The sequence below is a fragment of the Nocardioides marmoriginsengisoli genome (assembly GCF_003725695.1).
Taxonomy (GTDB): Bacteria; Actinomycetota; Actinomycetes; order Propionibacteriales; family Nocardioidaceae; genus Marmoricola; species Marmoricola marmoriginsengisoli.
This window is the reverse complement of the sequence record NZ_RJSE01000009.1, coordinates 1-55,557: the sequence shown is the minus strand read 5'-3', so window position 1 is coordinate 55,557 and position 55,557 is coordinate 1. Positions and strand designations below refer to the sequence as shown.

The window sequence follows — 55,557 nt, the reverse complement described above, 5'->3', positions numbered from 1 at the left end:
AACACCACCGCGTCCGGGTCCCCGACCAGGGCCTTGTAGCCGGCGAGGGAGCCGGGATCCGAGCCGGTGGGTCCCGGCTCCAGGTCGACGCTGCTCGTGGTGGCCGCGGTGCCGGTGGTGACGTGCAGCTCACGGCCTTCGCTCGGCGTACTGGCGGCGTAGTAGAGCCGTCCGCCCGAGGAGGTCAGGTTGCTCGGTGACGAGGAGCCAGGGCCCGGTGTCTCGTCCTTGACCAGGGAGGTCCCCGCCGCCGTCCCGTTGGTGCTCCACAGCTCCTGTCCGTGCGCGCAGTCGTCCGCGGCGAAGTAGGCCCGGGAGCCCGCGACGACGAGCTTCGCCCCGCCCGAGCCTCCCGGGCCCGGGCAGATGTCGCGCAGCAGCACGGTGCCCGAGCGAGTCCCGTCGGTGGTCCACAGCTCGGTGCCGTGCCGGCGATCGTCGAGGAGCAGCAGCATCCGGCGGTTCAGGCTCGCCGACGCCCGGACGATCACGCCCTCGGTGCCGGGCACGATCTCCCGCACCGGGTACGGCGCGGGGCCGAAGGCGACCGGAACGGCGGCCTGCGCCGACTCGACGGGCACCACCAGGACAGCGGCGACGCCGAGGGTCAGCGCACGGGTCAGAAGGCGTCTCATCAGCGGTGTCCTTACCGGAGTGCGCCAGCTTGCTTTGCGGCACTACCGAGTACTGGTTCGTCTGCGGTGCGCCAGCCTAGCGGAGGACGACGGCGTCCTTGTTGGTGGCGAGGTAGGCGTCGAGGCGGTCCTTGCGCAGGGCGTCCCAGAGCGCGGCGTCCTTGGCCCGGTCGAGCACGATCCCCTGGGGTCCGTCCGGCTGGTCCGCGGTCGGGACCGTCAGGAACGTGGTGTTCGTGGTCCGCAGGTGCCGCATCGAGAACAGGGTCAGGAACATGCTCGGGTAGGAGAACCCTTCCTCGAGCGTCAGGTTGATCGCCGTTGCCCGGAGCATCTTCTGCACCCGGAACGGGTTGGTGACCTTGCCGCCGTCCACCGCGGTGCGCATCAGCGCCCGCAGCATGCTCTGCTGCCGCTCGACCCGGTCCAGGTCGCCGCGGGGGAGGCAGGGCGCGAGCGACATGTACTCCAGCGACTGGATGCCGTCGAGGCGGCGCGCGCCGGCCGGCACGTTGCACGCCTCGCGCGGCACGTCGAGGACGACCCCGCCGAGCTGGTCGGTGATCTCGCGCAGCGCGTTCATGTTCAGGGTCGCCACCTCGTCGACGGCCACCCCGCTGTACTCCTCGATCGTGCGCACGTAGAGCTTCGCGCCGCCCTGCGCGTAGGCGTCGCTGAGCTTGCCCTCGCCGCCCCCGGGCATCGGCAGCACGCTGTCCGCCGGGATCGAGATCACGTACATCGCCCGGTTGTCCCGGGTCAGGTGGAGCAGCATCACCAGGTCGCTGGTCAGCAGGTCGTGCTTCCAGCCGGTCCCGGTGACCGTCTGGGCATCCGGCTCCTCAGGATTCGATCCCACGAGGAGGAAGGTCTTGCCCGGGGTGTTGAGCCCCGCCTGTCCGTGGGCGACCGGCATCCGCTCGAGGCCGCCGAAGGTCCACTGGAACCAGCTCACGCCGAGCACCAGGACCAGCGCGACGAGGACCCCGGTGACCTTGAGGATCCGCTTGTTCCGGCGCTTGCGACGCACCTTGCGCTTGTGCGCCTCGCGGCGTTCGCGACGGCGCTCGAGCGCCTCCTCGGTCTCCTTCGGCTTGTCGACCCAGGAGAGGTCGTCGTCGTTGATCAAGGAGACCTGGGGCGGTGCCTCGGGGAGATCGGCGAGGTCGGCGTACGGGCTCGGGGGGAGGTTCTCGGGCGCGGTCTCCGGGGCAGCTTCGGGGCCTGTTTCCGGGCCCGCTTCCGGGGTGCCCTCAGCGTCGGGCTGCTCCTCGGGCGGGTCCGGCGTCACGGGGCTTCCTCGCTGCTGCAGGGGTGATGCTCGCGAAAGAGTACGACGGGTGCCGCGGGCCGTTCTGGATTGCGCCCGGGGACCGAGATGGGAGATTCCCCCCACCTCGTCCTGGTCAAACGCCCGGACTAGCCTGGCTTCATGAGCCTCGATGACTTGCGCCAGCGCGTCCAGGACGTCCTCCCCGGCATCCGACGCGACCTGGAGGACCTGGTCCGGATCCAGTCGGTGAGCGCCGACCCGGCGCGTGCCGGCGAGGTCGAGCGGAGTGCCGAGGCCGTCCGCGCCCTGTTCGCGGCCGAGGGCTTCGAGTCCCGGATCGCCCGGGCCGAGGCCGGTGCCGCCCCGGCCGTGATCGCCCACCGGGCCGGACCCGAGGGGGCGCCGACGGTGCTGCTCTACGCCCACCACGACGTCCAACCCGAGAACGACCACGCGGACTGGGACAGCCCGCCGTGGGAGCCGACCGAGCGCGACGGCCGGCTCTACGGTCGCGGCGCCGCTGACGACAAGGCCGGGATCGTGGCGCACCTGGCCGCGATCCGGGCGCTCGGCGACGACCTCGCCGTCGGCGTCACCATGTTCGTCGAGGGCGAGGAGGAGGTCGGCTCGGACTCGTTGCCGGCCCTGCTCGCCCAGGAGAAGGACTCCCTCGCCGCCGACGTCATCGTGATCGCCGACAGCGGCAACTGGGACATCGGCGTCCCGGCGCTGACGACCAGCCTGCGCGGCCTGATCCGGGTCGACGTCGAGGTCCGGACCCTGACGCACGCGGTGCACTCGGGCATGTGGGGCGGCCTGGTGCCGGACTCGTTGATGACGCTGGCCCGGCTCATCGCCAGCCTGCACGACGACGAGGGCAGCGTGGCGATCGCCGGGCTCCACCAGGGTCCGGCCGACGACGTCGAGTACCCCGAGGAGCGGTTGCGTGCGGAGTCCGGCGCGGTGCCCGGGATCCGCTGGATCGGCTCGGGCCCGGTCGTCGAACGGCTGTGGACCAAGCCCGCGCTCAGCATCACCGGCCTCGACGCGCCGCAGGTCTTCGGCGCCAGCAACACCCTGGTGCCGAGCGCCCGTGCCCGGATCTCGCTGCGGATCGCGCCGGGTGACACCACCGCCAACGCCGTCACCTGCCTGCGCCGGCACCTGGAGGAGCACATCGCCTGGGGAGCCGAGCTGACCATCACCGTGGTCGACACCGGTGAGGCGACCGCGATCGACGCGGAGGGTCCGGCGTACGACGTCGCCCGGGACGCGTTCACCGAGGCCTGGGACGGCGTCCGCCCGGTGGACATGGGCGTCGGCGGGTCGATCCCGTTCATTGCCGAGTTCGTCGACGCCTTCCCGAACGCGAGCGTGCTGGTCACCGGCGTCGAGGATCCCGACACCCGGGCCCACGGAGCCAACGAGGGGCTCCACCTGGCGGAGTTCGAGCGGGTCTGTCTCGCCGAAACGCTGCTGCTGGCGAACCTGGCCTCGATCCGCCCGTAGACTTCTCCCGTGGCCCCTTCTGGACAGCCCCGTACCTCACCTCGGGGCGACGGACGTCTGACTCACGAACTCGACCCCCACGACCGCGGACCCCAGGACGCGTGCGGCGTCTTCGGCGTCTGGGCCCCCGGTGAGGACGTCGCGAAGCTCGCCTACTACGGCATCTACGCGCTCCAGCACCGCGGCCAGGAGTCGGCCGGTATCGCGGTCAGCAACGGCCGCCAGATCCTGGTCTACAAGGACATGGGCCTGGTCTCGCAGGTCTTCGACGAGTCGACGCTCTCCTCGCTGAAGGGTCACCTCGCGATCGGGCACGCGCGCTACTCGACCACGGGTGCGAGCACCTGGCACAACGCCCAGCCGACGTTCCGGCCGACCGCGCACGGTTCGATCGCGCTCGGCCACAACGGCAACCTGACCAACACCAGCGACCTGGCCCAGATGGTCGCCGACCTGCCGAGCGATTCCGGCGAGCTCGACATCCACGCACGCAACCTGGAGACCAGCACCAACGACACCTCGCTGGTGACCGCGCTGCTGGCCTACCACCCGGACCAGTCCTTGGAGGACCGTGCCGCCGAGCTGCTGCCCCAGGTCAAGGGCGCGTACTCGTTCGTCTGGATGGACGAGGGCACCCTGTACGCCGCCCGCGACCCGCAGGGCGTCCGGCCGCTGGTGCTCGGCCGCCTCGAGCGCGGCTGGGTGGTCGCCTCGGAGACCGCGGCGCTGGACATCGTCGGCGCCTCGTACGTCCGCGAGGTCGAGCCGGGCGAGCTGATCGCCGTCGACGAGGACGGGCTCCGCACCCGCCGCTTCGCCGAGGCCGAGCCCAAGGGCTGCCTCTTCGAGTTCGTCTACCTGGCCCGCCCGGACACCCGGATCTCCAACCAGCGGGTGCACAGCGTCCGGGTCGAGATCGGCCGCCGCCTGGCGCAGGACTTCCCGGCCGACGCCGACCTGGTGATCCCGGTTCCGGAGTCCGGTACGCCGGCCGCGATCGGCTACGCCGAGCAGAGCGGCATCCCGTACGGCGTCGGGCTGGTCAAGAACTCCTACGTCGGACGCACCTTCATCCAGCCGAGCCAGACGATCCGCCAGCTCGGCATCCGGCTCAAGCTGAACCCGCTGCGCGACGTCATCGAGGGCAAGCGGCTCGTCGTCGTCGACGACTCGATCGTCCGCGGCAACACCCAGCGGGCGCTCGTCCGGATGCTCCGCGAAGCCGGTGCCCGTGAGGTCCACGTCCGGATCTCCTCGCCGCCGGTGAAGTGGCCGTGCTTCTACGGCATCGACTTCGCGACCCGGGCCGAGCTGATCGCCAACGGCCTGTCCGCCGAGGAGATCTGCGAGTCGATCGGTGCCGACTCGCTCGCCTACATCTCGCTGGAGAGCCTGGTCGACGCGACCACCGTGCCGTCGGACAACCTCTGCCGGGCCTGCTTCGACGGGGTCTACCCGATCGCGCTGCCCGAGCCGGAACTGCTCGGCAAGCACCTGCTCGAGGCGACCGTGCTCGCGCCCGACCGCCCGCTCGACGTCGACGGGCTGGCGGCGTCGCTCGCCGGAGGCGGTGCCGTCGACGCCCTCGAACGCCCCTGACGTCGCCCGACCTCCTCGGGAACCGCACAGAAGCTAAGGAAACGATGAGTACTTACGAAGCCGCCGGCGTCTCCATCGAGGCCGGCGACCGGGCCGTCGAGCTGATGAAGGTCTCCATCGAGAAGGCCCGTCGTCCCGAGATGCTCGGTGGCATCGGCGGCTTCGCCGGGCTCTTCGACGCCAGCGCGCTGAAGGGCTACGCGCAGCCGATCCTGGCGACGTCGACCGACGGGGTCGGCACCAAGGTCGCGATCGCGCAGGCCCTCGACAAGCACGACACGATCGGCTTCGACCTGGTCGGCATGGTCGTCGACGACCTGGTCGTCTGCGGGGCCGAGCCGCTCTTCATGACCGACTACATCGCGACCGGCAAGGTAGTCCCGGAGCGGATCGCGGCGATCGTCCAGGGCATCGCGGACGCGTGCGTCGAGGCCGGCTGTGCGCTCTCCGGCGGCGAGACCGCCGAGCACCCGGGCCTCCTCGGGCCGGACGAGTACGACGTCGCCGGCGCTGCCACCGGTGTCGTGGACGCCGCGAACCTGCTGGGCTCGAACCTGGTCCGCCCCGGTGACGTGGTGATCGCGATGGCGTCGAGCGGGCTGCACTCGAACGGGTACTCGCTGGTCCGCCACGTGCTGCTCAACCAGGCGAAGCGCTCGCTGACCGAGCACGTCGACGACCTTGGTCGCACGCTCGGCGAGGAGCTGCTCGAGCCGACCCGGATCTACGCCAAGGCGTGCCTGGATCTGGCCCGCCGTACCGGCACGCACGCGATGTCGCACATCACCGGCGGCGGACTGGCCGCGAACCTGGAGCGGGTGCTGCCCGACGACGTGACGGTCACCCTCGACCGGACCACCTGGGAGCTGCCGGCCGTCTTCTCGCTGGTCGCGGAGACCGGCGGTGTCGAGCGCGCGGACCTGGAGAAGACCCTGAACTGCGGGGTCGGCATGGTGTCGCTGACGCCGGCCGACGAGGCGGACGCCGCGATCGCAGTCCTCGCGGAGCACGGGATCCCCGCCTGGGTCGCCGGTTCGGTGAGTGCCGCCGAGGAGAACGCGGACCGGGGCGTCGTACGCCTGGTCGGCGACTACGCCTAGGAGCGAGCCCGAGCCGCTCGCGCCCAAGGCCCCGCGCAAGCCAGTTACGGGCCCGTTCTGGGCCCGCTTCTGGGCCCGTTCCACCAGGCCCGGTGCGCTCAACAGGCGATCCCATGTGCGGGAATGCGCCTCGGCCAGGTACGGTTGTCCACACGAGACGATGAATCCGACCGGCAGCCCTGGAGCGCCGGCCAAGTGTGCGAGGGGGTCGACCCAATGGGACGCGGCCGAGCTAAGGCAAAGCAGACCAAAGTTGCTCGCGATCTGAAGTATCAGACGCACGAGACCGACTTCGGCGCACTGGCGAACGAGCTGCACGGGGAGAACCGGTCCTCGGCGGAGACCGCGGCGCCGGAAACCGACGACTACGACGACTGGGCGGACTACACGCCCACCTCGTCGCGCGACTGACTCCTGCGCTCAGGACAGGCTCGGACCTGTCGAAGATGTCCGTTTCGGGACCTAGCGGCGTCGATCACGCGGCCCTACGATCTCGAAGCCTTCTGGTTACGCACTGTCTGCCCGATTTGTCGCCCGGTCTAGACCGTCAAGTAGATGTCCGTTTGGTCGGCTTTACACGAGTTGCCGTGACTGTCATGCTCGGTCATGTCGTCCAGAAGTTGATCAACCCAAACGAGGGGCCCACGATGCAGCACAACTCCGAAACCGAGACCCTGCTGACGCCTGCAGAGGTTGCCGCGATGTTCCGCGTCGACCCGAAGACCGTCACCCGCTGGGCCAAGGCCGGCAAGTTGAGCGCCATCCGGACGCTCGGCGGCCACCGCCGCTACCGCGAGGCCGAGGTCAAGGAGCTCCTGGGCGGTGTCATTCCGACCCAGCGCGGCGCCGCAGACTGAAGCGTTCGGCGCTCAGCGCAACCAAGCATTCCGGAACCCGATGTCTCAGACATCGGGTTCCGGTGGTTTTCCGGGCCCGGGCGACGACCGGGCCGCGAGGTCAGAACTGACCGTGCCGCCCAGCGCCCTCGGCGAAGCGGGCGGCACCCTGGAGCGCCTCGGCGGTGACGGCGCCCAGACCGTGGTGGTACTCGGCGAGCAGGGCCGCCGGTTCGTCGAGGGACCACTGGCCCAGCGCGCTGGCGCGGTCGCTGCGCAGGCAGACCTGCGGGAACGCGGCGATCTGGCCGGCGAGCTCGCGGGCTGCGGCGAGGGCGTTCCCCGGGGCGGCGACCCGGTTGGCGAGGCCGATCGCCAGCGCCTCGGCGGCGTCGACCGGTCGCCCGGTCAGGATCAGGTCCATCGCCCGGGACTCGCCGATCAGCCGGGGGAGGCGGACCGTGCCGCCGTCGATCAGCGGAACGCCCCACCGGCGGCAGAAGACCCCGAACACGGCGTCCTCGGCGGCGACCCTGAGGTCGCACCAGACCGCTAGCTCCAGGCCGCCCGCGACCGCGTGCCCCTCGACCGCGGCGATGGTGGGCTTGGAGAGCTGCATCCTGCTGGGACCCATCGGGCCGTCGCCGTCGGGAGCGAGCCGGTTGGCCCGCTCGGTGGGCAGTGCCTTGAGGTCGGCCCCGGCGCAGAACGTCCCGCCGGCACCGGTGAGGATCGCGACCGCGAGGTCGTCGTCGGCGTCGTACCGGCGGAACGCGTCGGCCAGCGCTGCGGCGGTCGGCCCGTCGACGGCGTTGCGCACCTCCGGTCGGTCGATCGTGATGATCGCGACGGGTCCCTCGATCTCGTAGTGAACGGTCATGGATGCATTCAACAGGCGTCGTCGTCGGGTGGCGATCCATCCTGTCCGATTTGCGCAATTCGGGAGCGAAAGACGAATCCGGGGCGCACACTGGACGATGAGAAGGGTGTCGGAGCGGGGAGGGCTCCGGTGCCGAGGCTCACGAGGGGGACTCGAGATGAACACGCTGGAAGAACAGGTTGACGTCACGACCTGGGACGGTGACGCCACTGCGGCGTACCACGACGAGGTCTGGTCGGCCTGGTTGCACGGCAGCGTCGCCGCTGTGCACGACGCCGGGCGCCTGCTGCTCCTGGTGCCGGTCGCGATCCTGACGCCCGCGGCGATCGCGCTGGCGCTGCGGCTCTACAAGGTCGGCGCCGTCACCGTCCTCGACTGAGGGGCCCTCCAGGGAGCCTCCTACGCTGGACGCATGCGCAGGGAACCGCTCGACCGCACCAGCCTGATCTCGCTGGTCGTGGCACTGGCCTGCGTCGTCGGGATGGTGATCGCGGTTCCGTCGCTGCTGCCCGCGCCACTGCGTGACCTCGTCGGTCTCGGTCCGGAGCGGATCGCGCCGGCGCAGCAGGGTCCGTCGAGCGGGTCGTACGCGTTCCTGGCGCACCAGCCCGGCGATCCGGACGTTCCGGTCGGCTACGACCCGTGCAAGCGGATCGCCGTACGGGTCAACCTCGAGGGTGCTCCACCGGACAGCCTCGACCTGCTCCGGGAGGCGATGGCCCGGGTCGAGGGGGCGACCGGGCTGCGCTTCGACTACCAGGGCACCAGCGATCAGCGTCCGCGGTGGGAGAGCCAGTTCGTGCCGGTGATCTTCGGCCGGGTCCGCACCACGCCCGCCCTGATCAGCTGGGCGACGGCCGACGAGGTCAAGGTGCTCGCCGGCAAGGTGGTCGGTGTCGGCGGCAGCGCGGCGGTGGGGGTCGACGGCGGCCGGGACCGGTACGTCACCGGCGGCGTCACCTTCGATGCCGAGGCGTTCGCCGAGCTGGACCGATCGGCCGACGGCCGGCAGCAGGAGCTGGCGATCATGCTGCACGAGCTCGGTCACCTGGTCGGCCTCGCGCACGTCGACGACGAGCGCGAGCTGATGTACCCCGACACCGACGGCACCGTGCTCGACTACGGCCCGGGGGATCTGGCGGGACTGGCGAGGATCGGGGCGATCGACTGCCTCTGAGCGGAAGCTCAGGATGCGAAGTCGTAGTCCTCGAACGGGAAGTGCCCCGCCCGCCACATCGTCTCCAGGGTCGGGCTGGCCCGGAACGGGGTGTCGCCGTGCTCGTCGAAGTAGTAGCTGTTGGCGACGCTGCAGGACTCCTCGGTGAAGACCTGCCGGGGCCGGCGCGCCAGCATCGAGGCGAAGTAGCGGTCGTTGGCCTCCTGCTTGACCTCGATCGCGGTGGCGCCGCGCTTGCCGGCCTCGGTCAGGCAGCGGACGATGTGCGCCATCTGGGTCTCGATCAGGTTGAAGTACGACGACCCGTTGTAGCCGTACGGGCCGAGGATCGAGAACATGTTCGGGAACCCGGGCACGCTGACGCCCTCGTAGGCCTGGGCCCGGTTGACCGCCCACCACTCGCCGAGGTCGACGTCCCGGCTCACGCAGGGGAAGCCCGGCATGTTGTCGCGCTCGAAGACCTTGAACCCGGTCGCCAGCACCAGCACGTCGATCGGGTACTCGGCACCAGCCTCGGTGCGGACACCGGTCGGGGTGATCTCGGCGATCGGGTCGGTCTCCAGGTGGACGTCGTCGCGGTTGAACGTGGACAGGTAGGAGTTGTGGAAGCTGGGACGCTTGCAGCCGACCGCGTACTGCGGCGTCAGCTTCGCGCGGACAGCCGGGTCGTGCACCTGGTCCCGGAGCGCCTTGCGGCCGAGCCGCTCGCCGGACGACGCCAGGTGCAGCGGGTGGTGGAAGTGCGCCGCCAGCGGGAAGGTCAGCTCGACGTACGTCTGGCTGGCGAACCGGGTCAGCAGCTGGGCGCCCGGGACCCTGCCGAGGATCGCCCGGGTCGTCGGTGACAGCGCGGCGTCCGGCTTCGGCAGGCACCAGATCGCGGTGCGCTGGAAGACGGTGAGCTGCTCGACCTCCTCGGCGATGGCCGGGATCAGCTGCACCGCCGATGCGCCGGTGCCGATCACGCCGACGCGCTTGCCGCGCAGGTCCAGGTCGTGGTCCCAGCGCGCGGTGTGCACGGTCTCGCCCGCGAACGACTCGAGACCCGGGATGGCCGGCGGCTTCGGCTTGGTCAGGACTCCGGTCGCGTTGACGAGGTAGCGCGCGGTCAGGGTGTCGCCCTGGGAGGTCGATACCGTCCACTGCGCGGTGGCGTCGTCGTACGAGGTGCCGGTGACGGCGCTGTTCAGGCGGATCCGGTCGCGCAGGCCGTACTTCTGCACGCAGTGCTCGGCGTACCCCTTCAGCTCCTCGCCGGGGGCGTAGACCCGGGTCCAGCGGCTGCTCCGCTCGAACGAGAACTGGTAGCTGAACGAGGGGATGTCGACCGCCACGCCCGGGTAGGTGTTCCAGTGCCAGGCCCCGCCGACGCCGTCGCCCTCCTCGAGGACGAGGTAGTCGCTGAAGCCGGCCTTGTCGAGCAGGATCGCGGCGCCGATGCCGGAGAACCCGCCGCCGATCACGATGACGTCGTGCTGTGGCTGCATGGCCTCAACGTAGCCGCGCCGGCCGGAGGTGTCCTCCTACTCCGGGAGGACGGTCCGGTCGCGGCCGCCGAGCCGGACCCGCCACACGCAGGCGACGACCAGCAAGCAGAACGCGCCGATGATGGTGCCGACGACCGCTGCCTGGCCGAGCCACATCCGGATCCCCGGCGCGGCCGTGGTGATTGCCGCCGTGACGCCGGAGCCGACGGTGAGGACGAGGACCGCTCCGACCGCGGGGAGGCCGAGACCGGGCACGGTGGCCGGCCTCGGAGTCCGCGGCCGGGCCCGTACGGCGAGCAGTCCCCAGCCGGCGACCACGAGGAGCCCGAGCACGCTCGACCCGTACTGCGCCCACTCGGAGCCGTAGTGCCCCGCGATCGAGTCGCGCAGCAGCGGGACCCGCTCGGCGCCCCAGCGGCCGTGGTGGGTGAACGAGTCCCAGGCCAGGTGGGTCAGCGACCCGAGCACGGCCGCCGGCACCACCAGTGCCCACTGTCGCGAGGAGTACCGCACGGTCGGCTCCAGTCGCTCCCGGATCGCGGGGACCAGGTCGACCAGCGGGTCGCGGAGCATCCTGAACCAGAACAGCACCGCGACGACGCTCAGCGCCAGGTCGACGGTGAGGACGCCGAACAGGCTGTGGGTGACGTCGTACGCGCCCCGGAGCCGGAGGAACATCGGTGCGTCCGGCGCCATCGAACCGGCCACCATCGCGGCGACCGGCAGCGGCGTGCCGCGGAGCAGCAGGATCGCCGCCGGGTGGCTGAGGGTGAAGGGCACCCGGGAAGCCTAGGAGACGGCCGGGCAGGCATCCTTGTCCCATGCAATTCTCCGAGGCCGAGCTGACCGCAGCGCTGACCGGTGTCGCCAAGGCGGCGTTCGCGGCGCAGTCGAAGGAGATCCGCAAGGGCAAGGTCGACCTCGAGCAGGCCTGGCTCGACCTGGGCGGCTACGGGCGCTACCAGCTGCTGGAGCCGCTCGGCTCGCAGGTGCTGCCGATCCTGATCGCGCTGCCGGACGTGACGCGCGTGGTCGGCGAGCGGCCGGCGTACTCGACGGCCGAGATCCGCGCCGCGGTCGAGGAGACCACCGGCGAGGAGGGCGGCCGGCTCCGCCGCAAGGCGCTGGTGCTGGCCCGGGTCGCGCTGACCCAGACGGCGCTGGCGAACGTGCCGCCGTGGTCCGACCCGGACACGTTCGTGGTGCCGGACTCGCTCTGATCGAGGCTTAGAGTCTCCGCATGAGCTCCGAAGGACGGCCCCGCGGGCGCCCGCCGATGGTGGGCCGTCGGGAGGAGATCCTGGACGCCGCCGTCGAGGTGATGGCGATCCACGGGATCGAGGGGATGAGCCTGGCCCAGCTCGCCGAGGAGCTCGGGCTGAGCACCTACGCCCTGACCTACCACTTCGGGTCCAAGGAGGGCGTGCTCGCGGCGATCGCCCTGCACGTCGAGCAGCGTCTGCAGCGGGAGTTCACCGACCGGGTCAACGTCGATCAGGTGACCGTCGGCTCGCTGGTCCGCGGCTACTGGACGAGCTACGGGAATGTCGGTGCGGCGGCGTCGACGCGGCTGTGGCTGGAAATCGGCCTGCTCGCCAGCCGCGACCCGGAGCGCTTCCCGGGATTCCTCGACGCGATGGTCGACCGGTGGCGGGTGATGGTGGCCGGACTGCTGCCCGGGCACCCCGACGCGGAGGAGATCGGGTCGATCGCGTTCGCGGTGATGTCGGGGCTGGAGCTGCTGGAGCTGGCCCGGCCGGGCAGCGTGACCGACGCGACGCTCGACCAGCTGGTGGCGATGTTCGAGAACGCTGTCGGGACCTAGACCACTATTTACATCACGACCGTGATGAGAAATGCTGTCGGGGTTCGAACCGAGCCTTCGTGCACCCGAGGAGTTCCCTGATGCGTCGTCTTCACCGACCCGCCACCGCCGCGGTCGCTGCCGGCCTGATCGCCGTCACCGCCCTGCTCCCGCTGAGCCGGGTCGACGCCGCCGACCAGGCGAAGCAGGCGCTGCGGATCTCGGCCTCGGACGGCGTCAGCCTGGCCGCGACGCTGACCGGCCCCGGGCCGCTGACCGCCCGGCCGACCGTCGTCGAGTTCACCCCGTACGGCGAGAACGGAGCGACCTTCACGGTCGGGCCGGACTACAACTTCCTGACCGTCCAGGTCCGCGGCACCGGCGACAGCGACGGGTCCTTCGACGTGCTCGGGCCGCGCTCGCAGAAGGACGTCGTCGACGCGCTGACCTGGGCCTGCGCCCAGCCGTGGAGCAACGGCGAGCTGGCGATCGCAGGCTTCTCCGCCAGCGCGATCATCATCTTCAACTCGCTGCACCAGGAGCTCCCCTGCGTGAAGGCCGCCGTGCTGCGGTCGGGCACGTTCGAGCTCTACCGGGACCTGCTGGTCCCCGGCGGGGTCCCGAACTCGGTGCCCGGTCTCGCGGTGCTGGGCGGTATCGGCGGTCTCGCGCTGGTCCAGGGGCCGCAGCGGCTCGCCAGGAATCCCTCCTCGGCTCTCGGCGTGATCACCGGCCTGCTCAGCGCGGGCTTCAACGCCGGCCTGCTGCACCCGACGCTGGACACGTACTGGCGCGAGCGCGGCTTCCGCGGCAACGTCAACGACATCCCGACGCTGCTCATCGACGGCGCGTTCGACGTCGAGCCGCGCGGTGACTACCAGGCCTTCCAGCAGCTCCGCGCCGACGGCGGCGACCCGCACCTGCTGGTCGTCGGCGGCCACGACGGCGCGCCCCGCGGCACCGACAACGGGGTCGCCGACATCGCCCGCTGGTTCGACCACTACGTCCGCGGGGTCGACAACGGCATCCAGAACGAGCCCGCCGTGCAGATGCTGCTCGCCAACGGAGACCGCGAGGACATGCTCGCCGGCGACTTCGTCCGGCTCGAGGGCTCCGACTGGCCGATCCCCGGGACGACCTGGAACGAGCTGACGCTGTCCAAGGCGAAGTCCGGCAAGGCGGTGTCGCTCAACGACGGCAGCCTCAAGCTCGGTACGCCGGACGCCGGCACCACCAAGCAGCTCTACCCGGCGATCACCTCGCTGCCGACGAACACCGACCCGAACACGATCGCGACCATCGCGGGAGGCGACGGGGGTCCGCTCAACAAGCTCGCCGACTTCATCCCGGCGCTGACCAACATGAACCTGACCAACCTCACCGGGCTGACCTACACCAGCGGCCCGTTGTCGCAGCCGGTCACCGCGGCGGGGCCGGCGACCCTGGACCTGCGGCTGGCCAGCCTGATGCCGACGACCAACATCTGGGCGGTGATCTCGGACGTCTCCCCGGACGGCCAGGCGCACCCGATGGCCGTCGGCCGGCTCAACACCGCGTTCCCGGACGTGGTGCCGGGCAAGTCGTTGTACTCGGCGGGCCAGCTGGTCCAGCCGTACGGCGACTACGCGAACCCGCGGGTCGGCCTGCTCGGGGTGCCGCGGACCTATCACGTGGAATTCTGGCCGATCGCGAACCGGTTCCAGGCCGGCCACCGGATCCAGCTCTCCATCGTGGGGCAGTCCGCGCTCTCGCTGCCGTCGCTGCCGTCGCTGAACACGGTCACGATCGGCGGCACGAGCGGGTCCCGACTGATGTTCCCGACCGTCCCGGGAAGCGATCTGGCGGCGGCGCTTCCCTGATCTCGGGGCCGGTCGAGAATCTTTTTTGAGGATTCTCGGCCGGAGGTGTCGAATGGGGCCGATCAGCGCGACGTCTGGGTGTACGGCGATTCCGTACACCAACCGATGCCTGAGGAGGCTCCGATGAAGTACATGCTGCTGCTCCGCCACGAACCCGAGACCGGCCCGGCCGAGGGGACCCCCGAGTTCGACGCCGAGATGGCCTCCTGGGGCGAGGTGATGGGCGAGCTCGCCCAGGCCGGCTCGATGGTGGCTGCGCACGGCCTCGACACCGAGGCGACCGCGACCACCGTCCGGATCCGGAACGACGAGGCGCTGGTCTCGGACGGTCCCTTCGCCGAGACCAAGGAGTCGTTCTTCAGCTACATCATCATCGATGTAGCTGATCTCGACGCCGCCCTCGGCTGGGCCAAGAAGATGCCCAACGCGACGTACGGGTCGGTCGAGGTCCGGCCGCTGTCGAGCCACGAGCAGGACGCTTGACCGAGGCCGACGAGGCCGTCGAGCGGGCGTATCGCGAGGAGTGGACGACACTCCTCGCGACGCTCGCCGGCCAGCTCGGCGGGGACGTCGGGCTCGCCGAGGAGGCCGTGGCCGATGCCTTCGCCGCCGCGGTGGCCGAGTGGCCGGCGCGCGGCGTACCGGCGCGGCCCGGGGGCTGGCTGACCACGGTCGCCCGCCGCCGGGCCATCGACCGGCTGCGCCGCGAGGCCACCCGCTCGGCTGCGCTCGATCGCCTGGAGACCCTGATGAGAGATGACGCCCCGCCCGAGGTGGAGCCGCCCGACCGGAGCGGTCTGGACGACGACCGCCTCCGGCTGCTCTTCACCTGCTGCCACCCCGCGCTGGCCCTCGAGGCCCGGGTCGCGCTCACCCTCCGGGTGGTGGGCGGCCTGGAGGTCGCCGAGGTGGCGCGCGGGCTGCTGACCACCGAGACCACGATGTACCAGCGGCTGGTTCGGGCGAAGAAGAAGATCAAGTCCGCCCGGATCCCCTACCGGGTGCCGGACGCCGAGGAGCTCCCGGACCGCCTGCACGGCGTCCTGCACGTGCTGTACCTCGTCTACACCGAGGGCCACGTGGCCACCCAGGGCGACCGCCTGGTCCGGGCCGACCTCTGCGGTGAGGCCGTCCGGCTGGGGCGCCTGGTCGTCGCGCTCCTGCCGGTGGATCCCGAGGCGCTGGGACTGCTGGCGCTGCTGCTGCTCACCGACGCCCGCCGGCCGGCGCGCACGGATGCCCAGGGCCGTCCGGTGTCGCTGGAGGACCAGGACCGGGGGCGCTGGGATCCGGACGCGATCGCCGAGGGGACGGCGGTCCTCGACCGCGCTCTGGCGCTGAGGTCTCCGGGTCCGTTCCAGGTGCAGGCGGCCATCGCCGCGCTGCACGCCACCGCACCGCACTGGGACGCCACCGACTGGCCGCAGGTGGCCGCGCTGTACGGCGAGCTGTCGCGGTTGGCGCCCTCGCCCGTGGTGACGATCAACCGGGCGGCCGCGCTGGCCTACGCCGACGGCCCGCACGTCGGCCTGGCCCTGCTGGACACCCTGGAGGTCGACGAGCGGCTCGACCGCTACCAGCCGTTGCACGCGACCCGGGCCGAGCTGCTGCGCCGGGCCGGTGACGCCGACGGGGCGGCGCGTGCGTATCGCCGTGCCATCGAGCTGACCCGGAACGACGCCGAACGTGCGGCGCTGGAGGGGCGCAGTCGCCTGCTCTGAGTCGCCTTGGGTTGCTGACACTGTGTCGCTATGATGGCGACACAGTGTCGACAACAATGAGGGGACACCGATGTACGTCGCTCTGCGAGACCTCCGGGCCGCACGAGGAAGGTTCGCGCTGGTCGGGCTGGTGATCGCGTTGGTCGCGTTCATGACGACCCTGCTGACCGGGCTGGCCGCCGGACTCGTCGACGACGGGATCTCCGGGCTGCGCCAGCTGCCGTTGACCCAGCTGGCGATGGAGCCGTCCTCGGGCGGAACCTTCAGTCGCTCGGTGCTCACCGAGGAGAACCTCGCCCCGTGGCGTGCGGTCGACGGCGTCGAGGCCTCGCCGATCGGCGTCTCGTTCGCGAACGCCAAGGACCCGCGCGGCAAGACCGTGAGCATCGCCCTCCTCGGTGTCGACGAAGGCAGCTTCCTGGCGACCCGACCCGAGGCCCGTGACGCGCTCGCTGGTCCGCCCGGTCTGGTGCTCAGCCACGAGCTCAAGGAGGAGGGCATCGAGGTCGGGGACGAGCTGGTGGTGGCCGGCAGCGACATCCGGCTCCCGGTGCTCGGCTTCACCTACGCCGGCTCCTACGGCCACGTCGACATCGCGTTCACCCAGCTCACCACCTGGCAGCAGGTCTTCTACGGCGACAGCGCCCGCGGGCGGTTCTCCGCGGTGGCCCTGCGCAACGAGGGCGGCGAGGAGGTGCCGGCCGCCACGGTCGCCCGGGTGGACCGCGCCGCCGGCACCGAGACGCTGACCAAGACCGAGGCGTACGCCGGGTCGCCGGGCTACTCGGGCGAGACCCAGACGATGAGCCTGATCCGAGGGTTCCTGCTGGTCATCTCGGCGCTGGTGGTCGGCGCGTTCTTCACCGTCTGGACCGTGCAGCGCACCCGGCAGATCGCCCTGCTGAAGGCGATCGGTGCGTCGACGTCGTACGTCGTCCGGGACGCGCTCGGCCAGATGGCGGTGGTGCTGGTCGCGGCCACCGCCACCGGCGCCGCGCTGGCCTGGCTGCTCGGACTGGCGATCAGCGGCACCGACGTCCCGTTCCGGCTGGAGCTGATGCCGGTCCTCGGCGCCGTCTCCCTGCTGTTCACCCTCGGACTCGCCGGCTGCCTGGCCGCCGTCCGACGGATCACCCGCGTCGACCCGGCCGGCGCCCTGCGCCAGGTCGACTGAGAGGAGCCGAACCATGTCCCTCCAGCTCAACGGCATCACCGTGACCGTCCGAGACGGTCGCACGGACCTGATCATCGTCGACGGTGTCGACCTGGCGGTCGCCGCCGGCGAGACCGTCGCCCTGACCGGCCCGTCCGGGTCGGGGAAGTCGACGCTGCTCTCCGTCGCCGGACTGCTGCTGCGCCCGACCGCGGGCCGCGTCACGGTCGCCGGGGTCGACGTCACCGACCTGAAGGACCGCGCGCGGACCCGGCTGCGCGGGACCACGATCGGTGTGGTCTACCAGGCGGCCAACCTCTTGCCGTCGCTCACCGCGCGTCAGCAGGTGGAGGTGGTGGCGCACGTCAACGGCCGCCTCGACCGGACCGCGCGGGGCCGCGTCGTCGAGCTGCTCACCAGGGTCGGGCTCGAGGACCGCCTCGACGCGCGCCCGGGAGAGCTCTCCGGCGGCGAGCGCCAGCGGGTCGCCCTGGCGCGGGCCCTGATGATGGAACCGACCGTGCTGCTGGCCGACGAGCCGACCGCCGCCCTCGACCCGGCGCGCGCCGCCGAGGTCAACGCCCTGCTCCTGGAGGAGGCTGGCCGGTGGGGGACGGCCACCCTGCTGGTCACCCACGACGGCGCGGACGCGGCCGGGGCCGACCGCGAGATCCGGTTGGAGCGTCCGGCCTCTATCGTGGTCTGACCATGCCCCGGATCAGCGCTGCGACGATCGCCGAGCACGTGGCCCACCAGGAGGCCGCGGTGATCGACGCCGCGCGCCGGCTCTTCGACGCCCGCGGCTACCAGCAGGTCTCGCTGCGCGACATCGCCGAGGAGGTCGGGCTCAGCCGGACCTCGCTGTACCGGTACTTCCCGACCAAGGCGCACCTGGTGCAGGGCTGGTTCGAGGCGGCGATGGTGCCGTTGGTCGACGCGAGCGCCGCGGCCGTCGCCGGGGACGGCTCGGCTGCCGACCGGCTCGATCGCTGGCTCGTCGTGCAGCTCGACTTCATCCTGGACGACGAGCACACCGCGCTGGTCTCGGCGTCGCTGGCCTCCGAGGACCTTCCCGACGAGGTGCGCGAGCACATCGGCGCCCGGCACCGCGAGCTCTACGCCACCCTGGTGCCGTTGCTCGAAGGCCCTGCCGGAGCGGATCGTGCGCTCGTCCGGACCCGCACCCTGCTGATCGCGGGCCTGGTCCGGTCGGCTGCCGACCTGGTCCGCGCCGGTGTCGCCCGCGACCGGGTGGATGCCGAGCTCTCCCGGAGCGCGCTCGCCGTCGCCGAGCTGGCTCCGGGCCGGCGGGGGTAGGGAAACCACCTGTTCTGGTGCATTTCGGTGGTCAGGAGCTGAGCCGGCGCTGATCCTGGCTCCATGACCAAGCGCGCTCTGCTCTGCTCCGCTGCCGTGATTGCGCTGGGGGCCGGGCTGGTCGCACCCGTGCCGGCGGTCGCCGTACCGCTCGACTTCGTGACACCCCGAGCCGCCGCGAAGACGCTGGCGGCGAACTTCTCGCACGCGGCGTTCCTGGACGCCAACGGCGGGGTCTGGGCGAGCGGGTTCCAGAAGGACGGTGCCCTGGGCGACGGCGTCGCTGCCGAGTCGTCGGTCGACGACCCGGTGGCAGCACCGTTGCCGGCGGGAGTCAGCGGGACGAAGGTCGACGTCGGGGGCGACGTCACCGTCGTCCTCGGGGACAACGGTGTCGTCTACGGCGCCGGCCGCAACGACGCCGGCCAGCTGACCGGGACCGGAGCGAAGAGCACCCTGACCGCCTTCACCTGGTCGCCGTCCGTGGTGGCACCGCCCGCGATCGTCGACGTCGCGACCGCCGACTCCTCCGGAGTAGGCGGCCATACGATCGCCCTGGGTGCCGACGGACTGCTGTACGAGACCGGCGCGCGCGACGGCGGTCCGGCAGCCGCCACGGCCCTGCAGCTGTTCTCGCCGTCCCTCCCCGCCGGCGCCGGTACGCCGACCAGCGTGGTCGCCGGCACCGGGGACGTGCTGGTGGTCACCGACACCGGCCGGTTGTACGGCATCGGTTCCAACATCACCAGCCGCCTGGGAGGCGACTGGGTCGATGCGACGACCTGGGTGCGGCTCGACACGACCGCCGGCGTGGTCGCCGCGGTCGCCGGCTACGGCCACACCTCCTGGTTGACCTCGACGGGGGCGCTCTACGGCGTCGGCAGCGATGCCCACGGCCAGCTCGGCAACGGCGACCCGAAGGCGGCCAGCTCGACGCCGGTCCAGGCTCCCGGCGTGTGGACGGGGATCGCCGGCGAGGGCGGCGACTCGACGACGGCGCTGACCAGTGCCGGCGCGGTGTACGTCCTCGGCCGGCAGCCGGACTTCAGCGACGCCACCAGCCCCGCGCTCGTCGCCGGCAGCGCCGGGCTCGTCGTCAGCGAGATCGGTGCCGGGGCCACCACCCAGCTGATGCGCACCGTCGACGGCAAGGTGTACGGCGCCGGCCAGCAGAACTTCGCGCAGCTCGGGTCGGGCAGCAACCCGATCACCTCCTGGCGGGTGCAGGACGACCAGCCGACGGTCGCGACCGCCTCGATCCTCCCGGCCGGTCCGGTGCAGGTCGGCCGCACCCTGACGGCGGGGGCCGGATCGTGGGTGCCGGCGCCGGCGACCACGACGTACGAGTGGCGCTACGGGACCGGGCCGGGCTCGGTCGTCGCCGGGACGTCGCAGGACTTCACGCCGTTGCCCGCGGACCTCGGCAAGGACCTGCACCTGCTGGTCAACGTCAGCGGAGCCGACCTGGTGCCGAGCTCGCGGCAGGCCGATGTCGGCACGGTCCTCCCCGGCGCGTTCACCGGTGGCGGCAACCCCGTGGTCGCGGGAACGAACGGCGTCGGGAAGAAGCTCACCGCCAGCGTCGCGGCGACCGTCCCGGCGTCGGCGACGACCTGGCAGTGGTACCGCGACAATGCGGCGATCGCGGGGGCGACCGGGCCGGCGTATACGCAGGTCAGGGCCGATGCCGGACGTCAGCTCGTCGTGCGAACCACCCGGGCTCTCACCGGGTACGTCTCGGTGACCACGGGCTCGGTCGCGCGCCGGGTCCCGGCCTTCAGCACCTCCCGGCCGACGATCACCGGCAAGGCCAGGAAGGGCAGCCGGCTCGTCGCGAGCAAGGGCGGCTGGTCGGCGTACGGGCACACCTTCACGGTGCGGTGGTACCGCAACGGCAAGCTGATCGCCGGGGCGACCCGGTACGGGTACGTCGTCACCAAGAAGGACAAGGGCAGGACCCTCACCGTACGGGTGACCGCGAAGCGGGCGGGGTGGCCGGCGGTGGTCGTCGTGAGCGCCGGCAAGCGGATCGCTCGCTGACCTGACCTGCCGGGCTGGTCCGGCGCTTCGGCGCAGCGGCTGCGGGTCCTACCGGGTGCGGGCGCGTGCAGCGATCCGGGTGCCCAGGTCGTCCAGCTCGTCGGCGAGCGCTGCGGCAACCCAGATCTGGTTGCGGGTCCGGGTCGTGAGCGGTCGGATCACTCCCGACTCGTGCAGGGTGCGGATCGCGGCGTACACGCTGGACGTCGCTCCTCCCGCGCGCTCCGCGGCCTCGTCGGCCGAGAAGACCGGGTTGTCCAGCAGGCCGTCGAGGATCTTCGCAGCAGCGCTGCCGCGTCTCGGGCGACCGGCGGAGGTGCGCCACTCCTCGGGCATCACCGCCAGGCGGCTCGCAGTGGCCCGGGACTCCTGTGCCGCGATCCGGGACCCCGTCGCGAAGGACTCGATGATCGGACCGGCGTCGCCGTCGCGGTAGGCGCCGAGGGCGTCGAAGTACGACTGCCGCCGCGCGACGATTGCGGACGCCAGCGGGACGACGACCCTCCTGGTCGTGGCGCGTTTGCGCAGCACCGTGTTGATCAAGGCGCGACCGATCCGTCCGTTGCCGTCGGTGAAGGGGTGGATCGACTCGAACTGGGCGTGGGTGATCGCCGCCTGGGTGAGGACGCCGATGTCGGTGCGATTGGCGAATCGGAGCAGGTCGTCCAGGTACGCGACGACCGTTCGTGCCGGTGGCGGAACGTAGGAGGCGTTCCGGGGCGAGTGGTCCGATCCCTCGATCCAGTTCTGCAGGTCGCGGACCCTGCCTGCGTAGGCCCGCTCGCGCGGATCCTCGGCCATCAGGACTGCGTGCGCCCGGAGCAGGTCGGCCAGGTCGATCGGTGCACCGTCCTGGACGGACTCGATCAGGTCGCCCAGAGCGCGGGTCGAGGCGACCATCGAGGTGGCAGAAGCGTTCGACGTGATGCCGTGCAGCGCGCGGGCGTAGTCGTCGACGGAGGCCTCGACGTGCTCGATCTTCGAGGAGGCGACCGATTCGGCCCGCAGCAGGAGAGTGGAGAGGGACCCCAGGTGCTCGCCATGGGTCTCGTCCAGAGCTGCGATCTCGCGCAGGGCGTCGTCCATGTCCGCGGCCACTGCGGCGGGAACGCTCGGCTCGATGTCGGCGATCTCGGGTGGCAACCAGACGGTGACCTCCCGGAGCATCCGGTCCTCCCGGGTACCGCCCCGGACGGTCTGCCGCCACGGCTCGACGGTACGGCGGTGCGCGGCGATCGCGACCGAGGTGCCGTCCGGGGGCCTGCTGGGCGCCATGCGTCCTCCTAAGTCGGAATATCGTACTCGTTATTCCGACTTAGAGTGTCTAACTCGGAATAACGACGCGGTTGTTCCGAGTTGGAGGCCGCGATCGAGGGGCGACACCGCACCAGGTCGCCCCTTCCGACGAGGCCCGCACGACGCAGAAGACCCCCGCCGAAATTAGCGGCGGGGGTCTTCATGCAGGTCAGCGACCTGCGGGTGGTGGCCAGGGGCGGGGTCGAACCGCCGACCTTCCGATTTTCAGTCGGACGCTCGTACCAACTGAGCTACCTGGCCAACAGCGCAGAAGCATACCGGGAACGTTCGGGGTCGCCGAATCGGGCCGAACCCCTTGCGAGAGTCGGAGTGGTCGGGTAGAACTGGACACCTGTCCAATCAAGTGTCCAGTAAGGCTCTCACCTCATGCCCAAGCCTGTTCACCCCGACCGTCGCCCCGCCGTCGTCAGCGGTGCCTCCTCGGGGATCGGCGCGACCACCGCGCTGACCCTCGCCGCGGCCGGCTTCCCGGTCGCGCTCGGCGCCCGCCGGGTCGACAAGTGCGCGGAGATCGTCGAGAAGATCCGGGCCGAGGGCGGCGAGGCGATCGCGCACCCGCTGGACGTCACCGACCAGCACTCGGTCGACGCGTTCGCCAAGGCGGTCGCGACCGACTTCGGTGACGTCGAGGTGCTGGTCTCGAACGCCGGGCACGTCTCACCCGGGATCATCCACGAGGTCGATACCGAGCGGTTCGCCACCGAGATCGACCTCAACCTGCTCGGGGCGCACCGGCTCGTCCGCGCGTTCGTGCCCGGGATGGTCGAGCGGCAGCGCGGGGACGTGCTCTTCGTCAGCTCCGACGTCGCCGTCCGTGCCCGGCCGTTCATGTCGTCGTACGCGGCCGGCAAGTGGGGGCTCGAGGGGATGGCGCACGCGATGCAGATGGAGCTCGAGGGCTCCGGCGTCCGGGTCAGCATCGTCCGACCCGGCCCGACCTGGAGCGAGATGGGCACCGACTGGGAGGACGCCGCCGCCGGCGACGTGCTCACCGGCTGGATCAAGTTCGGCCTGGCCCGGCACTCGCACTTCCTCAAGCCGAAGGCGCTCGCCGACGCGATCGCGACCGTCGTCAGCGCGCCGCGTGGCGTGCACCTGAACCTGATCGAAGTGAACCCCGAAGCACCTTTGGAGGAGAAGTGAGCGTCTCGACAGGCTCGACGTCCGGGGACGCGACGGTCGGCATCACAGCGATCCCCGAGGTCTCGCGCCGCTTCCCCGAGAGCGAGCACGGCCACCTCGAGGACCTCCGCGACGACCCGATCGACCTGCTGCACCGGGTCCGCGACGAATGCGGCGACATCGGCCGCTTCCGCCTCGCCGACCGCGACGTCGTCCTGGTCACCGGTGCCGAGGCGAACGAGGCCTTCTTCCGGGCGCCCGACGAGATCCTCGACCAGGCGGCGGCGTACCCGTTCATGACCCCGATCTTCGGCAAGGGCGTCGTCTTCGACACCACCCCGGAGCAGCGCCAGGAGGCCCTGAAGAACCAGGCGCTCAAGGGCGAGATGATGCGCGGCCACGCGGCCACCATCGAGAACGAGATCAACCAGATGGTCGCCGGCTGGGGCGAGGAAGGTGAGATCGACCTGCTGGCGTTCTTCGCCGAGCTCACCATCTACACGACCTCGGCCTGCCTGATCGGGATGCCGTTCCGCTCCGAGCTCGACGGCCGGTTCGCCGAGTACTACCACGAGCTCGAGCGCGGCACCGACGCGCTGGCGTACGTCGACCCGTACATGGAGGGCGTCGAGTCCTTCGAGATCCGCGACGCCGCCCGGCTCAAGCTGGTCGACCTGGTCCAGGCGATCATCGACAAGCGCCACGTCCGCGGCAAGGTCGCCCGCGAGGACCGGGACCTGCTCGACATCCTGATCTCGCTGAAGAACGAGGACGGCACCGACCACTTCACCGCCGACCAGATCACCGGGATGTTCATCTCGATGATGTTCGCCGGGCACCACACCTCCTCCGGTACGGCGGCCTGGACCCTGATCGAGCTGCTCCGCAACCCGTCGGTGATGGCCGGCATCGTGGCCGAGCTCGACGACCTGTACGCCGATGGCAGCGAAGTGTCGTTCCAGGCGCTGCGTTCGATCCCGAACCTGGAGGCCACGCTCAAGGAGACCTTGCGCCTGCACCCGCCGCTGATCCTGCTGCTGCGGGTGGCGCAGGAGGAGTTCGAGATCGGCGGCCACGTGCTCCCGGCCGGCACCATGGTCGGCTCCAGCCCGCGGGTCTCCAACCGGATCGCCGAGGACTTCCCGGACCCCGACGCCTTCGACCCGGGCCGCTACCTGGACCCGAACCAGGCCGACCTGCAGAACCGCTGGACCTGGATCCCGTTCGGTGCCGGCAAGCACCGCTGCGTCGGCAACGCGTTCGCGATGATGCAGCTCAAGGCGATCTTCTCGGTGCTGCTGCGCGACTACACCTTCGAGATGACGCAGCCCTCGGAGTCCTACGCCGACGACACCTCGAAGATGGTGATCCAGCTCGCCAGTCCGGCGAAGGTCCGCTACCGGAAGCGCCGCCCGGACGTCGAGCCTGTCGAGACGCGGTGACGTGCCCGTGAAGGTGACCGCCGACCTGGAGCTCTGCCAGGGACACCAGATGTGCCAGTTCGAGGCGCCGGAGGTCTTCGGCCTGAACGACGCCGAGGACAAGGTCGTGCTGCTCGACGAGACCCCGCCCGAGGACCTGCGCCCGCAGGTGCTCCAGGCGATCAAGTACTGCCCCGCTATGGCTCTCTCACTGGAGGATTGATGAGTACAGACTTCACCCGCGCCGAGCTCGAGGAGTTCTGGGACTCCTGGCTGGCCGTCAACCGCGAGGCCGAGCGGATCGGCGACTGGCGGATCATGGCCGAGCACTACGCCGTCGACGCGACGTACGGCTGGATGTACTCGCCCGACGAGCACTTCATGGCCGTCGGCCGCGACCAGATCCGGGACTGGGCGATCGGCATCGAGATGGACGGCCTCGATGGTTGGCACTACGACTACCAGGCCTCGCTGATCGACGACGCCAAGGGCATGATCGTCGGCTTCTGGAAGCAGAAGTCCGGCATCCTCGACGACGCCGGCAAGGAGTTCGAGATCCTCGGCATCGGCGGCTCCTGGTTCGGCGTCGAGCGCCAGACCGAGGGGGAGGACGCCGGCAAGCTGAAGTTCGCCTGGCAGCGGGACTGGTTCGACATGCCGTCGACCTCGCACACGTTCATCGAGATCATCAAGGCGGACAAGGCGCCGGACACGCTGCTCAAGCGGATGTCGGTCGCCGGGCACGGGGTGCCCGGGCACTACCACTACGAGGACATCCCCTCGCCGGTCTGGCCGCCGCCGGTCGAGCGCGGGGACTACCTCACGCAGGCACCGACCGACGTCTCGACGACCGGTGGGACGGAGGTCGAGAAGTGAGTACGCCGGCACCGCTCCAGCTGATCGACGGCAAGCTGGTCCCGGCGAGCGACGGGGCGACGTACCCGATCCTCAACCCGGCCACCGGCGTCGAGATCGGCCAGGCCCCGGACAGCACCGCGGGCGACGTCGAGGCGGCGATCGCGGCCGCCCGCCGTACCTTCGACGGGACCGACTGGTCGACGAACCTGGAGCTCCGGGTCCGCTGCATCCGCCAGCTCCAGCAGGCCCTCTACGACCACGCCGACGACTTCAAGGCGCTCACCACGGCCGAGGTCGGGATGCCGGGCTTCATGATCGGCGCGGCCGGGTTCGACGGCCCGGTCGACGGGCTGACCTTCGTCGCCGACACCGCCGAGGCCTACGAGTTCGAGACCGACCTCGGGGTCGCCTCGCCGATGGGCATCCCCAGTCGCCGGACCGTACGACGGGAGCCGGTCGGCGTCGTCGCCGCGATCACGCCCTGGAACGTGCCCACCCAGATCAACCTCGCCAAGGTCGCTCCGGCCCTCGCCGCGGGTTGCACCGTGGTGCTCAAGCCGGCCCCGGACACCCCGTGGCTGGCCTACGAGCTGGGTCGGCTGGTGGCCGAGCACACCGACATCCCGGCGGGCGTCTTCAACGTCGTCGCCCCGAAGGACAACGCCGTCGCCGCGGTGCTCACCACCGACCCGCGGATCGACATGGTCTCCTTCACCGGGTCGACCCAGACGGGCCGTGCGATCATGGCGGCCGCGGCGCCGACGCTGAAGAAGGTCTTCCTCGAGCTCGGCGGCAAGTCCGCCGCGATCGCGCTCGACGACGCCGACGTCGCCGCGGTCGCGGGCGCCACCGCCTTCGCCGCCTGCATCCACGCCGGCCAGGGCTGCGCGATCACCACCCGGCTGGTGGTCCCGCGCGACCGGTACGACGAAGCGGTGCAGGTGGCCGCCGCGACGATGGAGTCGATCGGCGCCAAGGACCCGACCGACCCGGGCACGATCTGCGGCCCGGTGATCTCGGCGGTCCAGCGCGACCGGGTCGAGGGCTACCTGAAGCTCGCCGTCGAGGAGGGTGGCACCTTCGCCACCGGCGGCAAGGTGATCGACCAGGACGGCTACTGGATCGAGCCGACCGTCGTCGCCGGGCTCGACAACTCCTCGCGGCTGGCGCAGGAGGAGATCTTCGGGCCGGTGCTGGTCGTCATCCCGCACGACGGTGACGACGATGCCGTCCGGATCGCGAACGACTCGGCGTACGGGCTCTCGGGCTCGGTCGACTCGGGCTCGCTGGAGCGGGCCAAGGCGGTCGCCGCCCGGATCCGCACCGGCACCCTCGCCGTCAACGGCGGCGTCTGGTTCAGCCCGGACGCCCCCTTCGGCGGCTACAAGCAATCCGGCATCGGCCGGGAGATGGGCGTCGCCGGGTTCGAGGAGTACCTGGAGACGAAAACGATCGCCGAACCGGCGTAAGGGAGTAGAGAGATGCGTTTCACCGACAAGGTCGCCATCGTCACCGGCGCCGCCCAGGGCATCGGCGAGGCCTACGCCAAGGCGCTCGCCGCCGAGGGCGCGGCCGTGGTCGTGGCCGACCTCAACGAGGACTCCGGCAAGCAGGTCGTCGCGGCCATCGAGGGCGCCGGCGGCCAGGCGATCTTCGTCCGGACCGACGTCGCCGACGCCGCCTCCGCCACGGCGATGGCCGACGCGGCGGTCGAGGCGTTCGGCGGCATCGACCTGCTGGTCAACAACGCCGCGATCTACGGCGACATGGCCTTCGACCTGCTGATCACCGTCGACTGGGACTACTACAAGAAGTTCATGAGCGTGAACATGGACGGCGCCCTGGTCGTCACCCGTGCGGTCTACGGCCACATGGCCAAGCGCGGCGGCGGCTCGATCGTCAACCAGTCCTCGACGGCGGCCTGGCTCTACTCGGGCTTCTACGGTCTCGCGAAGGTCGGCATCAACGGCCTCACCCAGCAGCTCGCCCACGAGCTCGGCGGCCAGAACATCCGGGTCAACGCGATCGCTCCCGGTCCGGTCGACACCGCCGCCACCCGCACCCAGGCCGGCGACGCGGCTCACGACATCGTGAAGAACAGCCTCGCGATCAAGCGGATCGGCCAGCCCGAGGACATGGTCGGCGCCTGCCTGTTCCTGCTCTCCGACGAGGCGTCCTGGGTGACCGCGCAGATCCTCGACGTCGACGGCGGGCAGGTCTTCCGCGCATGAGTCAGCGTGTGGGATTCATCGGCCTGGGCAACATCGGGAAGCCGATGGCGCTCCGGCTCGCCGGCTGGGAGGGCGGGCTCACCGTCTTCGACCTCGCCCCCGAGCCGCTCGCCGACGCCGAGAAGGCCGGCGCCCGCATCGCGGCGAGCGTCGCCGGGCTGGCCGCCGAGTGCGGGGTGATCTCGGTGATGGTGAACACCGACGACCAGGTCCGCGAGGTGATGGGGGAGATCCTCGGAGCGGCCCGTCCGGGCACCGTCGTCGCGGTGCACTCGACGATCTCTCCGGACCTGCCTCCGCGGCTCGAGGACCTCGCCGGCCGGCACGACCTGCTCTTCGTGGACGCCCCGGTGAGCGGCGGCGCGATGGGGGCCGACGCCGGCACCCTGGCGATCATGGTGGGCGGCAGCGACGAAGCCTTCGCCGCGGTGAGCGGCCCGTTCGCGCTGATGGGCAGCGAGGTCGTGCACTGCGGACCGGCCGGCAACGGTACGGCGGCCAAGCTCGCCCGCAACCTGCTGCACTTCGTCGCGTTCACCGCGACCGGCGAGGCGCTCCGCCTGGCCGAGGCGTCCGGGATCGACCTGCAGGCGCTGGGCCGGGTGGTCCGCCACACCGACTCGATCACCGGCGGTCCCGGAGCGATCATGCACCGCAGCACCGCCCAGGAGATGGAGCCCGGCGACGGCTGGGTCTCGATCTTCGAGCACGTGCACGCGCTGGGCGCGAAAGACCTGGGCCACGCGATCGAGCTGGCCGACCGGCTCGGGGTCGAGGTGCCGATGGCGCGCTTCGCGCAGGACAACCTGCGGGGCGCGCTGGGACTGCCGGCCCCGACCGAGGACGAGGAGAACTGAGATGGGCAAGTTCGACGACCTTCCCGAGATCCGCCGCAGCGGCCTGGAGAAGATGGAGCAGGTCTACGGCTTCGAGATGAACGACATGGAGGGGGACTTCTTCCGCTACACCGCGGACCACCTCTTCGGCGACATCTGGCGGCGCCCCGGCCTCGACGACCGCGACCGCCGGCTGCTGCTGATCGGGATGCTCTGCACCCACGGTGCTCAGGACGTGCTCTCGATCCAGATCCCGGCGGCGTACAAGGCCGGCGAGCTCGACGCGGACCAGCTCCGCGAGATCGTCATCATGGTCTGCCACTACGCCGGCTGGCCGGTCGGTGCCCGGCTGAACAGCCTCGTCGAGGACACGATCGCGAAGGGTCGCTGACGTGGTTTCCGGCTCCGATCCGATGACCTCGCACCTGCGTCTTGGCCTGAACCCGCGCCAGGTCGAGACCGTCGAGAAGCTCCTGCTCGCCGGTGAGGTCGAGCTGGAGGAGGTCGGCCCGGAGGCGCTCACGATCCGCACGGTCGCCCAGCGGGCGGGGGTCTCGCCGGCGACGGCGTACACCTACCTGGCCTCGAAGAACCACCTGTTCGCGGAGCTCTTCTGGCGCCGGATCGTCACCGAGCCGGGCCCGGAGCCGGAGGGCGCGACCCCTGTCGACCGGATCCGGGTCGTCACCCGGCACTACGCGACCATGCTCGGCCGCTCGCCGAACCTGGCGACGGCAGCGAACATCGCACTGCTCGGCACCGACCCCGAGGTCGAGCGGTTGCGGATCGTGATCGGTGCCGAGTTCGTGAACCGGTTCCGCGACGCGATCGGCGAACCCGCCGACCCGCGGGTGATGGAGGCGCTTACCTTCGCGTTCTCCGGCGCCCTCCTGCAGGCCGGCATGGGCCTGATGACGTACGACGAGCTCGGCCAGCGCCTCGACGATGTCGTGGCCGTGATCATGGAAGGTCACTGAGATGACGACCGACGCGGGCCGGTGCCCGATCAACTTCGACCACTACGACCACGCCCTCCAGGACGACCCGTACCCGACGTACGCGCGCCTCAGGGACGAGGCGCCGCTGTACCACAACGAGGAGCACGACTTCTGGGTGATGTCGCGGCACGCGGACCTGCACAAGGCGTTCCGCACCGACGACACGTTCTCCAACAAGATGGGCGTCTCGCTCGACCCGAGCGCCTGGAACGAGAGTGCCTACCTGGTGACCTCGTTCCTCGGCATGGACCCGCCGGACCAGACCCGACTGCGCAAGCTGGTCTCGCGCGGGTTCACCCCGAAGCGGGTGGCTGACCTGGAGCCGCGGATCCGCGAGATCAGCGACCAGTACCTCGACGCCGCCGTCGCCCGCGGCAGCTTCGACTGGATCGGCGACTTCGCCGGCAAGTTCCCGATGGACGTGATCTCCGAGATGCTCGGGGTGCCGGTCTCCGACCGGGACGAGGTGCGCACGTATGCCGACCTGCTGGTGGTGCGCGAAGACGGCCTGCGCGACGTGCCACCGGCCGGGTTCGAGGCGGCCGGCTGGTTGTTCGGCTACTACGCCGAGCTGATCGCCGACCGGAAGGCGAACCCGTCCGACGACCTGGTCTCCGCCCTCATCAACGCCGAGGACGAGGGCCAGCGGATGACCGACCAGGAGCTCACCGCGTTCCTGTTCCTGATGGTCGTCGCCGGCAACGAGACCACTACCAAGCTGCTCGGCAACGCGGTCGCCAACATCAGCAAGCACCCCGAGCAGCGGGCGGCCGTCTTCGCCGACGCGTCCCTGGTCGAGCCCTGGATCGAGGAGACGCTGCGGTTCGAGGCGTCCAGCCAACTGCTGGCCCGGCTGACCGTCAAGGACTTCACCGTCGACGGCGTCACCTGTCCGGCCGGGTCGAAGCTGATGTTCAACATCGGCGCGGCGAACCACGACCACGAGGTGTTCACCGACGCCGAGTCTTTCGACATCCGCCGCGACAAGGCCGAGCTCGCCAAGCACATCGCGTTCGGCGGCGGCCGGCACTTCTGCCTGGGAGCGAACCTGGCCCGGCTGGAGGCGAAGATCGCGCTCGAGCGGCTGGTCGAGAAGTGCTCCTCGATCGAGGTGAACGGCGAACCGCAGCGGTTCTACTCGGCCAACGTGCGCGGCTACGCGTCCCTCCCGGTGCAGACGACGGCACGATGACGACCAGCCGGTACGCCGACCTCAGCCGTGACGAGCTCGCGGTGCTGGTCCCGGAACTGCTGCTGATCGGGCAGCTGATCGACCGCTCCGGGATGGCCTGGTGCATCAGCGCCTTCGGTCGCGAGGGGATGGGGCAGGTCGCGATCGAGGAGTGGATGGCGGCGAGCCCGATCTACACCGGTCGGATGCAGCGGGCGCTCGGCTACGAGGGCACCGACGTGATCACGATCTTCAAGGGCCTCCAGCTCGACATCGGCGCCCCGCCGCAGTTCATGGACTTCCGGTACGCCGTCCACGACCGCTGGCACGGGGAGTTCCACCTCGACCACTGCGGCGCGCTGATGGACGTCGAGCCGATGGGCGCCGAGTACGTGCGCACGATGTGCCACGACATCGAGGACCCGACCTTCGACGCGACGGCGGTGGCGACCAACGCGAAGGCGCAGGTCCGCCCGGTGCACCGGCCGCCGCGGCTGCCGGCCGACCGGAGCCCGCACTGCGCCTGGACGGTGATCATCGACGAGTCGCACCCGCCGGTGAGCGAGTCGGCCGACTGCACGGCGCTGCGCTCGTCGCGGGCCGCGCTGACCGAGCTGGCACCGATCGTCCCGGACGGAGAAGGCCGCTCCGACTACAGCGGGGACCTCCTCGCCGACCTGGACTTCGCCGAGTTCTCGCACGCGGCGCTGGTCCGGATCGCCGACGAGGTCTGCCTGCAGATGCACCTGCTCAACCTCGGCTTCCTGCGGGCGATCGACCGTCGCACCGAGGCGGACCAGTACCGCGAGATCGCGACCAAGCAGCTCGTCGGGATCGCCGGCGTCGCGGCCGGCCGGATCCGCGCAGCACTGGGTCTTCCGGCCGACGAGGCCGGCGCGCTCCGGGTGCTCGCGCTGCACCCACTGCTCAACCCGGCCGCCTACGTCGCCGCGACCATCGGCGACGCGGTGACCGTCTCCCACGGCCCCGCCCACCACGACGGCGCCTGGATCACCCTGGTCGGCCCGGACGCGGTGGCTCCGTTGCAGGCCGCGGTCCGTGCGGTCGACCCGCACCTGGACGTCGAGGTCACCGGCTCGGAGCAGGCCTGGACGGCGCACGTCCTACGGCGGGAGGAGGCGGCGGCCGAGGCCGGCGAGGTCGCGGTCACCCGGTTCAGCACCGGCGCATCGTTCGCGTTCGAGCACCGCAAGGCGATCCCGATCACCGTCCTGTGAACCTATGCTGAGCCATGGACTCAGCACTGACCTCGGTCGCCCTCCCGGCGGCGCTGGCGATCATCATGTTCGGGCTCGGCCTCGCGCTGACCGTCGACGACTTCCGCCGGGTGGCGCAGCACCCGAAGGCGGTGGTGATCGCGCTGATCGCCCAGGTGCTGCTGCTTCCCGCGCTCTGCTTCGGTCTGATCAAGGCGTTCGACCTGGAGGCGGTGCTCGCCGTCGGGATGATGCTGCTGGCGGCCTCGCCCGGCGGCACGACGGCCAACCTGTTCAGCCACCTGTTCCGCGGGGACGTGGCGTTGAACATCAGCCTCACCGCGATCAACTCGGTCCTGGCCGTGCTGACCCTGCCGGTGGTGGTCAACGTGGCGATCAATCACTTCGAGCCGAGCGGCGCCGGTGACGTCGGGCTCCAGTTCGGGAAGATGCTTCAGGTGTTCGCGATCGTCCTGGTCCCGGTCGGGATCGGGATGCTGGTACGACGCCTCCGACCCGCGTTCTCCGACCGCGCCGAGCGACCGGTGCGGACCGCCTCTGCCGTCGTCCTGGTGCTGGTCATCGCCGGCGCGCTCCTGGGCGAGCGCGAGAACCTCGGCGACTACCTCGCCGACGTCGGGATGATCGCGGTGGTCTTCTGCGCTTGCTCGCTGACGATCGGCTACCTGCTGCCGTGGATCGCCGGGGTGACCCGCGAGCAGGCGATCGCCACCTCGTTCGAGGTCGGGATCCACAACAGCACGCTGGCGATCGCGGTGGCGGTCAGCGTGCTCGACAACGACACCTTCGCGATCCCCGCCGCCGTCTACGGCATCGCGATGTTCCCGCTGGCGGCCGCGGCGGGCTTCCTGATCAGCAGGAGAGCCGCGCCGCAGCCGGCAGGCTGAGTCACTCCGTCGAGATCGCGTTCAGCACGTTCAGGCGCGACGCCCGCACCGCCGGCATCACCGCCGCCAGCACGCCCACGACCACGGCGATCAAGCCGAAGACGAGCAGCTGCGAGAACGGGATCGACAGCACCGTCAGGTCCTCCTTGAGGACCCGCTGGAGCAGGGTGCCGTAGATCAGCCCGAGCGCCATCCCCAGCACCGCGCCGAGGACCGCGATCGCCACCGACTCCAGGGTGATGGTGCGGCGCAGCTGCCGCCGGGTCATCCCGATCGCGCGGAGGAGGCCGATCTCCCGGGTGCGTTCCAGGACCGAGAGGCCGAGCGTGTTCACGATGCCGATGATGGCGATGATGATCGCCAGCGCCAGCAGGCCGTAGATCATGTACAGCAGCTGGTTCACCTGTCCGCGAATGCTCTCGGCGAAGCCTTCCTTGTCGTTCACCTCGATCAACGGGATCGGCTTGGCGACCCTGTCCAGCGCCCGGTGCACGGCGGCCGGGTCGGCGCCGTCGTCGAGGACGATGCTCAGGGCGTTGTCCTGCCGTTGGATCCCTGCCTGCTCGACGACCTCGAGGGGGACGTTGATGCCGAAGACCACCACGCTGTTCTCGCGGATGATGCCGCCGATCTGGATCGACAGCTTCTTGCCGCCCGGGAAGGCGAGCTTCAGGGTGTCGCCCACCTTCCAGCCCTCTTCCTCGGCCTTGTCCTCGTTGATGATCGCCTTGCCCGCACCGAAGTCCACGGAACCCTCGCCGGCCTCGAGCTTCGAGACGTCGTCGAAGTTGGCATCAGCGGCGCCGATCGTCTCGTTGTGCCCGTCGACCTTGGCGTCCAGCATCTGCTGCCGGCTCACCGTCGCGACCCCGTCGACCTGCTCCATCCGGTCGCCGACCTGGGTCGAGAACGGAGCGAAGATCACCGACTGGGCGATGAAGTCGGGGGCGAACTGCTCGTCGACCACGGTGTCGACCGAGGCCTTCATCGAGCCGGCCATCACCGCGATCGTCGAGACCAGGGCCAGCCCGATCATCAGCGCCGACGCAGTCGCACCCGTACGCCGGGGGTCGCGCATCGCGTTCTCGCCGGCGAGGCGCCCCGAGGCCCCGAACAGCCGTCCGAAGACCGCCCGGCAGGCGACCAGCACCGGGAACCCGATCACCGGGCTCAGCACCGCGACGGTCAGCAGCGAGAGGAAGGCCCCGATGCCGACCCAGGCTGCTGCCGGCATCCCGTCCACCCCGGCCAGGCCCGCGATCGCCGCGGCGACGGAGACCGCGATCACGATGGACCCGATCACCGAGCGCCGGCGCAGCGAGCCCTTCGCGGGCACGGTGTCCTCGCGCATGGCGGCGACCGGGGCGACCCGGCCCGCCCGGCGCGCGGGGAGGAGGGCGGCGACCAGCGTGACCAGGATGCCCACCGTGTAGCTGGTCACCACCGTGGCCGTGGTCAGGTTCAGGAAGCTGCCCTCGATGTCCAGGCCGAAGCTGCTGAACATCGCCGCCAGACCGCGGGCGAGCGCCCAGCCCAGGCCGATGCCGACCGTCGAGGCGAAGAGCGCCATCACGAACGCCTCGGCCAGGATCGCGCTGGTCACCTGCCGCCGGCTCGCTCCGAGTGCGCGCAGCAGCGCCGACTCCCGGGTTCGCTGGGCGACCAGGATCGAGAAGGTGTTGACGATGATGAACGCCCCGACGATCACCGCGATCAGCGCGAAGACCAGCAGGAAGGTCTTGATCACGTCGAGGAACTGGGCCATCGCGTCCTCGGACTCCTTGACGACCTGGTCGCCGGGGACCGCCTCGAAGCCTGCCGGCAGCACCGCCTTGGCAGCCTTGACCAGCTCGGACTGCGAGACGCCGTCCGCGGCGGTCAGGGCAACGGTGGTGAAGACGTCGCGGCCGCCGAGGAAGACCTCCTGGGCGCCGGGGGTGTCGAAGATGATCAGGGTGGCGCCCGCCGTACCGCCGCCGTTGAACTCCGCGGTGCCGACCAGGGTCGCGGTGCGCTCCAGCTGGCCCGCCGGGGTCAGCAGCTTGACGCTGTCCCCGAGGGAGTAGCCGGCCTTCTCGGCGGAGCCCTCGTCCAGCACGATCTCGCCGGCGCCCTTGCCCCAGCGTCCGTCGAGCAGGGTGAGGATGTTGTTGCCGTCCATGTTCGGTGCTTCGGTCCGGTTGAACGCCAGCGTGGGCGCTCCGGTGCCGCCGAGCAGGTCGCCGTCGGAGTCGACGACGTACATCCCGAATCCGTCCACGTTGCCGTCGGCCCGGTCGACCTCGGGGAGCGCCGCGAGCCTCGCGACGGTGTCCGGGGTGACGGTGGCCGCGGAGACGCCGGTCTCGCCGGCCGTGAAGGACTCGGCTCCCTCGACGCGGACGACACCATCCGGAGTGGTGCCCTGGATGATGCCGTCGAAGGTCTTGCTCAGGCCGGCCGAGAAGACCAGGACGCCGGAGAGGAAGGCCACTCCGAGGACGATCGCGAGGGCGCTCATCGCCAGGCGCATCTTGCGCGCGCCGACGTTGCGCAGGATCAGCTTGAACAAGGCTCAGGCCCCCGTGTCGCGACGGTTGCCGACGGCCGCGGCCTGGAGCGCGGTGATGTGCTCGAGGATCTCCTCGCGACTCGGCCGGGCGAGCTCGTCGACCACGGCGCCGTCGGCGAGGAAGATCACCCGGTCGCAGTGCGACGCGGCCACCGCGTCGTGGGTCACCATCACGATCGTCTGACCGAACTCGTCGACCGAACGGCGCAGGAACGCCAGGACGTCGGCGCCGGAGACCGAGTCCAGGTTGCCGGTCGGCTCGTCGGCGAAGATGATCGACGGCTTGCTGACCAGGGCCCGGGCGCAGGCGACCCGCTGCTGCTGGCCGCCGGACATCTCGCTCGGCCGGTGGCCGAGCCGGTCGCGCAGCCCGACGGTGTCGACCACGGCGTCGAACCAGGCTTGGTCCGGGGCCGCTCCCGCCAGCGACAGGGGCAGCAGGATGTTCTCGCGGGCGCTCAGCGTCGGGATCAGGTTGAACGACTGGAAGATGAAGCCGATCCGGCTGCGGCGCAGCACGGTCAGGTCCTTGTCGCTCAGGCTGCCCAGCTCGGTGCCGTCGACGATCACCTGGCCGGAGCTGGGGGTGTCGAGCGCCGCGAGGCAGTGCATCAGGGTGGACTTCCCCGACCCCGACGGCCCCATGATCGCGGTGAACTCGCCGGCGTTGAGGTCGAGGGTGACGCCGGCGAGCGCCCGCACCTCGGACTCACCGGAGCCGTAGACCTTGGTGAGGTCGACGGCGCGCGCGGCGGCAGGACTGGTGACGACTGGAGAGGTCATGGGCGCAACCCTGCCAAGGTTCTCCGGATGCCGCTATCGGGAATTACCCTGAGATCAGGCCGCCGCGTGTTCAACAGGCGGTTTCGGTGTCTATCTAGGTATGAAACCGAAATGGAAACGGCGCACGCTCGCCGCAGGCTCAGCGGCGGCCGCACTGGCCGTCGCAGTACTGCCTCTGCGGGCCGCTCAGGCAGTCCCACCGATCTATCAAGTGAACCTGCAATCTGATCCATTCCTCCCGGGGTACGGAACGGGTCTGGTCCAAGGCGAGATCGAGTTCGCCGGCAAGTTCAAGTTCGACTACGACCTCAAGGTGTCGGACCTTTGCCCGCGAGATGGCCTGGGCACGTCCTTCTACTTCGTCTCCGAGATGGGGGATGGGGACACGGCCCTGAGCGGTGTCCGCGGCTATGACACCGACGGGTGTGGGAACGGCTCGATCCGGTACCAGGCGACCCTGCAAGCGCAACGCATGATCAAACGAACTCGCGTTGCCCAGTGCACAACCAACGACGGCAATCTGTGCTGGACGGTCAGCACCAAACTCGGCACGTGGAAGGACAACCCGACATGGTGAGTCAACGTTCAGGACGGACCGTCCCAGTGGCTTCTGCGGTGTTCCTGGTGGCCGCGGCGTGTGGTGGTATCGCACTGGCGACGCGTAGTGGTGATCGCGCCGCTGTGCCGGCGCCCGCCGCCCTCGGGTCGCCGACGTCGGCCGAAGCCTTTGAGGCCGCGGCTAGACGGGCATTCTCGGGAACCAGCCCGCTCGGACCCGCTCGCCATGGGTCGCTCGGCGAGAACGGTGCGGCAAGTCGTTCGGCTGCCGGAACCGGCGCTCGGTACGTCGACTTCGGGAACGAAGGTCAGCACACCTGGAGGCTCTACGAGGAGCCCGAGGGAGATCATCCGCAAAGGCCCTCCTGCCCGACGGCTACGCCCGCGATGCTCAGTTGCGACGTCGGGCGTGGCTCTGACGGAGACGTGACGATCACGACGGTCCTGGTTTCCGTGAAGGCTCCCGCAGAGTTCGGTCCCGGGAAGTACACGTTGCCTGTTGACGGGCAGCTCGCGAAGTCCAGGCTGGATGATCTACGCGTAGAACGGAATGTCCGCACCTTTCGAACCGACGGCACGATGGTGAGCGCTACGGAGACCGTCTTCGAGCCCAGCAGTCTTAACCCGGAGCAGATCTTCAGCTCGAACGTCACGTCGATGCGAGCCGTCGTCGAGGAGTAGGAGTCGACGAGGTCGCCCCTCTCAAAAGACCACGAGAGCCCGGACCTGATGGTCCGGGCTCTCGTTCTCTCTTGCGACCCCGACGGGACTCGAACCCGCGGCCTCCGCCGTGACAGGGCGGCGCGCTAACCAACTGCGCTACGGGGCCTGGTTGTGCTTCGGATTGTGAAGCCACGGAATGTTAACGCATCCACCGGCCACTCTCACAATCGCACCCCCAACGGGATTCGAACCCGTGCTACCGCCGTGAAAGGGCGACGTCCTAGGCCACTAGACGATGGGGGCCTGCCCACCGCGCAGAGCGCAGGGGACCGGTCAAGCATAGGGGCGGCGGCGGGGCCCGACAAATCTGGACCGGCCTCCTAGGCTGACGCCATGGATCTGGCCGACGACCTCTTCGACGACCTCGTGGGCGAGGCTCTCGACAGGATCCCGCCGCAGCTCGCCGCGCTCCTGGACAACGTCGTGGTGCTGGTCGAGGAGGAGCCGCCCCCGGACGAGTCCGACCTGCTCGGCCTGTACGTCGGCACGCCGCTCACCGAGCGGGACAGCACCTACACCTTCCTGGCCCCGGACCAGGTCTTCGTGTTCCGGGGACCGCTGCTGCGGATGTGCGCCGATGTCGAGGAGCTGGCGGAGGAGATCGAGATCACCGTGGTCCACGAGATCGCCCACCACTTCGGGATCGATGACGACCAGCTCCACGAGTGGGGTTGGGGTTAGCGACCGCGTCACCTGAGGTGCCGGGAGTGGGCTAGGTGCCGATCCGGTACCCCGCCCACGCCGCCGCCAGACACCCCAGCACGGTCCCGACGGCGTACCCGAACCCTCGCCAACCGCCCCGGTTGACCGACTGCACCGCGACCGCGGAGTAGGTGGTGAAGGCACCGCAGAAGCCGGTGCCGAGCAGCGCCATCGGTCGCCCGTCGACCCCGTGCCCGACGAGCCAGCCGAGCAGGGCCGAGCCGAGCAGGTTGACCGCCAGCGTGCCGGCACGACCCCGGTGGTCCAGGTACCGGGCCGCGAGCAACCGCAGCGGCGCACCGACCGCGGCACCCAGCGCGACGAGCAGCGCGGTCATTCGTCCACCCCCGCGTCCTCGGCCGCGGCCCGCTCGGCCGGTCCGACCCAGCGGTCGACCAGCCAGACCGCGACCAGCGCGGCCAGCAGGGTCCCGGCGGCGTACAGGAGCGCGGTCAGGTCCTGGTCGCGCTCGAGGAGTACGACGGTCTCCGCCGATGCCGCGGACATGGTCGTGAAGCCGCCGAGGACCCCGGTGCCGAGGAACACCCCCAGCCACGGCGTACGGCGGACCGCGGCGATGCCCGCCAGCCCCGCCAGCAGCGCGCTCCCGGCGACGTTGATCGCGAAGCCCGTCCAGGGGAAGCCGGTTCCCACCTCGAACCACTCGGTGAGCCCGAACCGGGCCAGCGACCCGAGGACCCCGCCGGCGGCTGCGGCGATCAGCGCGGCCCGCAGCGGTGGTGCGGTCACGAAACCTCCTGGCGCGCCGACATCCGCGTCGGACCGCGCCAGGGTCGAGGCGCCTCACCGCGGGCCTGCCGGCTGAACTCGCCGAGGTACCAGCGCTGCAGCGCGAGCAGGTCCGGGCCGGGGCGGACCGCGAGCAGGCTGTCGTCGGCGAAGCTGCGGTAGATCTCGTCGAGCAGCCTCGACAGCCGGGCCATCGAGTGGGGCGCGCTCGGCGGTGCGCTGTACTCCAGGTCGACGGACTCGGCACCGGCCTCCATCGCCGCGTCGAGCGGCTCCAGCCCGATGACGTGCCGGCGCTCGTGCTCGACCTGCAGGTAGGCCTCGGCGAACTCCACCGCGATCGGGTAGCGGTCGGGGTCGCTGATCGCGAGCAGCCGCAGCTCGCGGCCGAGCTCGTTGAAGTGCCGGCGCAGGTGCGAGAACAGCTCCACCGGCATGTTCAGCAGCTGCAGCATCATCCGGTCGTCAGGGTCGACGTCCACCTCGCCGCGGGTCGCCATCACCTCGTCGAGGTCGAAGAGCGCTCCCGCGACCGGCGCCTCGCCGGGTTCGGCGGCCGGCTCGAACCAGACCACCTTGCCGCTGCCGCGGGCGTCGATGTCCGCGCCCCAGCGGACGGCGTAGCTGGCGACCAGGTCCAGGCCGCGGCCGACCGTCGACCAGGAGAACTCGTCGTCGATGTCGATCTCCGCCGCCGAGTGCCGCTGCTGCGGGGGGACCAGGGACTGGTCGGTGACCTCGATCCGCGGATGGTCGACCGTGCCGCGGACGTGCACGGTCATCGGGGGGTCGGCGTGCAGGATCGCGTTGGTGACCAGCTCGGAGACGGCCAGCCGGGCGCTCTCGGCCAGCTCGGGGCGGCCGATGTCGACCAGGACACCGGTGACCCAGTCGCGCGCCAGCCGCACCGACGGCGGACTCGCCGGCAGTGCCAGTGTTCGCTGGTTCTGGGGCACGGATGCGGACTCCGGGGTCGGGGACGGTTCAACAGGGCTGGTGCCCATCCCTCCACCCGGATCAAACCACATTCGAGACTCGGATTCGGGGAAGCGTGTGACCGACGAGACGTCCTCTCAATTGTCGGCCCGCGAGCGAAAACGGGAGAATGGAGGCATGGCAACCAGGACCGGGGAGCAGCGTCACCGCGTGGTCGTGATCGGCTCGGGCTTCGGCGGACTGTTCGGCACGAAGGCCCTGCGCCGCTCCGACGTGGACGTGACGATGGTCGCGAAGACCACCCACCACCTGTTCCAGCCGCTGCTCTACCAGGTCGCGACCGGCATCCTCTCCGAGGGCGAGATCGCTCCGCCGACCCGTGAGGTGCTGGCGAAGCAGAAGAACGCGACCGTGCTCCTCGGCGACGTCACCGGGATCGACCTGGAGGCCCGGACGGTCACCTCGCACGTCCTCGGACGCCAGCTGGAGACGCCGTACGACTCGTTGATCGTCGCGGCCGGCGCCGGTCAGTCGTACTTCGGCAACGACCAGTTCTCCGAGTTCGCCCCGGGCATGAAGAGCATCGACGACGCGCTGGAGCTCCGCGGCCGGATCTTCGGTGCCTTCGAGCTGGCCGAGGTGATGGCGGCCCGCGGCCAGGACGTCGACCACCTGCTCACCTTCGTCGTGGTCGGTGCCGGCCCGACCGGTGTCGAGATGGCCGGTCAGATCGCCGAGCTCGCCCACAAGACCCTGAAGCGCGACTTCCGCGCGATCAACACCCGCAAGGCCCGGGTGATCCTGGTCGACGCCGCCCCGCAGGTGCTGCCGCCGTTCGGCGCCAAGCTCGGCGCCTGGACCCAGAAGAAGCTCGCCGGGATCGGCGTCGAGGTCCAGCTCGGCGCGATGGTCGTGGCCGTCGACGAGCGCGGTCTCGAGGTGCAGGACAAGGACGGCACCCGCCGCCGGATCGAGGCGGTGACCAAGGTCTGGGCGGCCGGCGTCCAGGCCAGCCCGCTGGGCAAGACCCTCGCCGAGCAGACCGGCGCCGCGCTCGACCGCGCCGGCCGGATCTCGGTCAACCCCGACCTGACGCTCCCCGGTCACCCCGAGGTGTTCGTGGTCGGCGACATGGTGTCGCTGGACAACCTCCCCGGCGTCGCGCAGGTGGCGATCCAGGGGGCTCGGTACGCCGCCCGCGAGATCGACGGGCGGTTGCGCGGGAAGGCGCCGCAGGCCGGCTTCAAGTACTTCGACAAGGGCAGCATGGCCACCATCTCGAGGTTCAGCGCGGTGGCCACCGTCGGCAAGCTGCGGCTCTCCGGCTTCATCGCCTGGCTGATGTGGCTGGCGGTGCACCTCTTCTACATCACCGGCTTCAAGAACCAGGTCACCGCGCTGCTGCACTGGGCGGTCACCTTCATCGGCAACGACCGCTCTGAGCGGACCGCGACCGAGCAGCAGATCTTCGCCCGAGCGGCGCTGAAGCGCCTCAAGGGCGGTGCCGCCGAGCTGGTCAGTGCGCCGTCGCCGGTGCGCAGCCGCGAGGAGCTCGAGGCGCAGGCGCTGGAGGAGTCCCGGCTGACCGATGCCGGTGCGCGGGGACGCTCCGAGGCCTGACTCCGCAGGTCACTCGTACTGCGGCGGCGGCTCTCCGCTGGCGGCGAGCTGCTCCCGGGCCCACCGGGGGAGGATGAAGAGTCCCTCGGCCTCGACGGTGGTCTCGCCGTCGGCGTCCTTGACCCACCCCTTGACGACCGTCTTGATGCCCTCGGCGGAGTCGACCCATGCCTCCGCGGTCAGCGCTCCGAGAGCGGTCGGCTTCCGGTAGCGCAGGGTCAGGGTCCCGGTCATCCCGGGGGTCCCGCCGGCTGCCGCGGCCTCGCCGAAGATCTGGTCGAGGACCAGCGCTAGGACGCCGCCGTGGACCTTGCCCGGAGGGCCCTCGTAGAGCGCGTTCAGGAAGAACTCCGAGCTGGCTCCCCCCTTCTCGCGGTCCTGGACGATCTTCAGCGGCGGCGCGATCGGGTTGCGGAGGCCGACCACCGCGTTCCCGTAGCCGCGGACGTGGCCGCTGGTGGTCACCACGACCCCGAAGTTGGCCGGGATCATCTCCGCGGAGAGGCGGGCAGTGATCTCCTCGATCTGGCGCTGCGCCTCGAGCACGGTGTCCTGGTCGACGGTGGTGCGCAGGCTGACCTCGCCGAGGCGGCGCAGGGACTCGGTCAGGCCGCCGTACACGGCTTGCTCGCGCGCGAATTCCTCGTCGGTCATGTCGACGGTCCGGTACTCGAAGGGAGCGCGTGTCATGCCGCCAGAGTAGAACGAGTTCCAATTCTCCGCGACGTGAGCCGCAGCACGTGAGAAGGTCGGCCGCATGGAGATCGGTGTCGCGCTTCCGCAGATGGCTCCCGGCTACGGCCCGGGAACGACCGTTGACTGGGCTCGCGGGATCGACGCCGGCCCGTTCTCGAGCGTCTCGGTCGGGGAGCGGGTGACGTTCTCGAACCCGGAGATGGTGGCGACCCTGGGTGCGTGCGCCGCCGTCACCGAGCGGGTCCGGGTGCTCGCCAACCTCTGGGTGCTGCCGCAGCACCCGATGGCGATGGTGGCCCAGCAGATCGGCACCCTGGACCAGATCTCGAACGGGCGCCTGGAGGTGGCCGTCGGTGTCGGCGGTCGCGAGGACGACTACCGCGCTCTGGACGCCTCCTTCGCCGGCCGGCACGCCCGGCTCGACGAGAAGGTCGCCGAGCTCCAGGCGCTGCTCGCCGGGAAGCCGCCCTTCGAGGGTGCCGACCCGGTCGGTCCGGCGTGCGTGCAGCCGGGCGGCCCGAAGCTGTTGGCCGGCGCGATGGGGCCGAAGTCGATGCGGCGGGCGGCGCGGTGGGCGGACGGGGTCAGCGGCTTCAGCATCGCCGGTGACGCCGAGGAGATCGTCCGGACCAACGACCTGGCCGACGACTGCTGGCGCGAGGAGGGCCGCGACGCCGCGCCCCGCAAGGTCAGCGGCTGCTTCTTCGCTGTCGGCGTCCCGGATGCCGCCGACGCGCTGGAGGCGTTCACGACGCGCTACCTGGGCTTCCTCGGCCCGGACCTGGCCGCCGCGATCGGCCGCAGCGCCCGCGCCTCGACACCGGAGGTCCTCGGCGAGATCCTCGACGGCGCCGCCGACGCCGGCTGCGACGAGTTCATCCTGGTCCCGGCGACGACCGACCTGCGCTGCCTCGCCGCGGCAACCGAGCTGGTGGCTGCGAGGTCTTGACGGCACCCTCCGTTTACTAGAACGTGTTCTACATGACGTTGCGAGTGATTCAGTGGGCCACCGGCGGAGTCGGCCAGGCCGCGATCGGCCAGATCCTGCTGCACCCCGACCTTGAGCTGGTCGGCTGCTGGGTGCACTCGGCCGAGAAGGCCGGCAAGGACGTCGGCGAGATCCTCGGCGGCGACCCGATCGGAGTCGTCGCCACCAACAGCATCGAGGAGATCCTCGCGCTGGAGGCCGACTGCGTCCTGTACTCGCCGCTGATGCCGAACCCGAAGGAGGTGGCGGCGATCCTGAAGTCCGGGAAGAACGTCGTGACCCCGCTCGGCTGGTTCTGGCCCACCGAGCAGGAGCGGTCCCGAATGGAGCCGCACTGCCTCGAGGGCGGCGTCACGCTGCACGGCACCGGCATCGACCCCGGCGGTGCCACCGAGCAGCAGCCGCTGTTCTTCTCCGGCCTCTCCTCCGCGATCACCTACGTCCGCGGTGAGGAGTACTCCGACATCCGCACCTACAACGCGCCCGACGTCGTCCGGCACATCATGGGCTTCGGCGGTACGCCGGAGGAGGCGATGTCCGGGCCGATGCTGGCGCTGCTCTCCAACGGCTTCCACCAGTCCGTGCAGATGTGCCTGGACACCCTGGGCTTCGCGGACGCCGAGATCCGGGCGACCCGCGAAGTGGCGGTCGCGACCGCCCCGATCGACTCGCCGATCGGCGTGATCGAGCCCGGCCAGGTCGCCGCCCAGCAGTTCGCCTGGGAGGCGTTCATCGGCGAGACCAAGGTGGTCCGGGTCGCGGTGAACTGGCTGATGGGCGACGAGCACCTGGACCCGCCGTGGGTGTTCGGCCCCGAGGGCAAGCGCTTCGAGGTGGAGGTCAAGGGCGACCCTGACTGCCTGGTGATGATCCACGGCTGGCACCCGAGCTCGGTCGCGGCCGGCCTGGAGCGCAACCCCGGCATCGTGGTCACCGCGGCGCACTGCGTGAACTCGATCCCGTACGTCTGCGCCGCCGAGCCCGGCATCCTCACCTTCGTGGACCTGCCGGTGGTGGCCGGCCGGGCGCACCCCGACCTGGCGCGTTGATGGACGCCTCGCGGTTCCCCTCGCTCGACCCCGAGCTCCGCGCGATCGTCGAGCTGCTGCCGGAGACCGTGGCGGCGTTCGACGACATCCCGGCCGTCCGGGCGATGTTCGACGCCTGGCTGCCCGCTGGTCCGGTGCCGGGCGAGGAGACTCTCGACATCACCGACGAGGTCGTCGACGGGGTCCCGGTGCGCACCTACCGGCCGCGCGAGGCCGCCGGCGACCTGCCGGGGATCCTCTACCTGCACGGCGGCGGCTTCTGCATCGGCAGCATCGAGACCGAGCACGGCGGGGCGGTCGCGCTCGCGAACGCGCTGCCGGCGGTCGTGGTGAGCGTGGACTACCGGCTCGCGCCGGAGCACCCCTACCCGGCCGGTCTGGAGGACTGCTACCGCGGGCTCCAGCACCTGGCCGGCCTGGCCGGGGTCGACCCGGCCCGGCTCGCGGTGCACGGCCAGAGCGCCGGTGGCGGGCTCGCGGCCGCGACGGCGCTGCTCGCCCGGGACCGCGGCGGGCCGGCGCTCCGCTTCCAGTCGCTCGGCATCCCCGAGCTGGACGACCGGCTCGGGACCCCGTCGATGACCGCGTTCACCGACACCCCGATGTGGAGCCGACCGCAGGCGGTGCTGTCCTGGCAGCACTACCTCGGCGGCCGTCCCGCCGACGGGTACGCCGCTCCCGCCCGGATGGAGAACCTCGCCGGGTTGCCGCCGGCGTACGTGGTCACCTGCGAGCTGGACCCGCTCCGCGACGAAGGCATCGAGTACGCGATGCGGATGCTCGCGGCCGGGGTCTCGGTCGAGCTGCACACCTACCCGGGGACCTTCCACGGCGCCCAGCTGGTCCCCGCCGCGGCCGTCGTCCAGCGCATGAACGCCGACCTCCTCGCCGCCCTGCGCCGAGCCCTCGCCCCCGCCGAAGAGGCCCTTCTGGTCCGTTGAGTCGGCCCTTGCGTCCGCCGAATCAGGCGTTCTGGTTCGCCGCTCGGGCGGTGCCGGCCTCGATCTCGGCGAGCAGGTCCACGACGTACCGGGCGAAGTCGATCTGGATCGTGTGCCGCGGCGCCGCGTAGTACTGCGCGGTGTGCTCGGCCTGGTCGGCCTCCATGATCCGCACCTGGTCCTCGACGCTCGGCAGCGCGTACTCGCCGGTGAGCAGCCGGGCCAGCAGCTTGGACTGCTGCTCGGCGAGGTTCACGATCGTCGGTGACGACTGGGCCAGGCCGAGGAAGTACAGGTTCTCCACGCCGGGCTTGATCATCCGCTTGAACAGCGGGTACTGGTGGTCGGAGTCCGGGTGCAGGTCGGCCTCGCCCGCGCCGTCCGGGCCGGCGTCGAAGAACGGGAACCGCATCTCGTACCCGGTGGCGCAGATGACCACGTCCGCCTCGACCGAGGTGCCGTCGACCAGGTGCACGGTGTGCCCGTCGAAGCCCTTGATCGCGGCCAGCATGTGGATGTCGCCGGACCCTGCCCGGGTCAGGAAGTCGGCGCTGACCGAGGGGTGCGCCGAAAGCGGCTCGTGATCGGGCTCGGGCAGGCCGTAGTTGGTCATGCTGCCGACGAGCTCCTTGATCAGGGCGCGGCCCGCGGCCAGCCCGACCTCGCGCGGGATGTCCGGCGGCGCCATCACCTTGTCGGCGGCGATGCCGTTGCGGTACTTCGGCAGCACCCACACGCCGCGGCGGGCGGAGACGTACAGCTTCTCCGCCATCCACCGGTTCGAGAGCTCGGAGGCGATGTCCATCGCCGAGTTGCCCATCCCGACGACGATCACCCGCTTGCCGCGGATCTCGATCGGCTCGAACGGGTTGACGTAGGCGTGCGCGTGGATCAGGTCCCCGGCGAAGGTGCCCTCGTACGTCGGGAGGCTGGGGTTCCAGTGGTGCCCGTTGGCGACCACCAGGTCGGTGTAGGAGCGGGTCTCACCGGTCGACAGGGTGACCTCCCAGCCACCGCCCTCACGACGTGCTGCCCGCTCGACGCCGGTGTTGAACTCGATCTTGTCGCGCAGGCCGAACTCGTCGACGTACGCGCGGAAGTAGTCGTGGATCAGGGTGTGGTGCGGGAAATCCGGGTAGTCCGCGGGGGCGGGGAAGTCCTCGAACTGCAGTCGCGCGGTCGAGGTGTCGATGTGCAGCGACTCGTAGACCGCCGACCGGCCGTTGGGGTTGCGGAAGTACCAGTTGCCGCCCACGTCGTCGGAGAGCTCGAACTGGTCGTAGTCGATCCCGAACTCGGCGAGCCGCTTCGCGGTGGTGATGCCCGAGCAGCCGGCGCCGATGATGCAGACCCGCGGGCTCATCCGCGCACCGCCGCGAACGCCGCGCGGACGTAACCGTCGGTGCGAGGCGAGGCGACCATGTGGTCGGCGAGCTTGTTCGGCGCGTAGGCGAACGTCGTACGGGTGTCCAGGTCGTTGACGACGATCGCGCCGCCGTACCCGGTCCACCAGCAGACCCGGCCCTCCGGGATCGCCGGCGCCGAGCTCATCGGGAGGGCGTAGCCCATCCCGAACCGGACCGGTACGCCGAGCAGCAGGTCGTCGCCCTCGGACTGGACCTCGAAGATCCGGTCGATCGTCTCCTCGGAGAGCAGCCGGACGCCGTCGACCTCGCCGCCGTGCGAGATCAGTGCCTGGGCCCGCGCGATGCCACGGGCGTTGCCGTGCCCGCCCGCGCCGCCGACGGCGCCCTGACGCCACGCGGCGCCGTTGCAGGCGTCGATGGAGAGCAGCGGGTTGAGGATCGTTCGGATCAGGAAGTGGTCCGGTCCCATCGCGCCGAAGTCGAGACCGGACGGGGGCGGCGCGATCAGGTCGGCGCAGCGGTCGAGTTCCTCGTCGGGGACGCCGAGCCGGAAGCCGCCCCCGAGCGGGGCCATCACCTGGTCGTGCAGCACGTCGGCGAGCGGCCGGCCGACGGCGCCGCGGACCACGGCGTCGAGGAGGTGGCCGTGGCAGACCAGCTGGTACGCCGGCGCGCTGCCCGGCTCGTACCAGGGCGTCTCGTCGGCGAGCACGCCCTCGGAGTACTCCAGGTCGAGGATCTCGTCGATCCTGATCGGCGGTGTCCAGCCGGGGACGCCACTGGTGTGCCCGAGCAGGTGTCGGACCAGGACATTCTCCTTGCCCTGCGCCCCGTACGCCGGCCAGTACTCGGTGACCGGGGCGTCCAGGTCGATCAGCCCCTTCTCCACCTGGGTGAGCACGGTGAGCGCGCCCATCGCCTTGGTGACCGACCAGACCTGGGTGATCGTGTCGCGGGCCCAGGCGACGCCGGGACGGGCCTCGCCGCCCCACAGGTCAACGACCAGCTCGCCGTCGCGCACGACCGCGATGCTGGCGCCGGCGTCCTCGCCGTTCGCCAGGTTGGTCTCCAGTAGATCCCGCAGCGGTTCGAAGCCGTCCGCGCAGGTGCCCTCGATGCTCATCGCCTCAGTCACCGGGTCACCATAGAACGGGTTCTCGTTCCTGGGAACGCGAACGGCGGCGCGGAGGGCTCGCGCCCGCCACGCCGCCGTTCGGCGGTTCAGCTACTTCAGTTGACCGAGCGCTTCAGCGCGGCGGCAGCCTTGAAGGCCGGGGCGTTGCTCGCGGCGATCGCGATCTCGGCGCCGGTCTGCGGGTTGCGGCCGGTACGGGCCTCGCGGCGCCGAACCTCGAACTGGCCGAAACCGGCGAGGACGACGCTCTCGCCCTTGGCCAGCTCGGCAGCGATCGTGTCGAGCGCGGCCTCGAGAACGCGGCCGGCGGCGGCAGCGGTGGTGTCGGCCTCGGCGGCGACCTTCTCGATCAGTTCCTTCTTGTTCATGACTCTCCCTGGGATCGTGGTGAGGAATGCTTCAGAACCCTATGCCGCCGCGCCCCCGGGGCCTACCGCGGGGCCGTTGTCGGCGCGCCGTGTCGGAAAAAACTTCGCGGAGTGGGCCCCCAGGGGATCGAACCCTGAACCCGCGGATTAAAAGTCCGCTGCTCTGCCAATTGAGCTAGGGGCCCCGGGCAGGGGACCGGTCCGGGGCGAGCCCCTGCGGTTCCGATGCCGTGGCGCGAGCCTACTGCCGGAGCCTTCGCCCGCGGGGTCCCAGGGTAGGTTGGCCAGCGGCCGCCCACCCTGACGGAAGGTCTCCTCCGTGCCGATCTGGCGTTCGCCCGCACTCGAGGAGCTGCTCGAGACCTCGCTCGACGAGAGCGGACTGACCGAGGCCGTCATCCAGCGCCTGGTCGCCCTCGGGGTGCGCGAGACCGAGCAGCTCGACTTCAAGGCGACGCCGCACCTCGCGGAGTCCGGAGCCGCCGCGTCGCCGCCGGCGAAGGAGAAGGGCTGGAGCCCCGAGCAGGAGTTCGCCAAGGACGTCTGCTCCTTCGCCAACCACCTCGGCGGCCTCCTCGTGATCGGGGTGAAGGACGAGAAGGACGTCGCGGTGGATGCGGTCCCGGCGGTGACGGACCCGGCCGCCGTCACCCAGCGACTCCGCCAGGCGCTGGTGAACCACGCCAGTCCGGCGCCGCAGTTCCACGTCGTCCCGGTCGAGGCGGCGGCCGGCGGCTTCTACCTCGTCCTGATCGTCCCGCCGAGCTCGCTGGCGCCGCACGCCGTCCGCGGTGCGACCGGCAACGAGCGCCGGCCCCTGCACTACCCGGTGCGCGACAACACCGGCACCCGGTGGCTCCTGGAGCACGAGGTGGCCGAGCGCTATCGCGCCAGGTTCGGCGGCCGCGCGGCGATGGCGGCTCTCCGCGACCAGACCGTCGGCTCCGGGCTCGACGCGCTCCAGCGGGCCGACACCGGGACCTGGCTCTACCTGGCCGTCGTCCCCGAGGCGCCGGCGCCGCAACGCCTCGACAAGAGCGCCCTCGAGGCCATGACGACGTGGTGGCACCGCGAGTACCAATTCGTCTCGCCGCTGCAACGATTCCTGCGCGCGGGGATCCTGACCCCGGCGCCCGAACGCATCACCTTGTCCGAGTCCCCGGCGCGAGCCGACGAGGAGGCAGCCGATCCGCGCGGCGACGCCTATGCCGAGCTCTACGTGGACGGACGCGCGTTCGTGGCCACGCCGATCGTGACGAACACCAGCCGCGAGGATCCGGCCTGCATCGGCGAGCGCACCCTGGCGGACGACACGATCCTGCTCACCGATCTCGCCCTGTCCTGGGCCAGCCACCAAGCGGGGGCGTGGGGTGGCGCGGACGTCGTGGTCGGCATCGCCGAGCAGGGGCTGACCACGGGAGAGTTCGATCCTCCGCTCACCCTCCAAGCCGCGAGCAACGACGGGCTGCACCGGATCCGCGGCACCCGGGCGATCCGCCGTCCGATCCAGTCCGAGAGCACCGCCGACCTCGCCGAGGCGGCGGATCCGCCGGGTCGCCTCCGAGCTGCGCGGGACGCGCTCACGGTGCTCCTCCACCACTTCGGGATCGCCGAGCCGACCCAGCTCGAGGCCGACGGCACGATCGTCGGCTGGGGATGGGGTGACCGGCGGCAGCAGGTGGAACGGTGGGCCAGGGATCGAGGCGTGCCGTTCCGGCTGCATCCCTCCCGCTCGTGACGGCGCCGGTCGACCGTGTCCCCGCAGGGAGCACGGGTAGTCCGGACTCGCCGGGTTTGTCGGCGCACGGGGCATTTACCCTGTTGGATAGATCCGTCAGTGTCTGAGCAGGGGGTGTCAGGTGGCAAGTGCTGTCGATTTGGGTGAGAGCATTCCCGACTACTGGCGGCTCGCCATCGTCGAAGACCACCTCCTCCAGCGTCAGCGCACCCAGGAGCTGTTCGACCGCCAGGCCGGGATGCGCGTGGTGTTCACGGCCGACTCCCTCCCGGACTTCGTGCGCTGGCTCGAGACGGCCACGCCGGCCGAGCGTCCGCACCTCCTCGTGCTGGACCTGGTGGTGGACCGCGGGCAGAGTGCCGACCCCGAGACGGTGCGTGCCCTGACCCGGGCAGGTCTCCGGGTGCTGGTCCTGTCCGCGATGGCGTCACCGCCGCTGGTGCGGGAGATCCTGCGCGCGGGGGTCGGCGGCGTCGTCGGCAAGCGCGATCCGGAGGAGGACATCGTCGGAGCGGCGTGGACCGTCCTGGGCCGCGGTCAGTGGATGACCCCGGAGCTGGCTGCCGTGATGGCCGGAGACGCGCAGCGCCCGGCACTGAGCGACCAGGAGGAACGCGCCCTGGTGCTGTACGCCTCGGGCCTGACGCTGGACGCAGTCGCGGCGTCGCTCGGGGTGAAGCGGGACACCGCGAAGACGTACCTCGATCGGGTCAAGGCCAAGTACGCCGGCGCCGGTCGCCCGGTCCGCTCGAAGGTCGACCTCAACCGGGTCGCCCTGACCGACGGGTACCTCGATCTCGGCGACGCCGAACCCGACGCGCAGGTCGCTCCGAACGCCTGAACCCGGCCCGGCTCGGAACCGGGGGACATCCTGTCCCCTGTTCGGGGGTCATCTGGGGTTCCCGAGCCCGGATGACGGGTTCGACCCCCGTGTTGCTGCCTAACGTTCGATGCATCCCTCAGGATCCGCTCCGGTCGGCGACGTCGCAGGAGCCCGAACGACAGGCGCACGATGACGGTTCGACTTCGCACAGCAGGTTCAGTACGCAAGGTAGCCCTGGGGACGTTCGTCCTCGGCATGGCGGCCGCGCTTCCGGCGACGGGACTGGTGTCCAGCGCGACCGCTGCACCCGGCAACCCGGGCACGCCGAGCGCCCCCACGGTGGTGTTCTCCGAGGGCTTCGGCACCGGGCTGGCCTCGGGCGAGCTCAGCAAGCTCGCCGACTACGCCGGCGGCAAGTACACCGCCGACCCGGCCTGGCTCTCCGCCGCGGCCGGTAACGGACTCGTCATCGACGGGACGACGACCGATGCCGACCAGGTGACCGCCGGCTACACCGCGGCGACCGGCGCCGGTGTGACCAGCCCGACGAAGGGCGGCGAGCTCCGCGAGCTGGCCACGATCCTCGGGGCCCTGAACGGCACCAGCCCCGACACCGCGAACCACGCCGTCACGGCGTACACCGACGCCAACCCGGGCGCCAACCTGGTCGAGTTCCAGACGAAGAACCTGCTGCCGCTGAACGCGGACGGCCGGTTCCTGACGATCTCCGCGAACGTCGCCGTCTCGAACTGCGTGCGGGCGAGCGCTCCGCTGCTGAAGTTCTACCTCGTGGACGCGGGCACGGAGAACGTCGTCAACAACACCGCGCTCAACCCGTGCACCGGAGCGCCCAGCGACGCGCCGCGGGCCGTCACGCTGACCGGCGGCAACGCGGTCCTGTTCGACGCCGACCAGGTCGGCATCGCGCTGAGGAACGAGAACGGCAGCGGTGGCGGCAACGACCACGCGTACGACGACGTGAAGGTCCTCGACGTCACCCCGCAGCTCGACAAGGACTTCGTGGCCACCGGTGACGAGCAGCCGGGCGACCCGGTCGACCTCGTCTTCACGGTGACCAACACCTCCGAGCTCGGCGGCAAGTCCGGCTGGAGCTTCACCGACAAGCTCTCCCCGGGCCTGGAGGTCGCCGGCGACGCGACGTCCACCTGTGCTGCCGGTGACGTCACCGCCGTCGTCGGCGCGACCTCGATCAAGGTCGAGAACGGCGACCTGGCGAGCGGCGAGGCCAGCTGCACGATCACCGTCCCGGTCACCGCGGACGCGGAGGGCACCTACAAGAACGGTCCGGAGAACATCACCTCCCGCGGTCTCGACAAGCCCGCGGTCACCGAGGTCGTCTTCACCGCGCCGGCTACGCCGGGTTCCCCGGAGCCGGTGCTGCCGGAGACCGGTGCGCCGGCCGCTGGAAACGGTGACCTGTGGATGACCGCCGGCGGTGCCGGCCTGGCCGTTCTCGGCCTGACGACCGTCGCGATCGCCTCGCGCCGGAAGCGCACCGCGCTGTAGACACCATGCCACCCGCTGCGCTCCTCCTCACCAGGGGCGCAGCGGGTGCACTCGGGGAGGGGAGGGAGACCGATGCCGGACGAGCAGCCGATCGCGGCCTCCCCGCGTCGCCCGGGTGCGCACCGGGCAGCTCGTCCGCGGCGTCGTCGGTTGCTCGTCGCCGGGCTCACCCTGACTTTCGCCGGAGCGGGCCTGGTCGGGTACGACCAGCTCGGCACCGCCCGGGAGGCTGCCGCCGCTGTGGTCGACGACAACACCGCGTCGACCGAGCTCCAGAAGTCCGTACGACGCATCGAGGAATCCTGGGAGCGCGGCCTCGCGCCGGGAGAAGTCGGCGTGCTCCGGATCCCGAGGTTCGACACGGGGGGCAAGGAGTTCGCCGCGCCGATCGTCCAGGGCTGGGACGAGGACGATCTCGCGCGCGGCATCGGCCAGTACGACGGCGGCGCCCGGCCGGGTGAGGCCGGCAACGTCGTCCTCGCCGGCCACCGGGTCACCCACGGCTCGCCGTTCGCACCGTTCCCGTCGCTGCGGGTCGGCGATCTCGTCGAGATCGAGACGGCCACCCGGGTAGTGACCTACCGCCTGATCACCGACGGCACCCGCTACCGGGTCCCCGACACCACGGTCTGGCCGACCTGGTCGACCCCGGACCCGGACCTGTCCGCGAACCGGCCGACCAAGAAGCACTACCTGACCCTGGTCACCTGCGCTGAGACCTTCCACACCGACTTGCGCAACGTCGCTATCGGCATCGAGGTCCGAGCGCGCCCGGTCCAGCGCTCGACCGCAAGCTGATCTGGTTCGATGTCCTCGTGGTCGACCGTCTCCTGAAGCTCCTGCGCACGATCCGCGCCACCGGCCTGGGGGACGGCGGTGTCGCGTCCAGAAGCGTCGCGGAATCGCTGCGCCGCGCGATGCTCTACGGGCTGGTGGGCTGGAACGTCCTGCTCGCGGCCGTGGTCGCCGTGGGCGACCCGCGGATCTCGCCGTTGCTGATGGTCGCGCTGCACCTGCTGCTGATCGTCGTCGCCGTCGGCTGCCTGCGCGGGTACGGCGGCATCGAGGTCTGTCTCGCCCTCGGCTACGGCCTGTGGCTGGTGGACTACCTCGCGGCACGATCGATGGACGACGCGATCACCCTGGCGGCGTGCTGGCTGGGGAACCTGCTCTACATGGGGTCGGCGATCGCGCTGACCCACCGGGGCCGGACCTGGTTCCCGATCGTGGGCTCGGTCACGGTGGTGGCCGTCCTGGTCACGGTGAGCCCGGTCTGGCGCCTCGAGGAGGCGTCGGCGTTCGTCGTGACCGCGCTGACGATCGTCGTCGTCGTGCGGGTGGCGATGACGTCGTTGTGGGGCCTGGCGGAGCAGGCCGACCTCAACATCGAGCAGCTCGAGGAGGAGCGCCAGGAGCAGGAGGTGCTGCGTCGGACCGGTGACGAGTCCGCCGAGGACGCACGACTGCTGCACGACACGGTCGTCAACACGCTCGGTGCGGTCGCCAACGGGGTGAGCACGGTCGACCGTGCGGACGTGGTGCGCGCCCGGTGCCGCGGCGACCTACGGGTCGTGGAGGGCCTGCTGGAAGGACGACGCGGGCAGGCTTCCCGCCGGCTGACCGAGATCGGGGACGGGATCGCGGGCGTCGAGCTCGTGCGGACCGGCCTGACCGGATCCGATCTCGACGAGCTCCAGGACGTCCTGGCGCCGGAGGTCGTCGACGCCCTGGTGGGCTCGGCCGACGAGGCCATCCGGAACGCCGGCAAGCACGCCCGCGCCGAGACCGTGCGCCTGGACCTTGCGCGCGTCGGTTCAGAGGTGATCGTCACGGTCGTCGACGACGGGGTCGGGTTCGAGGCCGACGCGAGCGCCGGTCACGGCATCGAACGGTCGATCCGCGGACGCGTCGCGGCCGTAGGCGGGAAGGTCGACATCGCGTCGCGACCCGGCGAGGGCACCCGTGTCACGATCAGCTCCTCGGTGTCGGGCGGTGGGCCGACCCGCACCTCGGCTGCCGACCTGGCGACCGATGTCGACGGCATCTCGGGCCGGTTGATCCGGCGCGCGTGCTGGCTGCTGAGCGTCGGCGCCGTGGTGGTCGGCTTCGTGATCGAAGCAGCGAACCGTCCCGGGCAGCTCACCTGGACCTACGCCATGCTGGCCCTGGTGGCGAGCTGTCTCGGGATCGCGGGTCTTGCCTCGCGTCGGACCGGGAGGCTGCCGGCGCCGGTCGTCGCTCTGCTGGTGGCAGCGTTCCCGGTGGGCTTCGTGGCCGCGGTGGCCGGGATCGACTTCGGGCGTACCGAGGTCATCACCTTCCAGGCGATCGGGATCAGCTCGCTCATCCTGATCCTGCTGGCCCTCGGCCACCTCCGTGCCGCGCTCACCGCCGGTGCGTTGCTGGTCGGGACCACCGCGGTCCTGTCCGCGGTGATGTGGGCGGACTCAGCGTCGTACGGTGCCGTCGTGGTGGTGGGCGCGGCGCCGTCGCTGGGGCTCGCCGTCGGCTGGTGGTACTTCGAGAAGCTCGTGGTCCGGGTGGTCGCCGAGTCGGAGAACGCCCGCGTGCTCGCGGCGCAGGCCTCGGTGGAGGTGGCGAGCCGGCGCGAGATCGAGGCGGCGCGGCGGCGCTGGGGAACCGCGAGCCTCGAACGGTCGGCGGACCTGCTCCGCGGCCTCGGCACCGGCGGGCTCGATCTCGACGACCCGGGCGTGCGGGCCGCGTGCGGGGCCGAGGAGGGCTACCTGCGCCAGCTCCTGCTGCTCAGCCCGTCGTCGTACCGGATGAGCGGCTGGTTCGCGCACGCCCTGGCGGCGGCCCGGTCGCGCGGCGTCCGGCTGACGATCCGAAGCGGTGACCAGGACGCGCCCGACGACGCCGCGGCAGGGGCGATCGGCGGACTGGTACTGCGCTCGGTGGCGTCGGCGGCCGAGGGAGCCGACGTCACCGTCGGCTGGTTCCCGACCACCGCCGGCACCCGGCTGATCATCGTCGGCCCGCCGACCGGGGACGATGCCGGCGAGTCGGAGCTGCCGCCGTCGTGGAGGGTGTCGCGCACGGTGCTCGCCGACCAGGAGGTCGCCGAGGTCATCGTCGCCTGAAGGCCGCCCCCTTCGGGGGACAAATGGCGCAGCAGTCGGTCGACCACGACCGGGGACAACCCGGACGACCCGGCGGTGCTGCCGGAGACCGGAGATCCCGCCGGCTCGGGTCCGGGGCGGTGTCTTGTGCGCTGGGTCGTGCTGCTGGTCCGCTGCCGGCAGCTCCGGCGTGCCGACGTCTGAGTCAGTCCGCAGAGATCTCGGCGTCCTTGCCGGAGCGGTAGTGCTCGACGATCTGGGCGAACTGCTCGGGCTCGACGGTCGAGCTGCTGATCGTGTGCTGCTTGCCGTCCTTCGCCTTCAGGACGGTCTTCCACGACCGTGACGTCGGCGAGCCGGACATGGTGAGGTCCGTGGCCGGATCGCGCAGGTCCCAGGTGGTGGAGCTGGCGCCCCGGGAGATCTCCAGGGTGCCGTTGCTGATCGAGACGATCGCGGGGGTCCAGTTCAGCAGCGCCCACCAGGAGGCCATCGCGGCCAGGACCATGCCGGCGGCGGCGAAGACGGCCGGGGAGCCGCCGTTGGAGACGGCCACGAAGATCGCGATCACCGCGCCCACCACGAAGACCAGGAACAGCGCCCCGAAGAGGTAGTTCAAGGTGTTCCCGGGTCGGAACTCGACGAAGCGCGGGATCGGCTCGGGGTCCTTGGCGGGCTGGGTCTTGGCGGGTTTCGGCTTCTTCGGGGGCTTGGGTGCCTTGGCGGGCTTGGACGCCTTGGCAGGCTCGA

The 55,557-nt window shown here is 70.9% G+C and carries 56 protein-coding genes and 4 tRNA genes (1 of these 60 only partly in view); 40 read left to right on the top strand and 20 right to left on the bottom strand.

The window, feature by feature from the left end; translation table 11 throughout:
* Together EFK50_RS18965 and EFK50_RS18960 are read right to left on the bottom strand one after the other, a co-directional pair.
* Positions 1-635, bottom strand: partial view of an ELWxxDGT repeat protein gene (locus EFK50_RS18965; protein WP_123229169.1) — the 5' end (the start) only. Its footprint begins 1,066 nt before the window's first position; only the first 635 of its 1,701 coding nucleotides appear in the window; its start codon is at positions 633-635; its stop codon lies off the left edge, out of view.
* A 76-nt stretch (positions 636-711) separates the two neighbouring features.
* Entirely contained in the window at positions 712-1,926 is a 1,215-nt protein-coding gene (locus tag EFK50_RS18960) for an LCP family protein (protein ID WP_123229168.1), read from the bottom strand.
* Positions 1,927-2,067: 141 nt separating this feature from the next.
* Here EFK50_RS18960 and EFK50_RS18955 point away from each other — a divergent pair, with 141 nt between their 5' ends.
* From EFK50_RS18955 to EFK50_RS18935, 5 genes are all read left to right on the top strand, one after another.
* Positions 2,068-3,417, top strand: coding sequence for a dipeptidase (locus EFK50_RS18955; RefSeq protein WP_123229167.1), 1,350 nt, complete (start codon positions 2,068-2,070; stop codon positions 3,415-3,417).
* 9 nt (positions 3,418-3,426) lie between these two features.
* Positions 3,427-5,016: an amidophosphoribosyltransferase gene (gene purF / locus EFK50_RS18950; protein WP_123229166.1), complete on the top strand. Its 1,590-nt coding sequence runs from the start codon at positions 3,427-3,429 to the stop codon at positions 5,014-5,016.
* Between the two features lie 44 nt (positions 5,017-5,060).
* Positions 5,061-6,116 carry a phosphoribosylformylglycinamidine cyclo-ligase gene (purM, locus tag EFK50_RS18945; RefSeq protein WP_123229165.1) on the top strand — a complete coding sequence of 352 codons (1,056 nt, stop codon included), beginning with the start codon at positions 5,061-5,063 and terminating at the stop codon, positions 6,114-6,116.
* Positions 6,117-6,239: 123 nt separating this feature from the next.
* Positions 6,240-6,527, top strand: a complete 288-nt coding sequence (locus tag EFK50_RS18940) for a DUF3073 domain-containing protein (protein ID WP_425454393.1) — start codon at positions 6,240-6,242, stop codon at positions 6,525-6,527.
* 236 nt (positions 6,528-6,763) lie between these two features.
* Positions 6,764-6,973 (top strand): BldC family transcriptional regulator, encoded by a 210-nt coding sequence (locus EFK50_RS18935; RefSeq protein ID WP_123229164.1) that lies wholly within the window; start codon positions 6,764-6,766, stop codon positions 6,971-6,973.
* Between the two features lie 100 nt (positions 6,974-7,073).
* Here EFK50_RS18935 and EFK50_RS18930 read toward each other — a convergent pair whose 3' ends face one another.
* A complete protein-coding gene (locus EFK50_RS18930) occupies positions 7,074-7,832 on the bottom strand; it encodes a crotonase/enoyl-CoA hydratase family protein (RefSeq protein ID WP_123229163.1) in 759 nt (252 codons plus the stop codon).
* Positions 7,833-7,989: 157 nt separating this feature from the next.
* Here EFK50_RS18930 and EFK50_RS18925 point away from each other — a divergent pair, with 157 nt between their 5' ends.
* Both EFK50_RS18925 and EFK50_RS18920 read left to right on the top strand, forming a co-directional pair.
* Positions 7,990-8,211, top strand: a complete 222-nt coding sequence (locus tag EFK50_RS18925; protein ID WP_123229162.1) for a hypothetical protein — start codon at positions 7,990-7,992, stop codon at positions 8,209-8,211.
* Between the two features lie 33 nt (positions 8,212-8,244).
* Entirely contained in the window at positions 8,245-9,009 is a 765-nt protein-coding gene (locus tag EFK50_RS18920; protein ID WP_123229161.1) for a matrixin family metalloprotease, read from the top strand.
* A gap of 8 nt (positions 9,010-9,017) precedes the next feature.
* Here the strand turns inward: EFK50_RS18920 and EFK50_RS18915 are convergent, their stop codons facing one another.
* Together EFK50_RS18915 and EFK50_RS18910 are read right to left on the bottom strand one after the other, a co-directional pair.
* Entirely contained in the window at positions 9,018-10,496 is a 1,479-nt protein-coding gene (locus EFK50_RS18915) for a flavin-containing monooxygenase (RefSeq protein ID WP_123229160.1), read from the bottom strand.
* 36 nt (positions 10,497-10,532) lie between these two features.
* Positions 10,533-11,276 (bottom strand): DUF4184 family protein, encoded by a 744-nt coding sequence (locus EFK50_RS18910; protein WP_123229159.1) that lies wholly within the window; start codon positions 11,274-11,276, stop codon positions 10,533-10,535.
* A gap of 41 nt (positions 11,277-11,317) precedes the next feature.
* On the opposite strand from EFK50_RS18910, the gene EFK50_RS18905 reads away from it, so the two are divergent.
* The 9 genes from EFK50_RS18905 (at position 11,318) to EFK50_RS18865 (ending at position 20,390) form a co-directional block, all read left to right on the top strand.
* Complete coding sequence (locus EFK50_RS18905) at positions 11,318-11,716, top strand: hypothetical protein (protein ID WP_123229158.1); 399 nt, start codon at positions 11,318-11,320, stop codon at positions 11,714-11,716.
* 20 nt (positions 11,717-11,736) lie between these two features.
* Positions 11,737-12,321 (top strand): TetR/AcrR family transcriptional regulator, encoded by a 585-nt coding sequence (locus tag EFK50_RS18900; RefSeq protein WP_123229157.1) that lies wholly within the window; start codon positions 11,737-11,739, stop codon positions 12,319-12,321.
* Positions 12,322-12,401: 80 nt separating this feature from the next.
* Entirely contained in the window at positions 12,402-14,159 is a 1,758-nt protein-coding gene (locus EFK50_RS18895) for a CocE/NonD family hydrolase (RefSeq protein ID WP_123229156.1), read from the top strand.
* Between the two features lie 123 nt (positions 14,160-14,282).
* A complete protein-coding gene (locus EFK50_RS18890; protein ID WP_123229155.1) occupies positions 14,283-14,642 on the top strand; it encodes a YciI family protein in 360 nt (119 codons plus the stop codon).
* The gene (locus EFK50_RS18885) at positions 14,639-15,880 is read left to right on the top strand and encodes an RNA polymerase sigma factor (RefSeq protein ID WP_123229154.1); all 1,242 of its coding nucleotides are present in this window, start codon (positions 14,639-14,641) and stop codon (positions 15,878-15,880) included. The genes EFK50_RS18890 and EFK50_RS18885 overlap by 4 nt, the downstream gene beginning before the upstream one ends.
* Before the next feature lie 70 nt (positions 15,881-15,950).
* Positions 15,951-17,054, top strand: a complete 1,104-nt coding sequence (locus tag EFK50_RS18880; protein WP_123229153.1) for an ABC transporter permease — start codon at positions 15,951-15,953, stop codon at positions 17,052-17,054.
* 13 nt (positions 17,055-17,067) lie between these two features.
* On the top strand, positions 17,068-17,739 hold the full coding sequence (locus EFK50_RS18875) for an ABC transporter ATP-binding protein (protein ID WP_123229152.1): 672 nt from the start codon (positions 17,068-17,070) through the stop codon (positions 17,737-17,739).
* Between the two features lie 2 nt (positions 17,740-17,741).
* Positions 17,742-18,350: a TetR/AcrR family transcriptional regulator gene (locus EFK50_RS18870; RefSeq protein WP_123229151.1), complete on the top strand. Its 609-nt coding sequence runs from the start codon at positions 17,742-17,744 to the stop codon at positions 18,348-18,350.
* Between the two features lie 63 nt (positions 18,351-18,413).
* Positions 18,414-20,390 (top strand): RCC1 domain-containing protein, encoded by a 1,977-nt coding sequence (locus tag EFK50_RS18865; RefSeq protein WP_123229150.1) that lies wholly within the window; start codon positions 18,414-18,416, stop codon positions 20,388-20,390.
* A 48-nt stretch (positions 20,391-20,438) separates the two neighbouring features.
* On the opposite strand, the gene EFK50_RS18860 is transcribed toward EFK50_RS18865, so the two are convergent.
* Both EFK50_RS18860 and EFK50_RS18855 read right to left on the bottom strand, forming a co-directional pair.
* Positions 20,439-21,665, bottom strand: coding sequence for a Fic family protein (locus EFK50_RS18860; protein ID WP_123229149.1), 1,227 nt, complete (start codon positions 21,663-21,665; stop codon positions 20,439-20,441).
* A gap of 205 nt (positions 21,666-21,870) precedes the next feature.
* A tRNA-Phe gene (locus EFK50_RS18855) sits at positions 21,871-21,947 on the bottom strand.
* A gap of 126 nt (positions 21,948-22,073) precedes the next feature.
* Here EFK50_RS18855 and EFK50_RS18850 point away from each other — a divergent pair.
* From EFK50_RS18850 to EFK50_RS18795, 12 genes are read left to right on the top strand one after another with little or no spacing between them, the layout of a single operon-like run.
* Entirely contained in the window at positions 22,074-22,850 is a 777-nt protein-coding gene (locus EFK50_RS18850; protein ID WP_123229148.1) for an SDR family oxidoreductase, read from the top strand.
* Positions 22,847-24,271: a cytochrome P450 gene (locus tag EFK50_RS18845; RefSeq protein WP_281274061.1), complete on the top strand. Its 1,425-nt coding sequence runs from the start codon at positions 22,847-22,849 to the stop codon at positions 24,269-24,271. The genes EFK50_RS18850 and EFK50_RS18845 overlap by 4 nt, the downstream gene beginning before the upstream one ends.
* A gap of 1 nt (position 24,272) precedes the next feature.
* Entirely contained in the window at positions 24,273-24,473 is a 201-nt protein-coding gene (locus EFK50_RS18840; protein WP_221177484.1) for a ferredoxin, read from the top strand.
* Complete coding sequence (locus tag EFK50_RS18835; protein WP_183407918.1) at positions 24,473-25,126, top strand: nuclear transport factor 2 family protein; 654 nt, start codon at positions 24,473-24,475, stop codon at positions 25,124-25,126. The genes EFK50_RS18840 and EFK50_RS18835 overlap by 1 nt, the downstream gene beginning before the upstream one ends.
* Complete coding sequence (locus EFK50_RS18830) at positions 25,123-26,577, top strand: aldehyde dehydrogenase (RefSeq protein ID WP_123229147.1); 1,455 nt, start codon at positions 25,123-25,125, stop codon at positions 26,575-26,577. The genes EFK50_RS18835 and EFK50_RS18830 overlap by 4 nt, the downstream gene beginning before the upstream one ends.
* A 12-nt stretch (positions 26,578-26,589) precedes the next feature.
* Entirely contained in the window at positions 26,590-27,339 is a 750-nt protein-coding gene (locus EFK50_RS18825) for an SDR family oxidoreductase (RefSeq protein ID WP_123229146.1), read from the top strand.
* Entirely contained in the window at positions 27,336-28,196 is an 861-nt protein-coding gene (locus tag EFK50_RS18820; protein ID WP_123229145.1) for an NAD(P)-dependent oxidoreductase, read from the top strand. The genes EFK50_RS18825 and EFK50_RS18820 overlap by 4 nt, the downstream gene beginning before the upstream one ends.
* A 1-nt stretch (position 28,197) precedes the next feature.
* Complete coding sequence (locus EFK50_RS18815) at positions 28,198-28,566, top strand: carboxymuconolactone decarboxylase family protein (protein ID WP_123229144.1); 369 nt, start codon at positions 28,198-28,200, stop codon at positions 28,564-28,566.
* Between the two features lies 1 nt (position 28,567).
* Positions 28,568-29,152, top strand: a complete 585-nt coding sequence (locus tag EFK50_RS18810; protein ID WP_221177483.1) for a TetR/AcrR family transcriptional regulator — start codon at positions 28,568-28,570, stop codon at positions 29,150-29,152.
* 1 nt (position 29,153) lies between these two features.
* Positions 29,154-30,365 carry a cytochrome P450 gene (locus EFK50_RS18805; RefSeq protein WP_123229143.1) on the top strand — a complete coding sequence of 404 codons (1,212 nt, stop codon included), beginning with the start codon at positions 29,154-29,156 and terminating at the stop codon, positions 30,363-30,365.
* Positions 30,362-31,582 (top strand): hypothetical protein, encoded by a 1,221-nt coding sequence (locus EFK50_RS18800; RefSeq protein WP_123229142.1) that lies wholly within the window; start codon positions 30,362-30,364, stop codon positions 31,580-31,582. The genes EFK50_RS18805 and EFK50_RS18800 overlap by 4 nt, the downstream gene beginning before the upstream one ends.
* A 14-nt stretch (positions 31,583-31,596) precedes the next feature.
* Positions 31,597-32,469: a bile acid:sodium symporter family protein gene (locus EFK50_RS18795; RefSeq protein ID WP_123229141.1), complete on the top strand. Its 873-nt coding sequence runs from the start codon at positions 31,597-31,599 to the stop codon at positions 32,467-32,469.
* Position 32,470: 1 nt separating this feature from the next.
* Here EFK50_RS18795 and EFK50_RS18790 read toward each other — a convergent pair whose 3' ends face one another.
* Both EFK50_RS18790 and EFK50_RS18785 read right to left on the bottom strand, forming a co-directional pair.
* Complete coding sequence (locus tag EFK50_RS18790; RefSeq protein ID WP_123229140.1) at positions 32,471-35,020, bottom strand: ABC transporter permease; 2,550 nt, start codon at positions 35,018-35,020, stop codon at positions 32,471-32,473.
* A gap of 3 nt (positions 35,021-35,023) precedes the next feature.
* Positions 35,024-35,803: an ABC transporter ATP-binding protein gene (locus EFK50_RS18785; protein ID WP_123229139.1), complete on the bottom strand. Its 780-nt coding sequence runs from the start codon at positions 35,801-35,803 to the stop codon at positions 35,024-35,026.
* Between the two features lie 100 nt (positions 35,804-35,903).
* Here EFK50_RS18785 and EFK50_RS18780 point away from each other — a divergent pair, with 100 nt between their 5' ends.
* Complete coding sequence (locus tag EFK50_RS18780; protein WP_148046234.1) at positions 35,904-36,380, top strand: hypothetical protein; 477 nt, start codon at positions 35,904-35,906, stop codon at positions 36,378-36,380.
* A gap of 38 nt (positions 36,381-36,418) precedes the next feature.
* Positions 36,419-37,042 (top strand): hypothetical protein, encoded by a 624-nt coding sequence (locus EFK50_RS21945; RefSeq protein ID WP_148046233.1) that lies wholly within the window; start codon positions 36,419-36,421, stop codon positions 37,040-37,042.
* A gap of 74 nt (positions 37,043-37,116) precedes the next feature.
* On the opposite strand, the gene EFK50_RS18770 is transcribed toward EFK50_RS21945, so the two are convergent.
* Both EFK50_RS18770 and EFK50_RS18765 read right to left on the bottom strand, forming a co-directional pair.
* Positions 37,117-37,190 (bottom strand) — tRNA-Asp (locus EFK50_RS18770).
* 64 nt (positions 37,191-37,254) lie between these two features.
* Positions 37,255-37,327: transfer RNA gene (locus EFK50_RS18765), tRNA-Glu, on the bottom strand.
* A 90-nt stretch (positions 37,328-37,417) separates the two neighbouring features.
* Between EFK50_RS18765 and EFK50_RS18760 the strand changes: the two genes are divergently transcribed.
* Positions 37,418-37,765, top strand: coding sequence for a metallopeptidase family protein (locus tag EFK50_RS18760; RefSeq protein WP_123229136.1), 348 nt, complete (start codon positions 37,418-37,420; stop codon positions 37,763-37,765).
* A 31-nt stretch (positions 37,766-37,796) separates the two neighbouring features.
* Here the strand turns inward: EFK50_RS18760 and EFK50_RS18755 are convergent, their stop codons facing one another.
* The 3 genes from EFK50_RS18755 to EFK50_RS18745 are packed head-to-tail and all read right to left on the bottom strand — an operon-like array spanning position 37,797 to position 39,492.
* Entirely contained in the window at positions 37,797-38,123 is a 327-nt protein-coding gene (locus tag EFK50_RS18755) for a fluoride efflux transporter FluC (RefSeq protein WP_123229135.1), read from the bottom strand.
* Positions 38,120-38,536, bottom strand: a complete 417-nt coding sequence (locus EFK50_RS18750) for a fluoride efflux transporter FluC (RefSeq protein WP_123229134.1) — start codon at positions 38,534-38,536, stop codon at positions 38,120-38,122. Before EFK50_RS18750 ends, EFK50_RS18755 begins: the two co-directional genes overlap by 4 nt.
* Positions 38,533-39,492: an ATP-binding protein gene (locus tag EFK50_RS18745; RefSeq protein ID WP_183407917.1), complete on the bottom strand. Its 960-nt coding sequence runs from the start codon at positions 39,490-39,492 to the stop codon at positions 38,533-38,535. Before EFK50_RS18745 ends, EFK50_RS18750 begins: the two co-directional genes overlap by 4 nt.
* 157 nt (positions 39,493-39,649) lie before the next feature.
* Here EFK50_RS18745 and EFK50_RS18740 point away from each other — a divergent pair, with 157 nt between their 5' ends.
* Entirely contained in the window at positions 39,650-41,092 is a 1,443-nt protein-coding gene (locus EFK50_RS18740) for an NAD(P)/FAD-dependent oxidoreductase (RefSeq protein WP_123229132.1), read from the top strand.
* Between the two features lie 9 nt (positions 41,093-41,101).
* Here the strand turns inward: EFK50_RS18740 and EFK50_RS18735 are convergent, their stop codons facing one another.
* Positions 41,102-41,782 (bottom strand): PaaI family thioesterase, encoded by a 681-nt coding sequence (locus EFK50_RS18735; protein ID WP_183407916.1) that lies wholly within the window; start codon positions 41,780-41,782, stop codon positions 41,102-41,104.
* Between the two features lie 67 nt (positions 41,783-41,849).
* Between EFK50_RS18735 and EFK50_RS18730 the strand changes: the two genes are divergently transcribed.
* Genes EFK50_RS18730 through EFK50_RS18720 form a run of 3 tightly spaced genes read left to right on the top strand, consistent with a single transcriptional unit; the run spans position 41,850 to position 44,766 of the window.
* The gene (locus tag EFK50_RS18730) at positions 41,850-42,737 is read left to right on the top strand and encodes an LLM class flavin-dependent oxidoreductase (protein WP_123229131.1); all 888 of its coding nucleotides are present in this window, start codon (positions 41,850-41,852) and stop codon (positions 42,735-42,737) included.
* Between the two features lie 32 nt (positions 42,738-42,769).
* Positions 42,770-43,825 (top strand): NAD(P)H-dependent amine dehydrogenase family protein, encoded by a 1,056-nt coding sequence (locus EFK50_RS18725; RefSeq protein ID WP_123229574.1) that lies wholly within the window; start codon positions 42,770-42,772, stop codon positions 43,823-43,825.
* Complete coding sequence (locus tag EFK50_RS18720; protein ID WP_123229130.1) at positions 43,825-44,766, top strand: alpha/beta hydrolase; 942 nt, start codon at positions 43,825-43,827, stop codon at positions 44,764-44,766. The genes EFK50_RS18725 and EFK50_RS18720 overlap by 1 nt, the downstream gene beginning before the upstream one ends.
* A 22-nt stretch (positions 44,767-44,788) precedes the next feature.
* Here the strand turns inward: EFK50_RS18720 and EFK50_RS18715 are convergent, their stop codons facing one another.
* From EFK50_RS18715 to EFK50_RS18700, 4 genes are all read right to left on the bottom strand, one after another.
* Positions 44,789-46,129, bottom strand: a complete 1,341-nt coding sequence (locus tag EFK50_RS18715; RefSeq protein WP_123229129.1) for a flavin-containing monooxygenase — start codon at positions 46,127-46,129, stop codon at positions 44,789-44,791.
* Positions 46,126-47,268 carry a serine hydrolase domain-containing protein gene (locus EFK50_RS18710; RefSeq protein ID WP_221177482.1) on the bottom strand — a complete coding sequence of 381 codons (1,143 nt, stop codon included), beginning with the start codon at positions 47,266-47,268 and terminating at the stop codon, positions 46,126-46,128. The genes EFK50_RS18715 and EFK50_RS18710 overlap by 4 nt, the downstream gene beginning before the upstream one ends.
* Positions 47,269-47,363: 95 nt before the next feature.
* Positions 47,364-47,636, bottom strand: a complete 273-nt coding sequence (locus EFK50_RS18705; protein WP_123229127.1) for an HU family DNA-binding protein — start codon at positions 47,634-47,636, stop codon at positions 47,364-47,366.
* 112 nt (positions 47,637-47,748) lie between these two features.
* Positions 47,749-47,821: transfer RNA gene (locus tag EFK50_RS18700), tRNA-Lys, on the bottom strand.
* Positions 47,822-47,955: 134 nt separating this feature from the next.
* Here EFK50_RS18700 and EFK50_RS18695 point away from each other — a divergent pair.
* The 5 genes from EFK50_RS18695 to EFK50_RS18675 all read left to right on the top strand — a co-directional run bounded on the left by EFK50_RS18695 (position 47,956) and on the right by EFK50_RS18675 (position 54,828).
* Positions 47,956-49,374 (top strand): AlbA family DNA-binding domain-containing protein, encoded by a 1,419-nt coding sequence (locus EFK50_RS18695; RefSeq protein ID WP_123229126.1) that lies wholly within the window; start codon positions 47,956-47,958, stop codon positions 49,372-49,374.
* Between the two features lie 121 nt (positions 49,375-49,495).
* Positions 49,496-50,215 carry a response regulator gene (locus EFK50_RS18690; RefSeq protein ID WP_183407915.1) on the top strand — a complete coding sequence of 240 codons (720 nt, stop codon included), beginning with the start codon at positions 49,496-49,498 and terminating at the stop codon, positions 50,213-50,215.
* 171 nt (positions 50,216-50,386) lie between these two features.
* Positions 50,387-51,724, top strand: a complete 1,338-nt coding sequence (locus EFK50_RS18685; protein ID WP_148046232.1) for a DUF7933 domain-containing protein — start codon at positions 50,387-50,389, stop codon at positions 51,722-51,724.
* Positions 51,725-51,796: 72 nt separating this feature from the next.
* On the top strand, positions 51,797-52,522 hold the full coding sequence (locus EFK50_RS18680; RefSeq protein ID WP_123229123.1) for a sortase: 726 nt from the start codon (positions 51,797-51,799) through the stop codon (positions 52,520-52,522).
* A gap of 17 nt (positions 52,523-52,539) precedes the next feature.
* Positions 52,540-54,828, top strand: coding sequence for a sensor histidine kinase (locus EFK50_RS18675; protein ID WP_123229122.1), 2,289 nt, complete (start codon positions 52,540-52,542; stop codon positions 54,826-54,828).
* 184 nt (positions 54,829-55,012) lie between these two features.
* Here EFK50_RS18675 and EFK50_RS22355 read toward each other — a convergent pair.
* Positions 55,013-55,557, bottom strand: a 545-nt coding sequence (locus EFK50_RS22355; protein ID WP_221177481.1) for a hypothetical protein, incomplete at its 5' end; no start/stop codon positions are given.

What these genes read in the sequence shown, in the direction of transcription:
- EFK50_RS18955 (WP_123229167.1), top strand. Translation starts at nt 2,068, where the DNA reads ATGAGCCTCGATGACTTGCGCCAGCGCGTCCAGGACGTCCTCCCCGGC.
- purM (WP_123229165.1), top strand. Translation starts at nt 5,061, where the DNA reads ATGAGTACTTACGAAGCCGCCGGCGTCTCCATCGAGGCCGGCGACCGG.
- EFK50_RS18940 (WP_425454393.1), top strand. Translation starts at nt 6,240, where the DNA reads ATGCGCCTCGGCCAGGTACGGTTGTCCACACGAGACGATGAATCCGAC.
- EFK50_RS18935 (WP_123229164.1), top strand. Translation starts at nt 6,764, where the DNA reads ATGCAGCACAACTCCGAAACCGAGACCCTGCTGACGCCTGCAGAGGTT.
- EFK50_RS18930 (WP_123229163.1), bottom strand. Translation starts at nt 7,832, where the DNA reads ATGACCGTTCACTACGAGATCGAGGGACCCGTCGCGATCATCACGATC.
- EFK50_RS18925 (WP_123229162.1), top strand. Translation starts at nt 7,990, where the DNA reads ATGAACACGCTGGAAGAACAGGTTGACGTCACGACCTGGGACGGTGAC.
- EFK50_RS18920 (WP_123229161.1), top strand. Translation starts at nt 8,245, where the DNA reads ATGCGCAGGGAACCGCTCGACCGCACCAGCCTGATCTCGCTGGTCGTG.
- EFK50_RS18915 (WP_123229160.1), bottom strand. Translation starts at nt 10,496, where the DNA reads ATGCAGCCACAGCACGACGTCATCGTGATCGGCGGCGGGTTCTCCGGC.
- EFK50_RS18905 (WP_123229158.1), top strand. Translation starts at nt 11,318, where the DNA reads ATGCAATTCTCCGAGGCCGAGCTGACCGCAGCGCTGACCGGTGTCGCC.
- EFK50_RS18900 (WP_123229157.1), top strand. Translation starts at nt 11,737, where the DNA reads ATGAGCTCCGAAGGACGGCCCCGCGGGCGCCCGCCGATGGTGGGCCGT.
- EFK50_RS18895 (WP_123229156.1), top strand. Translation starts at nt 12,402, where the DNA reads ATGCGTCGTCTTCACCGACCCGCCACCGCCGCGGTCGCTGCCGGCCTG.
- EFK50_RS18890 (WP_123229155.1), top strand. Translation starts at nt 14,283, where the DNA reads ATGAAGTACATGCTGCTGCTCCGCCACGAACCCGAGACCGGCCCGGCC.
- EFK50_RS18880 (WP_123229153.1), top strand. Translation starts at nt 15,951, where the DNA reads ATGTACGTCGCTCTGCGAGACCTCCGGGCCGCACGAGGAAGGTTCGCG.
- EFK50_RS18875 (WP_123229152.1), top strand. Translation starts at nt 17,068, where the DNA reads ATGTCCCTCCAGCTCAACGGCATCACCGTGACCGTCCGAGACGGTCGC.
- EFK50_RS18870 (WP_123229151.1), top strand. Translation starts at nt 17,742, where the DNA reads ATGCCCCGGATCAGCGCTGCGACGATCGCCGAGCACGTGGCCCACCAG.
- EFK50_RS18865 (WP_123229150.1), top strand. Translation starts at nt 18,414, where the DNA reads ATGACCAAGCGCGCTCTGCTCTGCTCCGCTGCCGTGATTGCGCTGGGG.
- EFK50_RS18860 (WP_123229149.1), bottom strand. Translation starts at nt 21,665, where the DNA reads ATGGCGCCCAGCAGGCCCCCGGACGGCACCTCGGTCGCGATCGCCGCG.
- EFK50_RS18850 (WP_123229148.1), top strand. Translation starts at nt 22,074, where the DNA reads ATGCCCAAGCCTGTTCACCCCGACCGTCGCCCCGCCGTCGTCAGCGGT.
- EFK50_RS18835 (WP_183407918.1), top strand. Translation starts at nt 24,473, where the DNA reads ATGAGTACAGACTTCACCCGCGCCGAGCTCGAGGAGTTCTGGGACTCC.
- EFK50_RS18825 (WP_123229146.1), top strand. Translation starts at nt 26,590, where the DNA reads ATGCGTTTCACCGACAAGGTCGCCATCGTCACCGGCGCCGCCCAGGGC.
- EFK50_RS18820 (WP_123229145.1), top strand. Translation starts at nt 27,336, where the DNA reads ATGAGTCAGCGTGTGGGATTCATCGGCCTGGGCAACATCGGGAAGCCG.
- EFK50_RS18815 (WP_123229144.1), top strand. Translation starts at nt 28,198, where the DNA reads ATGGGCAAGTTCGACGACCTTCCCGAGATCCGCCGCAGCGGCCTGGAG.
- EFK50_RS18805 (WP_123229143.1), top strand. Translation starts at nt 29,154, where the DNA reads ATGACGACCGACGCGGGCCGGTGCCCGATCAACTTCGACCACTACGAC.
- EFK50_RS18800 (WP_123229142.1), top strand. Translation starts at nt 30,362, where the DNA reads ATGACGACCAGCCGGTACGCCGACCTCAGCCGTGACGAGCTCGCGGTG.
- EFK50_RS18795 (WP_123229141.1), top strand. Translation starts at nt 31,597, where the DNA reads ATGGACTCAGCACTGACCTCGGTCGCCCTCCCGGCGGCGCTGGCGATC.
- EFK50_RS18785 (WP_123229139.1), bottom strand. Translation starts at nt 35,803, where the DNA reads ATGACCTCTCCAGTCGTCACCAGTCCTGCCGCCGCGCGCGCCGTCGAC.
- EFK50_RS18780 (WP_148046234.1), top strand. Translation starts at nt 35,904, where the DNA reads ATGAAACCGAAATGGAAACGGCGCACGCTCGCCGCAGGCTCAGCGGCG.
- EFK50_RS18760 (WP_123229136.1), top strand. Translation starts at nt 37,418, where the DNA reads ATGGATCTGGCCGACGACCTCTTCGACGACCTCGTGGGCGAGGCTCTC.
- EFK50_RS18755 (WP_123229135.1), bottom strand. Translation starts at nt 38,123, where the DNA reads ATGACCGCGCTGCTCGTCGCGCTGGGTGCCGCGGTCGGTGCGCCGCTG.
- EFK50_RS18740 (WP_123229132.1), top strand. Translation starts at nt 39,650, where the DNA reads ATGGCAACCAGGACCGGGGAGCAGCGTCACCGCGTGGTCGTGATCGGC.
- EFK50_RS18735 (WP_183407916.1), bottom strand. Translation starts at nt 41,782, where the DNA reads ATGACACGCGCTCCCTTCGAGTACCGGACCGTCGACATGACCGACGAG.
- EFK50_RS18730 (WP_123229131.1), top strand. Translation starts at nt 41,850, where the DNA reads ATGGAGATCGGTGTCGCGCTTCCGCAGATGGCTCCCGGCTACGGCCCG.
- EFK50_RS18725 (WP_123229574.1), top strand. Translation starts at nt 42,770, where the DNA reads ATGACGTTGCGAGTGATTCAGTGGGCCACCGGCGGAGTCGGCCAGGCC.
- EFK50_RS18720 (WP_123229130.1), top strand. Translation starts at nt 43,825, where the DNA reads ATGGACGCCTCGCGGTTCCCCTCGCTCGACCCCGAGCTCCGCGCGATC.
- EFK50_RS18715 (WP_123229129.1), bottom strand. Translation starts at nt 46,129, where the DNA reads ATGAGCCCGCGGGTCTGCATCATCGGCGCCGGCTGCTCGGGCATCACC.
- EFK50_RS18705 (WP_123229127.1), bottom strand. Translation starts at nt 47,636, where the DNA reads ATGAACAAGAAGGAACTGATCGAGAAGGTCGCCGCCGAGGCCGACACC.
- EFK50_RS18685 (WP_148046232.1), top strand. Translation starts at nt 50,387, where the DNA reads ATGACGGTTCGACTTCGCACAGCAGGTTCAGTACGCAAGGTAGCCCTG.
- EFK50_RS18680 (WP_123229123.1), top strand. Translation starts at nt 51,797, where the DNA reads ATGCCGGACGAGCAGCCGATCGCGGCCTCCCCGCGTCGCCCGGGTGCG.